Raw genomic sequence first — 56,959 nt, forward strand, 5'->3', positions numbered from 1 at the left:
TGGGCGGCTCTGGATCCCTGCGCGGCAACCGAATCCGGCATCACCGGCCATGACGACCAGATCACCGACTACTCCCCCGACGGGTGCGCGGCCCGGGCCGACGCCGCGCGGGCGGCGCTGCGCGAGCTCGACGCGACCGAGCCCGTCGACGACGTCGATGGGGTCACCGTCGCCGCGATGCGGGAGCGCCTTTCGGTGCTGCTCGATCTGCACGACGCGCACCTCGACACCGGTGAACTCAACGTCATCGCCTCCCCGCTGCAGACGATGCGCGACGTGTTCGACCTGATGCCGACCGACACCGAGGACGACTGGACGACCATCGGACGCCGGCTGGAGAAGATCCCGGACCGGGTCGCCGGATACGCCGACGGGTTACGCGCCGCGGCTGCCGCCGGACGCGCCCCCGCCGCCCGCCAGGTACGCCGCGGTGTCGCGCAGGCCGGCCAGATCCAGCGTCTGTTCCTGGAGATGGTCGCCACCGCCGTCCCCGACAACCTCACGCTGCACGCAGAACTGCGCCGGCGCGCCGAGGACGCCGCCAACGCCTACGCGCGCCTGGTCGGGGTGTTCCGCGACGAGATCGGACCGCAGGCCCGGGAGACCGATGCGTGCGGCCGCGACACCTATGCGGTGCTGTCGCGGTCGTTCCTCGGCGCGGCGGTGGACGTCGACGAAGCCTACGCGTGGGGCCTCGATCAGCTCAATCAGATTGTCGCCGAACAGGATGCGATCGCCAACCGGCTCTACCCCGGGGCCACCGCATCCGAGGCGCTGCGCCGGCTCGACGGCGAGGAACGCTACCTCGTGCACGGCACCGACGCGCTGGCCCACTGGATGCAGGATCTGTCCGACCGCGCCGTCGACGCGCTCGCCGACACGCACTTCGACATCGCGCCGCCCCTGCGCCGGCTGGAGTGCCGGATCGCCCCGACCAACACCGGCGGCATCTACTACACCGGCCCGTCGGAGGACCTGTCCCGGCCGGGCCGCATGTGGTGGTCGGTGCCCGCCGGGGTGCACACCTTCCACACCTGGCAGGAGATGACCACGGTGTTCCACGAGGGGGTGCCCGGGCACCACCTGCAGATCGGCCGGGCCGTGGTGCTCGCCGACCGGCTCAACCGCTGGCGCCGCCTCGGTTGCTGGGTGTCGGGGCACGGCGAGGGCTGGGCGCTCTACGCCGAACGGCTGATGGCCGAACTGGGCTGGCTCGACGACGCCGGCAACCGGATGGGCATGCTCGACGCGCAGCGGTTCCGCGCCGCCCGGGTGGTGATCGACATGGGTGTGCACTGCGGTCTGACCGCCCCCGACGGCGGAGTATGGGACGCCTCCAAGGCGTGGACCTTCCTGCAGTCCCACAGCGCAATGGCCGAGGAGAACCTGCGCTTCGAGCTGGACCGCTACCTCGGCTGGCCCGGGCAGGCGCCGTCGTACGCGATCGGTCAGCGGATCTGGCAGCAACTGCGCGACGCGGTGACCGGAACCGGTGTGCCCCTCAAGGAGTTCCACAGCCGCGCATTGGATCTCGGCGGACTCCCCCTCGACGTGCTGCGGTCGGCGCTGCTGCCCTAGAGGCGGGACTGCTCCCTGATCGACGTGTCCGTGGTGCGCAACGGCCGGATCAGGCCGTCCTGGGTGAACGACGCGAGCAGGGCCCCCTCCTCGGTGTGCACCGTCCCGCGCACATACGACATCCCGGCACCGACCTGCGTGCTCTCGTGGGTGTAGAGCAGCCAGCCGTCCCACCGCACCGGTTCGTGGAAACTCACCGAGACCGTCATGGGCGCCGTCGAGACCGTCAGGTGCGCCTGGCTGGTGCCGATGCCCTCGTGGGCGCGCATGGTCGTCGAAATACCCAGGTGGCCGGTGAAATACGCGATCAGCGCCTTGGCGAGGTCATCGCGCGTCGGGATCGGGTCGTAGTGCAGCCACGCGTACAGCTCCGGCGGCCCCACCTCGTCGGGGCTGTTGACGTCGGCGACGTCGACCAGCCGCAGCTCCCGGCCGGCCATCGGCATGGGTGAAGAGTGCGCCTGCGCCGGCGCCGCGACGTCGGGCCGCGGCAGCTCGTGGCGGATCACGTCGGCGGTCGGGACGTCGGCGAGCACCGTCATGGTGATGCAGCGCTTGCCGTTCTGCGTCGCGGTGATCACCGCGCACGCCGTCGAGCGGCCCTCGCTGATCACGTCGACCTCGAGCTGGACGGGTCCCGCACCCACCATCACCGCGCGGGCGAACACCGCGTACACCGACCGGATCGACTTACCCGAAAAACGATGCGCGGCAGCGACAATCGATTGCGCCAGCACCTGGGTTCCCTCGACCACCTGCCGATCGTCCTCGCCCGCGGGCCCCGTCTGCGCGGTGAACAGATCGTCTCCGGCGGGCTCGACCTCGAACAGGTCCAGCAGAGACTGCACGGTCCACGGTGTCGGTGCCGACTGCGTCGTCATGGAGGGAACAGTAACCGAGGTTCGCAGAAAGCGGTAACGTCATTACCATGGCCGCGAAGTCCTCCGCGAACGCTGCGACACCGCCGTCGGGTGACGAGACCGACTCGCGGGCGGGCCGTTTCATGCGCTCGGCGCTGGCCATCCTCGGCGAGACCGGTCGGACGGACTTCACCGTGCTCGAGGTGGTGGAGCGGTCCAAGACGTCGCTGCGCGCCTTCTACCAACACTTCGCCACCAAGGACGAGCTCCTGCTGGCGCTCGTCGACCGGATCATGGCCGACGCCACCGAGCGGTGGCGCGCCGAGGTCGAACCGATGCCCGCCGACGAGGCGCTGCGCCGGCTCATCGAGCGGATCAGCGCACCGGCGGAGTCCCACACCCAGGACAGCATCAACCGGGGCCTCACCTACTACAACGATCACCTGCTGGAAACCCGGCCCCGGGAGTTCGCGACGGTGCTGGCTCCTCTGCACACGCTGCTGGTCGACATCCTGCGCCGGGGCGTCACCGAGGGCGTCTTTCGCGCAGACCTCGACGTCGAGACCGACGCCGCCATCCTGATGCAGACCGTGCTCGGGGCGCTGCGACTGCGCGAACTCGGCGCCGAACTCAACGGGGTGCCGATCGAGAGCAGCCACCTGTACGCGTTCTGCATCCGCAGCCTGCTGCGCTCTGACCAGCATTGATGCCAGTGTCGCGGCCCTAGCGCCGTTACACTGAACAGTGGTAATGTCATTACCACTTCGCGCAAACGCGCCCTGCCAGGAGGCCGCCGCCATGCCGTCCCGCATCCTCGACTATCCGGTGTTCGACGCCGACAATCACTTCTACGAACCCCCGGAAGCGCTGACGCAGTTCCTTCCGGACCACCGCCGGGGCGTCATCGATTACATCGACGTCCGCGGCCGCACCAAGATCGTCGTGCGCAACCACATCAGCGACTACATCCCGAATCCGACGTTCGAGGTGGTGGCCCGCCCGGGTGCCCAGGAGGACTACTTCAGGCACGGCAGCGGCGGCAAGAGTTTCCGCGACGTGATGGGCAAACCCATGAAGGCCATCCCCGCGTTCCGCAACCCGCAGGCCCGCCTCGAGGTGCTCGACGGGCTGGGCCTGGACTACACGATCATGTTCCCGACGCTGGCCAGCCTCGTCGAAGAGCGCATGAAGGACGACCCCGACCTGATCCTCGACATCATCCACGCGCTGAACCAATGGATGTACGAGACATGGCAATTCGACTACGAGGGCCGCATCCTGTCCACGCCGGTCATCAGCCTCTCCGTCGTCGACCGTGCGCTCGAGGAACTGCAGTGGTGCCTGGAACGCGGCGCCAGGACGGTGCTGGTGCGGCCGGCGCCGGTGCCCGGGTACCGCGGGTCGCGCTCGCTCGGGTTGCCGGAGTTCGATCCCTTCTGGGATGCGTGCGTCACCGCGGGCATCCCGGTCTGCATGCACGCCTCCGACAGCGGCTACGCCCGGTACCTGAACGACTGGGAACCCGCCGACGAGTTCCTTCCGTTCCGCCCCACCGCTTTCCGCATGGTGGCGATGGGCAAGCGACCGATCGAGGACACCATGGCGGCGATGGTCTGCCACGGCGCCCTCTCGCGCAACCCCGATCTGCGCATTCTGTCGATCGAGAACGGCGCCTCCTGGGTGCCCTACCTGTTCTACCAATTCGCCGACGTGTTCAAGAAGATGCCGCAGGAGTTCCCGGAGGACCCCATCGCGGCGTTCCGGCGCGGCGTGTACGTGGCGCCGTTCTGGGAGGACGACTTCGCGAAGATGGCCGAGCTGCTCGGCATCGACCGGGTCATCTTCGGTTCGGACTGGCCGCATCCGGAAGGTCTCGCCGATCCGATCAGCCTCGTCGACCAGTTGGAAGACAACGGTCTGGACTCCGACGGCATCGGCAAGGTCATGGGCGGCAATCTCGTCGACCTGTTCAAGGTGCCCAACACCAAGGTCCACAAGCCGGATGTGCCGGCACTGGTGATCGCCTGACCCCGAGAGGCTGACCTGATTTCATGACCGATGTGGCCAACCCGGAACGAATGCTCTTCGCGTCCACCACGCAGACATTCCTGGAGAAACAGGCGTCGCTGACCCACGTGCGAGGCCTGCACGCCTCCGACACGTCTTTCCAGCCCGAATGGTGGCAGCGCGCAGCCGAACTGGGCTGGGCCAGCCTGCTGGTGCCCGAGCATCTCGGCGGCGGCAGCGTCTCCGGCAACGGCGTCGCCGACGTGGCGCTGGTCGCGGAGAAGATCGGACACACCGTCGCGCCCGGCCCGCTGCACCCCGTGAGCATCGTGCTGGCCGGCCTCGTCGAAGCCCCCGACGGCCACGAGACACTCATCGAGGCGATGGTGTCCGGCCAGACGGTGGCCGGCTGGGCGGTGTACGAACCCGGACAACCGTTCACCGTGCAGCACGCGGCGACCACGGCGACGAGGACCGCAACGGGATTCCGGCTCGACGGGATCAAGGACCGCGTGGAGGCCGGCGCGCAGAGCGACGCGCTGCTGGTGACCGCCACGTGCGACGGCGCGCTGCGGCAGTTCGTGGTGCCGGCGGACGCGGCCGGTGTCACCGTCGAGGAGCAGAGCTCCGTCGACATGGTGAAACGCTATGCGCGCGTGCGTTTCGACGGTGTCGAGGTGGACGCCGCCGCCGTCGTCGGCGAGGCCGGGCAGACTGCCGCGATCGTCGAACGGCAGCGCCAGGTGGCGCTCGTCCTGCAGTGCGCGGAACTGGTCGGCGTCCTCGACGCAGTCCTCACCATGACCTATCAGTGGATGTTCGACCGGCACAGCTTCGGCCGTCCGCTGGCGTCATACCAGGCGCTCAAACATCGCGCGGCGGACATGAAGATGTGGTTCGAGGCCGCGCGTGCCACCACCGCGGGCGCCGTCGCCGCCGTGGCGGACCGCGCACCCGATGCGCCGCTGCTGGTCAGCATCGCGAAAGCGTATGTCGCCGAACGCGCCCCGATCATCATCCAGGACTGCGTCCAGCTGCACGGAGGCATCGGGGTGACCTGGGAACACGACCTCCACCTGTATCTGCGCCGCGCCGCGCTCTACCGCGCCCTGTTCGGCTCTCCCGAGGATCACCATCCGGTCCGAGATCGGAAGAGCGTCGTGTAGGGNGTCCACCGCGACCACCGAATCGGTCGCCGACTTCGCCGCCCGCGCCCGCAGATGGCTGGCCGAGAACATGCCCCCCATCGCCCCCGAGCGCCCGCCGTTCTCGGTGCGGGCCGAACAGGCCTCCTGGGACCGGGCCAAAGAACTCCAGAAGCGGCTCTACGAGGGCGGTTTCGCCGGTATCTGCTTCCCCCGCGAGTACGGCGGGCTGGGCTTGGACCACGCCTACCAGCGCGCGTTCAACGTCGAATGCCGCAGCTATGAGATGCCGTTGATCCTCAACGTGCCGACGTTCACGATCTGCGCCGCCACGATCCTCGACATGGGCAGCGAACAGCAGAAGCGGGACCGGATCTCGGCGGCGATCCGCGGTGACGAGATCCTGGTGCAGCTGCTCAGCGAACCCAACGGCGGATCGGACCTCGCCGGTGTCATCACCCGCGCCGACCGGCAGGGTGATCGGTGGATCGTCAACGGCGCCAAGACCTGGAGCACCAGCGCTTTCGCGGGCGACTACGGGCTGCTGCTGGCCCGCACCAACTGGACCGTGCCCAAGCACGAAGGCCTCACGATGTTCCTGGTGCCGCTGAAGTCCCCCGGCATCACCATGCGCCGCATCAAGGAGGTCAACGGCAACGAGGAGTTCTGCGAGGAGTTCTTCGACGGTCTGGAACTCGGCGACGACGCGGTGGTGGGTGAGGTCGACAAGGGCTGGGAGGTCGCGACGCGTCAGCTCCACCACGAGCGTCGCGCTGTCGGCGGCGGGTCCGAGTTCGCCAGCGGGACCGCTGCCGAGAACGCCAGCGAGATGCCGCCCGACCACATCGGGCTGGCCGAGGCCGTCGGGCGCGGTGGCGATCCCGTCGCGCAAGAACTCGCCGGACGCGCGCTGGTGCGCCGCCGGGTCCGCGAGCAACTCATCGACCACGTGGCCCGGTCGATCGGCGACGGTTCACTGCCATCGAATGCCGGCACGCTGATCCGGCTCTTCCACGCCGAGACCACCGAACTGGAAGTGGACACCGCGCTCGCCCTCGCCGGCACCGCCGGTGTGGTCGACGACGGCTCGGGTCTGCTCGAGGTCGGGATCCGCTACCTGTCGCGGCAGACCGGATCCCTGGGTGGCGGCACCTCGGAGATGGCGCGCAACGTGATCGGCGAGCGGATCCTGGGCTTCCCGCGGGAGTTCGCCGCCGACCGAGGCGTCCCGTTCAATCAGGTGAAGCGCACGAAGAGCTGACGCGGGATCAGAAGAGGGCGGCCTGCACCGGCGCGGGAGCCGGAAGCGGCCGCGGGGTGGAGCTCTCCCGGAAGGACCGGCCCGGCGTCAGACCGTGCCTGGCCACCAGCGGCGCCGCCCGTCGCGCCAGCATCGCCCGGTAGTCGGCGGGCAGGTACGCGCCGCGCCGGTACAGATGCCGGTACTCGGCGACCAGTTCCGGATGCGCCCGGGCCAGCCAGTCCATGAACCAGCCGCGGGTGGAGCCGCGCAGGTGCAGACCGAACACGGTCACGCTCGTCGCTCCGGCGGCGGCGATGCGGCCCAACAGGTCGTCGAGGTGGGCCTCGGAGTCGGTCAGCCGGGGCAGCACGGGCGCCACCATCACATGGCAGCTCAGGCCCGCCTCGCGGATGGCGGCGATCAGACCGAGCCGCGCCTGCGGTGTCGGCGTCCCGGGTTCGATGCTGTTGTGCAGCAACGGATCCCCCACAGCCAGCGACACCGCGACGCTCACCTCGACGCTGCGCGCCGCATCGGTCAGCAGCGGCAGATCGCGCCGCAGCAGCGTGCCCTTGGTCAGGATCGAGAACGGCGTGCCCGACTCGGTGAGCGCACCGATGATCCCCGGCATCAGGGCGTAGCGGCCTTCGGCCCGCTGGTAGGGATCCGTGTTCGTGCCCAGCGCAACGGTTTCGCGCGTCCACGACCGGCGGCGCAACTCGCGCCTCAGCACCTCGGCCACATTGGTCTTCACCACGACCTGGGTGTCGAAATCGTGCCCGACGTCGAAGTCCAGGTACTCGTGCGTGGGCCGGGCGAAGCAGTAGCGGCAGGCATGCGAACAGCCGCGGTAGCCGTTGACCGTGTACTGGAACGGCAGCATCGATGCGGCCGGGATCTTGTTCAGGGCCGACTTGCACAACACCTCGTGGAACGTCATGCCCTGGAACTCCGGTGTGCGCGCTGCGGACCAGACCGATGCGTTGCAGACCCGGCAGCGCCCCGTCCTCGACGTCCACCCCTTGATTCGACCACCGCATACTCCATGCGAACATGTGTTCGATCGACTGTCAAGCACTACCGTGGGTTCTGGCATGTCAACTCATGGATACGAAGAGGAACTGCAGTCGGAGCGGCGGTACGTCGGCCGGCTGTACGAGTGGCTCGACGCGGAACGCATGCGGGTCAAGGACCGGTACGCCGGGGCGCTGCGCGGCACGGGCGGCACGCTCGTGGAACGCGACGCCGAGGTGCGGGCGCTGGCCCGCCAGATGGCACGGCTGAACGTGGCCGACAGCGGCCTGTGCTTCGGCCGGCTCGACAGCGTCGACGGGGAGACGATCTACGTCGGCCGCATCGGCATCCTCGACGAGACCGACGAATTCGCGTCGCTGCTAGTGGACTGGCGCGCACCCGCGGCCCGGGCGTTCTACGTCGCGACCGGCGCGACGCCGGAGAACATGCGCAGGCGGCGGCAGTTCCACACGCTGGGCCGGCGTGTCCTCGACTTCACCGACGAGATCCTCGGCCGGCCCGGCGACGCCGAGCGCGGCGGCCGCGGCGATGCGGCGCTGCTCGCGGCGGTCAACGCACCCCGCGGCGACGGGATGCGCGACATCGTCGCCACCATCCAGGCCGAGCAGGACGAGATCATCCGCTCCGACCACCCCGGCGTGCTGGTGATCGAGGGCGGACCCGGCACCGGCAAGACCGTGGTGGCCCTGCACCGCGTGGCCTATCTGCTCTACACCCAGCGCAAGCGGATGGAGAGTCACGGCGTGCTGGTGGTCGGCCCGAACGCGGCCTTCCTCGACCACGTGGGGCGAGTGCTGCCGTCGCTCGGGGAGACCAACGTGGTGTTCCTCACCCCCGGCGACCTGGTGCCGGGACTGCGGGTCGCGACCCGGGACACCCCGGAGGTGACGCGGCTCAAGGGGTCACTCGCGATGCTGGACGTGCTCGCCGCCGCCGTCGCCGACCGGCAGCGCGTCCCGGACGAACCGGTGCCGATCGACCTGGCCGACGTGTCGGTGCGCATCGACGCCGAGACCGCGCAGTGGGCCATCGAGGAGGCGCGGGCCACCGGCAAGCCGCACAACGACGCCCGCGCGGTGTTCGTCGACGTGGTGACCTGGGTGCTGACCGAGCGGGCGATCGCCAAGATCGGCCGCGGCTGGCTGAGCCGGGAGGACCGCGCCGCGTGGGAGCATCTGCGTTCCGAACTGGTCGACGAACTCGACGACCACCGGGGATTCGCGGCAGCGCTGGACCGGTTGTGGCCGACGCTGACACCGGAAACGCTTCTGGCCGAGCTGTATTCGTCACCGGAACGGTTGCGTGCCGCCGGGGCCGACGCGGCGCTGCTGCGCACCGAGGGCGACGCCTGGACGGTCGCCGACGTACCGCTGCTCGACGAGCTCGTCGACCTGCTGGGCCGCGACAGGGCGGCCGAGGCGGCCGCCGAACAGGAACGGCGCGAGGAAGCCGCCTACGCCGCCGGCGTGCTGGACCTGATGATCGGGCGCGAAGACCTGATGGACGACGAGGACCAGCTGCTGGCCTCGGACGTGATCGCCGCCGAGGACCTGGCCGAGCGCTTCGAGGAGCGCGACACCCGCGAGCTCGCCGAACGTGCTGCGACGGACCGGGATTGGACATACGGGCACGTCGTGGTCGACGAGGCCCAGGAACTGTCGGCGATGGAATGGCGGGTGCTGATGCGGAGGTGTCCGCGGCGCTCGTTCACCGTCGTCGGGGATCTCGCGCAGCGCCGGTCGGCCGCAGGTGCGACGTCGTGGGGGGCGATGCTCGACACCTATGTGCCCGGCCGGTGGCTCTACCGTCCGCTCGCGACGAACTACCGCACCCCCAGCGAGATCATGGCCGTCGCCGCCGCGGTACTCGCCGAGTTCGCGCCGGACGTCGCTCCACCGGAGTCGGTGCGGTCCTGCGGGGTGCCACCGTGGTCACGCAGGGTGGACGAGGACGACATGGCTTCGGCGATCGAGGATTTCGTGCGCGCCGAGGCCGCGTCCGAGGGTACCAGCGTGGTGATCGGACCGCCGGGCACACCCGGCGCCGTCGCCCCGTCGGACACCAAGGGGCTGGAGTACGACGCGGTGCTCGTGGTCTCTCCCGAGCGGATTCTCGCCGACGACCCGCGCGGGGCGGCCGACCTCTACGTGGCGCTCACCCGCGCCACCCAGCGGCTGGGTGTGCTGCACACCGGGCCGCTGCCGGCGGCACTGCAGGGACTGACCGTGCAGCGGTCGGGCTAGCCGATCACCACTGGGTGCCCTGGCACAGCGGGCTGTAGGGATGATCGCCCTGGATGACGATCTGCCCGTCGACCGCGACCTCGCAGTGCCCGTTCGGTGCCGCCTGACCGCCCTTGGTGGTGCTGCTCGCCCACACGTAGGCCCACTGGGGGTCGGTCAGCGTGGTCTCGAAGGTCCAGGGCTGGCCGGGAGCGATGGTGACGGTCTCGCGCTTGAGGTACGCGTAGGCGTCGGCGTTGTAGGCCGCCTTGTCCGCCGGCTGGTTGACCAGATACGTCACGTCGAACTGATACGGCCCTGCGGTGCTCACCGTATAGCGGACCTGATGGCCGGCCGGCTGGGCGCTCGCCGCGCCCGGGCTGAGCGCAAACGCTGCGGCCGCGACCATCAGAGACGCCCCTACCTTGGCTGTAGCTTTTCGCATGTCGGTCACATCGTCCGACGGTACCCAACCGTTACGCACGCGCGCAGGGCTCGCGGACCGAAGAGGTTAACGGCAAACCCACGCCCGCGCGCGGCAACAGGTTAACCACGTTGTCACACACAGACATTTGACAGAAACACAGGCGCTCTAACGTCCCGATGCGACACCGGTGAGTGTCGACAATCTCGCCCTTCCCACTTTCGTTTCGCACTTCGACACGACGTTCGCCGCAGGTGAACGCTGTCGACACGCAGAAAGGCCGTACATGGAGCACCCTCGGCGTCACCCGTCCCGACGCACCGCCCTCGCCGCGGGAAGCATCGTCGCGGCGGTCAGCCTGCTGTTGGCAGGCTGTGGGAGCAAGGCAACCGAGACAGATTCAGCAAACGCCGAGTCGTGCGTGGACACCTCGGGGTCGACCATCAAGGTCGGATCGCTGAACTCCCTGTCGGGCACCATGGCGATCTCCGAGGTCACCGTCCGCGACTCGATCAAGCTCGCGGTCGACGAGATCAACGCCGCCGGCGGGGTGATGGGCAAGCAGCTGCAGCTGATCGGTGAAGACGGCGCCTCCGAGCCCACCGTGTTCGCCGAGAAGGCCGAGAAGCTGATCAGCAGCGACTGCGTCGCCGCCGTGTTCGGCGGCTGGACCTCGTCGAGCCGCAAGGCCATGCTGCCGGTGTTCGAGAGCAACAACTCGCTGCTGTACTACCCGGTGCAGTACGAGGGTCTGGAGTCCTCGCCCAACATCTTCTACACCGGCGCGACCACCAACCAGCAGATCGTGCCCGCGCTGGACTATCTGAAGGAGAAGGGCGTCAAGTCGCTGTACCTGGTGGGCAGCGACTACGTGTTCCCGCAGACGGCCAACCGCATCATCAAGGCCTACGCCGGCGCCAACGGCATCGAGATCAAGGGCGAGGACTACACGCCGCTCGGTTCCACCGACTTCTCCACGATCGTCAACAAGGTGCGAACCGCCAACGCCGACGCCGTGTTCAACACCCTCAACGGCGACTCGAACGTCGCGTTCTTCCGCGAGTACAAGAACGTGGGCCTGACGCCGCAGGACATGCCCGTGGTGTCGGTGTCGATCGCCGAGGAGGAGGTCGGCGGCATCGGCGTGCAGAACATCACCGGGCAGTTGACCGCGTGGAACTACTACCAGACCATCGACACCCCGGTGAACCAGAAGTTCGTCGCCGCCTACAAGAAGGCCTACGGCGCCAACAAGCCGACCTCGGACCCGATGGAGGCCGCCTACGTGTCGGTGTACCTGTGGAAGAACACCGTCGAGAAGGCGAAGTCGTTCGACGTCAAGGCCATTCAGGACAACGCCGGCGGTGTCACGTTCGACGCCCCCGAAGGGTTGGTGACCATCGACGGCGAGAACCATCACATCACCAAGACCGCCCGCATCGGCGAGATCCGGCCCGACGGCCTGATCTACACGATCTGGGAGTCCCCCGGCCCCATCGAGCCGGATCCGTTCCTGAAGTCCTACCCGTGGGCCGCCGGACTGTCCGGCTGAGTCGCGCATGGATGTCCTGATCGGGCAGCTGGCAACAGGATTGAGCCTCGGCTCGATCCTGTTGCTCGCCGCGCTGGGCCTGTCGCTGACATTCGGCCAGATGGGCGTCATCAACATGGCGCACGGCGAGTTCATCATGGCCGGGTGCTACACCGCCTATGTGGTGCAGCAGGTCGTCTCCAGTGCCGGTGTCTCGCTCATCATCTCGCTGGCCGTCGGATTCCTCATCGGCGGGGCGATGGGCGCCCTGCTCGAGGTCGGCTTGATCCAGCGGATGTACGACCGGCCGCTGGACACGCTGCTGGTGACCTTCGGCGTCGGCCTGATCCTGCAGCAGGTGGCGCGCGACGTCTTCGGCGCCCCGGCGGTCAACGTGGTGGCGCCGGCGTGGTTGTCCGGCGGCATGGAGATCTTCGGCGCCGTGGTGCCCAAGACCCGCATCTTCATCCTGGTGCTGGCCGTGGTCTGCGTCGCGGTGCTGGCCACCGTGTTGAAGGTCAGCCCGATGGGCCGTCGCATCCGCGCGGTCGTGCAGAACCGCGACCTGGCCGAGACCAGCGGCATCTCGTCGCGCAGGACCGACATCACCACGTTCTTCATCGGGTCCGGGCTCGCGGCGGTGGCCGGCGTGGCGCTGACGCTGATCGGCTCCACCAGCCCGACCATCGGCCAGAGCTATCTGATCGATGCGTTCCTGGTGGTCGTGGTCGGCGGCCTGGGCCAGATCAAGGGGACTGTGATCGCGGCGTTCGCGCTCGGGTTCCTCAACTCGTTCATCGAGTACAACACCACGGCGTCCCTGGCCAAGGTGATCGTCTTCGTGATCATCGTGATCTTCCTGCAGGTACGCCCGCAGGGTCTGTTCACCGTGCGGACAAGGAGTCTCGTGTGAGATCGCTTCTCGGCCGCTGGCAGACCTGGGCCGGGTTCGGCGTCGCGGCAGTGGTGCTGTTCGTGGTCGCCCCCGCGGTGCTGTCGGACTTCCGGCTCAGCCTGCTGGGCAAGTTCCTGTGTTTCGCCATCGTCGCGGTCGGCATCGGCCTGGCGTGGGGCCGCGGCGGCATGCTGGTGCTCGGCCAGGGCGTGTTCTTCGGCCTGGGTGGCTACATGATGGCGATGCACCTCAAGATCGCCGACGCGCAGCTGCGCGGCGACGAGGTACCCGATTTCATGCAGATCCAGGGCATCCGCGAATTGCCCTCGTACTGGCAACCGTTCGCGTCCCCCGCGGTGACCCTCGCGGCCATCGTGGTGATCCCGACCGGCATCGCCGCGGCGCTCGGCTTCGGCGTGTTCAAACGCAGGGTCAAGGGCGCCTACTTCGCGATCCTGTCGCAGGCGCTGGCCGCCGCGCTGGCGATCCTGCTGGTCGGGCAGACCGGACTCGGAGGGTCCAACGGGCTCAACAGGTTCCGCACGTTCTTCGGGTTCACCCTCAACGATCCGGTGAACCGCCGGATGCTGTACTTCATCGCCGCGGCGGTGCTGCTGATCGTCGTCGCCGTGGTGCGCCAACTGATGCAGAGCCGCTACGGCGAACTGCTGGTCGCGGTCCGCGACGGCGAGGAGCGGGTGCGCTTCCTGGGGTACGACCCGGCCAACATCAAGGTGGTGGCCTACACCGTCGCGGCCCTGTTCGCCAGCATCGCCGGGGCGTTGTTCGCGCCCATCGTGGGGTTCATCGCGCCGTCGCAGGTCGGCATCCTGCCGTCGATCGCGTTCCTCATCGGCGTCGCGATCGGCGGGCGCACCACTCTCCTGGGCCCGGTCCTGGGCGCCATCGGGGTGGCCTGGGCGCAAACCCTGTTCTCCGAACGCTTCCCGTCTGAGTGGACGTACGCCCAGGGCCTGCTGTTCATCGTCGTCGTCGGCTTCTTCCCCGCCGGGCTCGCGGGGCTGGGCGCGGTGCTGCGGCGCCGACGCAGAAAGCCCCCGCCGCCGGCCGAGCAGGAGGCGCCGGACGCGGAGACGGTAGGGGTGAACTCGTGACCGAGGTCGACGCCGGCACGGCAGGCAAGGAACCCGTCGAGGGCGGCAACGCCGGAATGGGTACGCAGTACCTCGAAGTACGCGGCCTGACCGTCGATTTCGACGGTTTCAAGGCGGTCAGCGATGTCGACCTGACCTTGTTCCAGGGCGACCTGCGGTTCCTGATCGGGCCCAACGGCGCCGGCAAGACCACGGTGATCGACGCGATCACCGGCCTGGTGCCCGCCACCGGGTCGGTCAACAAATCCGGCGTGGAATTGCTCGGCAGAAAGGTGCACCAGATCGCCCGCCGCGGAGTGGGACGCACGTTCCAGACCGCGAGTGTGTTCGAGCAGCTGACGGTGCTGCAGAACCTCGACATCGCCGCCGGTGCCGGACGATCGGTGTGGACGCTGCTGCGCCGGCGCCGCGGCATGCTGCCGGCCATCGAGCAGGCACTGCACACGATCGGTCTGACCCACCTCGCCGACCGCCCCGCGGGCGTGCTGGCACACGGACAGAAGCAGTGGTTGGAGATCGGCATGCTGCTGGTGCAGAACGCCGACGTGCTGCTGCTCGACGAACCGGTCGCAGGGATGAGCACCGAGGAGCGCGAGGAGACCGGTAATCTGTTGCGGCGCATCGGAGCTGAGCGCACCGTGGTGGTCGTCGAACATGACATGGACTTCATGCGGGCGTTCGCGACGTCGGTGACGGTGCTCGCGCGCGGCCAGGTGATCGCCGAGGGGTCGGTGGCCGAGGTGCAGGCCAACCCCAAGGTGCAGGAGGTCTACCTCGGGACCGCGGCCGCAGGCGCGGAAGGGATCGCATGACACTGCAACTCGTCGACGTCCATACCGGCTACGGCCGCAGCGAGGTCATCCACGGCGTCAGCCTCGAGGTCCCGGCCGACGGCGTCGCCGCGGTGATGGGCCACAACGGGGCCGGCAAGACCACGCTGCTGCGCGCCGCGGTCGGGCTGCTCAAATGCGCCAGTGGTCGAGTGCTTTTCGACGGTGAGGACATCACCAAGCTGCGACCCAGCGCCCGGGTGGCCCGCGGCCTGGCCTACGTACCGCAAGGCCAGCAGTCGTTCGGCCAGTTGACCACCGCGGAGAATCTTCAGGTGGTCGCCGACGGTCGCAAGAACGGCAAGGCACTGATCGACGAACAGCTCGACCTGTTCCCCGCGCTCAAGGAACTGCTCACCCGCCGCGCTGGTCTGCTCTCCGGCGGCCAGCGCCAGCAGCTGGCGATCGCCCGCGCGCTGATCACCTCGCCGACATGTCTGATCCTGGACGAGCCGACCGAGGGCATCCAGCCATCGGTGGTCGCCGAGATCGAGGCGGCCATCACCGCGCTGACCGATCGCGGTGACCTCGGCGTGCTGCTCGTCGAGCAGCACATCGGTTTCGCGCTGGAGTCCTCGCAGCGCTACTACATCCTCGAGGCCGGCCGGGTCACCTCCAGCGGCACCGGCGGTTCGGCGTCGGAAGCCGACGTCCGCGCCGCGATGGCCATCTGATCCGGCTTTTTGGGCGACAACACGCACACTCGCGGCGACACATCGGCACCCTGAGACCATGGCCGCACCCGTCGAACCCGTCGTCATCGCCGAACACGGCGGCCTGGTGGTCGCCGAGCGGGGGTCCGAGATCCTCGTGATCGACCGCGGCAACGGCCCGGCCGAGATCACGGCGTTCGTGCTGGGCGTCCTCACGCTGGTCTTCGTCGGCTTCGGCGTCGTGGCCGTGGCGTCCGCGTTGCTGGGCGCGGACACGCCGCCCGTGGGAATCATCGGCGGGGCCGTTCTGGTCGCCGGCGTCGGATTCGCGACCGCGATGCTGTTCACTGTCGCAGCGATACGCCGCAGGCGCCGGCGTCCGTTGCAGACGTTCCCGCCGGTCGCGGTGTTCGATCGCGCCCACGGCGTCTACCGGGATGCGACCGGCTCGGTCGTCGCCCCGCTGCACCAGGTGCGGTTCGAGCGGCGGATGCAGGTGGCGTCCAGTTCGCCGAAGCTGGTGGCGGTGACACCCCACGGCGTCCAGGTGTTGAAGCGGGGCAACCCGTTCGGCGGTGGCGTCGGCACGCTCGACGCGGCGCTGACCGACGCGGTGTTCGGTCGCTAGGCGACGCTCGCTCAGGCGAGCCGGGCGAGGACGTGGGCGACCACATCGTCGACCGCGACGTCGACCTGCTCCCCGCTGCCCAACGACTTCACCCCGACGGTGCCGGCCTCCAGGTCGCGGTCCCCCGCTACCAGCGCGATCGCGGCACCCGAGCGGTCGGCGCCCTTCATCGCGCCCTTGAGGCTGCGGTCGCCGTAAGCCATGTCCACCCGCACGCCCGCCGCGCGCAGTTGCGCGGCCAGCACCGCCAGCCGGATCTTGGCGTCCGCGCCCAGCGGCACCGCGTACACGTCGACGCGGGCCGTCTCACCCGCGGTCTTGCCCTCGGCCCGCAACGCCAGCAGCGTGCGGTCGACACCGAGCCCGAACCCGATGCCCGACAGGTCGCGCCCGCCGAGCTGACTCATCAGCCCGTCGTAGCGGCCACCGCCACCGATGCCGGACTGCGCGCCGAGCCCGTCGTGCACGAACTCGAACGTCGTCTTCGTGTAGTAGTCCAGCCCGCGCACCATCCGCGGATTGATCACGTACGGCACCGCCAGGGCATCGAGGTGCGCGAGCACCGTCTCGAAGTGTTCCTTGGCGACGTCGGATAGATGGTCGAGCATCAACGGCGCCTCGGCCGTCATCTCCTTGATGTGCGGGCGCTTGTCATCGAGCACCCGCAGCGGGTTCAACTCGGCCCGCCGCCGCGTTTCTTCGTCGAGATCGAGACGAAACAGGAACTCCTGCAACAGCTCCCGGTACTGAGGTCGGCAGGTGTCGTCGCCCAGCGAGGTGATCTCCAGCCGGAAGCCGTCGAGGCCGAGCGCACGGAAGCCGGCGTCGGCCACCGCGATCACCTCGGCGTCGAGCGCCGGGTCGTCGACACCGATCGCCTCGACCCCGACCTGCTGCAGCTGCCGGTAGCGGCCCGCCTGCGGCCGCTCGTACCGGAAAAACGGTCCCGAGTAGCACAGCTTGACCGGCAGCTGCCCGCGGTCGAGGCCGTGCTCGATGACCGCACGCATGACGCCGGCAGTGCCCTCGGGGCGCAACGTCACCGACCGGTCGCCGCGGTCGGCGAACGTGTACATCTCCTTGGAGACGACGTCGGTGGACTCCCCCACCCCGCGCGCGAACAGCGCGGTGTCCTCGAAGATCGGCAGCTCGATGTCGCCGTATCCGGCGCGGCGCGCGGCGCCGAGCAGGCCGGCGCGCACAGCGACGAACTCGGCGGAGTCGGGCGGCAGGTAATCGGGGACGCCCTTGGGCGCCTTGAATTCGGTCACAGGGTCAAACCTTCGAGGAACGGGTTGGTGCGGCGTTCGAGGCCGATGGTGGATCGCTCGCCGTGTCCCGGTAATACCAGGGTGTCGTCGTCGAGCACCAACAGTTTTGTCAGGATGGAGGTCAGCAGGTCCCGTCCACTGCCCCCGGGCAGGTCGGTGCGGCCCACCGACTGACGGAACAGGGTGTCGCCGGTGAAGGCCACCTCTTCGTAGGTCTGCTCTTCGCGCAAGCGCTCATCGGCGGGCCCTCCCGCGACACGGAAGACGACCGAGCCCTGCGTGTGCCCGGGCGTGTGGTCCACGGCCACGGTGATGCCGCCCAGGTCGAGCTTGTCGCCGTCGCGGTCGAGTTCGACGACCTGCCTGGGTTCGCGGAACAGCGCCCCGAACGCCTTCTGCGCGACGCGGGGACCGAAACCCTTGATCGGATCGCTGAGCATGTGGCGGTCGGCGGGGTGGATGTAGGTGGGGCAGCCGTAGGTGTCGGCGACCTTCTGCGCGGACCACATGTGGTCGATGTGGCCGTGGGTGAGCAGGACCGCGGCCGGGGTGAGCCGGTTCTCGTCGAGGATCCGGCGCAACGGACCCATCGCGCGTTGGCCGGGGTCGACGACGATGGCGTCGGCGCCCTGCCGGTGCGCGAGCACGTAGCAGTTGCACGCCAGCACGCCGGCCGGAAATCCGGTGATCAACACGCCGTCAAGCTTCCCACGCGCAGGGCTGCACGCTGTTCAGGAGGGTCGCAGCCGCTTTTCTCAGCCCGTGCTGGCACACTCGGTGCCGACCTGATCGACTGCGAGGAGGACCCGGCCCGTGCCGACGAACGAACAACGGCGAGCCACCGCCAAGCGCAAGCTCGAACGGCAGCTCGAGCGACGTGCCGAGAAGGACCGCAAGCGCCGCCTGTACACGATCATCGGATCGGTGGCTGCGGCGGTCGTCGTGATCGCCGCGGTGGTGGCGACCGTCGTCCTCACCAACCGCGGCTCCAGCACGCCGAGCGCGTCGTCGTCGACAGCCACCCCCACCTCGGCGGCGAACTCGCCGCTCGACGCCCCCGAACCCGGGAAGCCGCCCGCCCTGCCGGCGTTCGCCGCGCCCGAGGGTCTGGGCAGCAACTGCGAGTACCCGAAGTCGACCGAGGCGGCCAGCAAGCCCGTCGAGCCGCCCCGGGCGGGCAAGGTGCCGACGGAACCGGCCAAGGTCAGCGCGAGCATGGAGACCAACCAGGGCAACCTGGGTCTGGAGCTCGACAACGCCAAGTCGCCGTGCACGGTGAACAGCTTCGCCAGCCTGGCCAACAAGGGCTTCTTCAACAACACCCCCTGCCACCGGCTGACCACCAGCGAGGGGCTGGCCGTCCTGCAGTGCGGTGACCCCACCGGGCAGGGCACCGGCGGGCCGGGCTATCAGTTCGCCAACGAATACCCGACCGACCAGTACCAGCCCGACGACCCCAAGCTGCAGCAGCCGGTCATCTACCCGCGCGGCACCCTGGCCATGGCCAATGCCGGCCCCGGCACCAACGGCAGCCAGTTCTTCCTCGTCTACAAGGATTCGCAGCTGCCGCCGAACTACACGGTGTTCGGCACCATCGACGAGACCGGCCTGGCCACGTTGGACAAGATCGCCGCGGCGGGCACCAAGGAGGGTGGCGACGACGGCGCGCCGAAGCTCGACGTCACCATCAAGTCGCTGCAGCTGGACTGACGCGCCGGGCTCAGCCCAGCGCCTCGGCGACAGTCGCGGCGTCGGGCTGACTGATGACGAGGCGGTCATACCGCTGGCCGACCAGGTCGACCCTGATCGCGGGCACGCCTCGCCGGGCGACCGCGAAGGTCTTCCGACCCGCGTGTCGCCACGTGCCGATCTTCGTCCGCCCGGGCAGATGCAGTCCCGGAGCGCGCACCCCGGCCACGGCGGAAAGCGGTTGGTCGGACACCGCAACCGCGGCGACTGCCGACGCCGGCACCCTGATGTTGCCGCGCAGCCCCGCGATCTTCTCGGTCACCGTCAGTCGCACCTCGAGCTGGTCGCCATCGCGACGTAGTTCAGCCATCTCGTCTCCTTTCTCAATATTGAGAATGGTATCAGGGTTGATAATGGCGGGTATGCGGACCGTCGACGTTCTCCTGCACCCCGTGCGCATGCGTATCGTCCAGGCACTGCTCGACGGCGCCACGATGACCGCGGGCCAACTGCGCGACGAACTTCCCGAGGTACCGTCCGCGTCGCTGTATCGCCACATCGCCACCCTGACCGACGCCGGCGTGCTCGAGGTGGCGCAGGAAAAGCGGGTCCGGGGCGCCGTGGAACGGGGCTTCCGCCTGCATCTGCCCAACGCCGGCGTGACAGCCGAGGATGCCCGCCGACTCAGCCAGGACGACCACCGCCGCGCCTTCACGGCGTTCTGCACCATGCTCATGGCCGACTTCGACCGCTACCTCGCCACGCCCGGGGCCGACGTCGTCGATGACGGCGTGGGGTTCACCCAAGCCGCCCTGTGGCTCACCGACGACGAACTCGCCGACCTGCGCAGCGAGCTCGCGGCCGCGGTCGCATCCCGAATAGCCAACGCCCGCAAGGGAACCCGCAAGAAGTATCTGATCGACACGATCCTGATGCCGGCGCGATGACGACGCCGTCGACACGGGGCGCCGTTCGGTGCCCCGTCACGCGTGGCAGGTGCCGCCTCCGACCTTGGGGGTCGGCGGCGCGTCGATCGACGGGTTCTGATCGAAGAAGCCGGACGGCTTGAGCCAGAACGACACCGTGTCGACGGCCATGATCGGCCACTCCTCCATCCTGGTGATGTGATGGATGCCGAAGACGTACCAGAGCACTACGTCGGTGTTCTCCAGCGGCGCATCGTCTTTGATCCATTCACTCATCCCGGCGTCGACATCGGACTGGGTCGGGTAATCCCCCGCAGGCCACCGCTCCTCGGCGCTGTTCTTGGTGACCCACAGGGTGTGCCCGATGACGGGGGCGCGCAGATACTGCGGGGTCGACGGGTCCATCATCGCCGGAAAACACGCCCCGGGAACCAGCTTGTAGGACACCGGGGTTCCGTGCTTGTTGGTCTTGTTGGGGTTGACCACCTTCCACGACCGCTGCGTGGACCAGTCGAAGTCACGCGCGGACTCCGACTCCGACCTGATCGGCGTCGACCGGGTCACCAGCGCCAACCCGTACGGGTTCTGCTCGGACACCGGTGGCGCCACCGAGTCGACTTCCATCACGGTGTTCTGGTCGCCGTCGACGTCGAGATCCAGCCGCGCGATCAGGAAGTGCTGATGGAACGGGGCGTAGGTGTTCTTGTCGACGACGGTGCCGTACGGAGGCGGCTCCTCCCCCTCCGGGAACGGCGTGGTGACCATGATGCCGGTGGCACGAATCTCGCACTCGATGTTGCCGTCCTGGTAGAAGCGCCAGTAGACGAGATACTCGTAATTGGCCACGGTCGCATGGCATGAGATCACCATGCGGCGCTGCCGGCGCACCTCGGCGCCGGTCTTCGGGTCGACGTGCTTCCAGAGCACCGCGTTGTCCTCCTCGTGCAAGCAGAGGGCGTTCTTGACGGTGTAGGGCTCCCCCTTGGTGTCGGACAACGTCGCGTCGACGTAGACGATCTCGCCCAGACAGTCGCAACCCAGCTCCAGTGACGTGGTCATGTAGCCCAGGCCCCACTCACCGATGTCATAGGCGGTGCGCCGGTAATGGTCGAACGTCGGGTCACGGTAGGGAACGACCATCTCGGCCAACGACATTCGATACGCGACATCCCGTTGCTCGCCCCGGTCGTCGAACGTCACCTGGTACAGGACAGGGCCCTCGCGATAGTTGAAGCCCAGCCGCATGGTCCAGTTCTGCCACTTGAGTTCGGTGCCCTCGACCGTGAAGGACGTGCCCTCCGGCTGGGTGATGTGCAGCGGCTTCAGGTCGGTGCGCACCTGGGTGCCCCGCACCGAGGGGATGTACTCGGAGTCCACCTCAGGATGGCCGTAGTCGTGGTGCCGCTCGATCTCGAGCAACTCGAGCGTGTTGACGTCCACCAACAGTTTCAGGCCCGAAACGGGATGACCGAAGGGGTTGCCCTCGGGGGTCTCGCGGGCCCACAGATCGCACCAGCCGAGGCGACGATGCCTGTGTTCCTCGGGCATGAGCGCTTTCCCGTAGGTCCACACGTCGATGAGGATCAGGCTCATGTCGGTGAATCCGCGCTCTGCGAGAGCGGCGATGACCTCGGGGTGCCGGCGCATCGCGCCGTCGATGTCGTGGAACTCGTCCATCGTGAAATTCGGTGTGACACCGGGAATGTTCTCGAACGAAAGGACCGTGTCGCCGGTCAGGTCGACCGTTGCCTCGTAGGTCTCGTTCTCGGTGCGGTCCAAGACCACCGCGAACGACGTCCGCTGGACCGGATTCCCGGGCCGCCAGGCCTTCACGTCGGCTTTGGGCGGCTCCTTCAACTCGATCGAGGTGAAGCGGAAACCGTCGTCGACGTGCCCTGCGCGTCGCAGCAGGGCGGCCGTCCGCCTGAATTCCTCCGCGGTCAATGGTTCCAGGGGATGCTGAGCCATTGCTACCTCCTCGCTTGTTGTCCCAGTCTTTCGTTTTCCGGCCGGTTTGTATTCGTCATGCGACAATTCGTAGGAGGCGATATGAACGAGCGAACCAGCTTGATATCGAAAGTCTTCGGATCCCGCCGACTGAAGGGGATCTCCGAGATCCGCACGTTCTTCCGAACCAACGAACAGCCGATCTTCTTCATCGGCCCGACGGCCTTCAACCTGCTGGGGATCGACCGCTGGGTCCGCGGCGTGGAATACATCGTCTATTACGACTCGTGGGACTCCGCCCATCCGCGGGTGTTCACTCCGTCCAGCAAGCCGTATGTGGAGTTCGAGAGCAGTGAGGAGATCAACAACTACCTGCTCCGTGACGCCGAGGTGCAGAGGTTCATGCAGGCACGGTGCGTTGTGCGTGGCCTGCGACCGATGGTCGCCATGGTGTTCTTCGACGAGGAGACCGAGGACATCTGTCGAGAACTCGACTACACGTTGATCCTGCCGCCGGATTCGCTGCGCCGGCATCTCGACTCCAAGATCGTCACCACACAGCTGGGCGAGGAAGCCGGCGCCCCGTCGGTGCCCAACGTGCTGGGTCGCGCGGACAGCTACGAGGAACTCTGCGCGTTGGCCACGAACGCCGGCCTGGGCTCCGACCTGGTGGTGCAGACTCCGTACGGCGACTCCGGCAAGACGACGTTCTTCATCACCTCCCTGCGGGAGTGGGACCGCGACTGCGAGCACATCGTCGGCCAGGACCTGAAGATCATGAAGCGGATCAACAACCACGCCGTCGCCGTCGAAGCGGTCAACACCAAGCACGGTACGGTCGTCGGCCCGTTCATGACCGATCTCACGGGCTATCCCGAACTCACGCCCTACCGCGGCGGCTGGTGCGGCAACGACCTGTTCCCCGAAGCGCTTTCGGAGATCCACCGCGCGATCGCCATCCGGCATGTCCAGCGACTCGGTGACCGGCTGCGTAAAGAAGGCTACAAGGGCTTCTTCGAGGTCGATGTGCTGGTCGACCTCGACTCCGACGAGGTGTACCTCGGCGAACTGAACCCACGCATCTCCGGAGCCTCGTCGATCACCAATGTGACCGCCGGTGCGTATTCCGACATCCCGCTGTTCCTGTTCCACCTGCTGGAGTTCATGAACGTCGACTACGTCGTCGACGTCGAGGAGATCAACGAGCGGTGGCGCGAACTCGCCGCGGTCGACGTCTGGGCCCAGCTCATCATGAAGGAGCCGAACGACGCCGTGGAACGCCTCCTCGCCGCTCCGGCGACGGGTCGCTACCGGTTGGCGGAGGACGGCAGCCTGAACTTCGTCGGCGTCACCAACGACTGGCACGACGTCACCCACGAGGACGAGTGCTTCTTCCTTCGCGTGTACGGACCCGGGGACTACCGGTTCAAGGGCGCCGACCTGGGAATCCTGGTCACCAAGGGCCGGATGCAGACCGAAGATGGGCTGACCCAGCGCTGCCGGAGCTACATCGACGGGATCCGTTCGATGTACGTCAGCGAGCCACTTCCCGAGCCCCCGAGTGTGACACCCATCAGCTACGTCAAGTAGCCGCGGCCCTCAGCTGTGGCCGCGCTCGCGGCCCTCGACGACGCCGATCGGTCCGGTGCCCTTCCGGTGCTTGGGGGTGCGCTCGGCCAGGCCGGCAGCGTGTTGTCCGGCGGCCACGAACGCCCGGATGGTGTCGAGCAGGAAGACGGGGTGCTGGGCCACCGGCCACGTCGAGAACTTCACCGACACGGTGCGGGTCGCCCGGTCGACCAGAATCATCTGGCCGTGAATTCCCAGGCACAGCTGCAGGTCCCCCAGCACCCCGGGGATGAACCAGAACTGGTTGCGGTACCAGCCGCCCGTGAGGAACGGCTCGGAGTCCGAGGACACGAACGCCGCTCTGACGTCGGGGTCGATGGTCCGGGCCTGCGTCAGCCACTGCTTGGGCACCACGGCGTCCTCGCCCACGAAGCCGTCGTCGAGGAGCAGCTGCCCGAACCGCGCGAGGTCGCGGGCGTGCGCCGACATGCCGCCGTCGTGAATGGCGGAACCGACACCGTCGCACGTGATGTCGGCGTCGAACTCGGCCCCCATCGGCTGCCAGATCAGCGTCGAGATCAGCTCGGCCATCCGCGTCCCCGAGGCTCGTTCGCACACCCAGCCCAGCATGTCGGTGTCCGCCGAGCGGTACACGAACGGCCCGCCGTGTGCGCCACCGAGAGCCAGGGTCGCCAGATAGCTGTACATCCCGCCGAGTTCGTCGCCGTCGACTCCGGGCCGCCAGCCCATGTACCGCTCCATCACACGGACCTCGGCCTCGGGATTGGTGTACTCCTCGCTGAACGCCACCCCGCTGCGCATGTCGAGCAGATTGCGCACGGTCGCGCCGCAGTACCCGGAGGCGGCGACCTCGGGCACGTAGGTGCTCACCAGCGCGTCGGGATCGAGCCGCCCCTGCTCGGCCAGAATCCCGGTGACGCATCCGACCAACGACTTCGTCACCGACATCAGCAGGTGCGGGGTCTGTGCCGTCATCCCGTTGTGGTAGCTCTCGAGCACGATGCGGCCGTCGTGCACGATCACCACCGCGTCGGTCCAGGTCTGGGCCATTACCTCGGCCAGCGTCGACGTGCGGCCCTCCAGGCAGTGCACGGTGACGGCCTCGGGAGACAGCGGATTCTCCTGGACTGCCAGCGGTGCCACCGGACCCGATCCGCGGGCGATGCGGTGGGTGGGAATCACCTCACGCAGGTGCTGAAAGGACCACCTGTTGAACGGCGAATCCTGCCAGTTCGCCAGTGTCACCAGCTCCGCCTGATTCGGCGGGAACCCCGACATCAGCGGCGCATCCGACATGGCGACGACCCTACAGGTCACCAATCTCCGGACGCGGGCCGCTGCTGGTCAGGCCGCGGACGTGACGCGGTAGACGTCGTACACGCCCTCCACGTTGCGGACCACGTTGAGCACGTGGCCGAGATGCTTGGGGTCACCCATCTCGAAGGTGAACCTGCTGATCGCGACGCGGTCGTTGGACGTCGTCACCGACGCCGACAGGATGTTCACCTTCTCGTCGGCCAGCACCCGGGTGACGTCGGAGAGCAGCCGGTGCCGGTCGAGGGCTTCGACCTGGATCGCGACCAGGAACACCGACGACGGCGACGGCGCCCACTGCACGTCGATGATGCGCTCGGACTGCTGCTCCAGGGAGGCGGCGTTGGTGCAGTCGGTGCGGTGCACGCTCACCCCACCGCCGCGGGTGACGAAGCCCATGATGTTGTCGCCGGGCACCGGCGTGCAGCACTTGGCGAGCTTGGTCAGCACGCCCGGCGCCCCCGGCACCGCGACCCCGACGTCGTCGCTGGTGCGCTGCCGCACCGGCATCGTCGCCGGCGTCGACCGCTCCGCCAGCTCGTCGGCCGCCTCGTCGTCGCCGCCGATCTGGGCGACCAGCCGCTGCACCACGTGCCGGGCCGAGACGTGCCCCTCGCCGACCGCGGTGTAGAGCGCCGACACGTCGAGGTAGCGCAACTCCCGCGCGAGCGCGGCCATGGTCTCGGCATTCATCAAGCGCTGCAACGGAAGTCCGCCGCGGCGCACCTCGCGCGCGATCGCGTCCTTGCCGGACTCGAGCGCCTCCTCGCGGCGCTCCTTGGCGAACCACTGCCGGATCTTGGCCTTCGCCCGCGGCGACACCACGAACGTCTGCCAGTCCCGCGACGGGCCGGCGTTCTGGGCCTTCGACGTGAAGACCTCGACCACTTCGCCGTTCTCGAGCTTGCGTTCCAGCGCGACCAGCCGGCCGTTGACCCGGGCGCCGATGCAGCGGTGCCCCACCTCGGTGTGCACCGCGTACGCGAAGTCCACTGGCGTCGACCCCGTCGGCAACGTGATCACGTCGCCCTTGGGGGTGAACACGAAGATCTCCTGCACCGCCAGGTCGTAGCGCAGCGACTCCAGGAACTCCCCCGGGTCGGCCGCCTCCCGCTGCCAGTCGAGAAGCTGACGCATCCAGGCCATGTCGTCGATCTCGGTGGCCGCGTGGCCGCCGGGCTGCGCGTTGCGGCCCTTGGCCTCCTTGTAGCGCCAGTGCGCAGCGATGCCGTACTCGGCGGTCTTGTGCATGTCGGTGGTGCGGATCTGCACCTCCAGCGGCTTGCCCTCCGGGCCGACGACCGTGGTGTGCAGCGACTGGTACACCCCGAACCGCGGCTGGGCGATGTAGTCCTTGAACCGGCCGGCGATCGGCTGCCAGAGCGAGTGCACCACGCCGACCGCGGCGTAGCAGTCACGCAGCTCGTCGCACAGGATCCGCACACCCACCAGGTCGTGGATGTCGTCGAAGTCGCGGCCCTTGACGATCATCTTCTGGTAGATCGACCAGTAGTGCTTCGGCCTGCCCTCGACGACCGCGTTGATCTTCGAGGCGGCCAGCGTCGCGTTGATCTCGGCGCGCACCTTGGCCAGATACGTGTCGCGCGACGGGGCCCGGTCGGCGACCAGCCGCACGATCTCCTCGTACTTCTTCGGATGCAGGATCGCGAACGACAGGTCCTCGAGCTCCCACTTGACGGTCGCCATGCCGAGCCGATGGGCAAGCGGTGCAATGACTTCCAGCGTCTCGCGGGCTTTGCGCGCCTGCTTCTCCGGCGGCAGGAAGCGCATCGTGCGCATGTTGTGCAACCGGTCGGCGACCTTGATCACCAGCACCCGCGGGTCGCGTGCCATCGCGATGATCATCTTGCGGATCGTCTCGCCCTCGGCGGCGGTGCCCAGCGCGACCTTGTCCAGTTTGGTCACGCCGTCGACGAGGTGGCCGACCTCGGTGCCGAACTCCTGGGTCAGCGCCTCCAGCGTGTAGCCGGTGTCCTCGACGGTGTCGTGCAGCAGCGCGGCGATCAGCGTGGTGGTGTCCATGCCGAGCTCGGCCAGGATGTTCGCCACGGCCAGCGGGTGGGTGATGTAGGGGTCGCCGGACTTGCGCAGCTGGTCGGCGTGGCGCTGCTCGGCGACCTCGTAGGCCTTCTGCAGCAGGGTGAGATCGGCTTTCGGGTAGATCTCCCGGTGCACCGCGACCAGCGGTTCGAGCACCGGGTTGACGGTGCTGCGCTGGGAGGTCATCCGGCGGGCCAGCCGGGCGCGGACCCGGCGGGACGCGCTGGTCGCGGCCTTGGAGGCGTCTGGGCGGGGCAGCTCCATCGGCTGGGTCTCCGGGCCCGCCGTGACGGCGGGGGCAGCCTGGCCCGCACGGGGATCTGCCTGGATCTCGCCGGCCATGCTCACCTCCGCTGACTGCTCGCTGTTGGCAGGATATCCGCTCACACGGTGTACAAGGCGGTGACGGGCAACGGATCCAGAACCGCCCGTCCGCCCAGAGCTGCGAGCTCCAGCATCACCACCGCACCGGTCACCGTCGCGCCCGCCGCCTTGAGCAACTGATGGGTGGCCGCCAGTGTTCCCCCGGTGGCCAGCACGTCGTCGATCACCACGATCGAGCGACCGGCCAGGTCCACGCCGTCGGCGGGAACCTCCAGCGTCGCGCTGCCGTATTCGAGCGTGTAGGTCTCGCTGAGCACCGGCGGCGGCAGCTTGCCGCCCTTGCGGACCGCGAGTACCCCGATGCCGAGCGAGACCGCGACCGCGCCGCCGAGCAGGAATCCGCGGGCGTCCACCCCGGCCACGAGGTCGGCGCCGCGGGCGACGTCGGCGATCGCGTCGCTGACCGCGGCCAGCCCGGTCGCGTCGGCCAGCACCGGCGTCAGATCCTTGAACAGGACGCCGGGTTCGGGGAAGTCGGGCACCTCGCGCAGCAGTGACGCGATCACCTCGCCGACCTCACGCGTGCCGCTCACTGGCTCAACTTCCATCGGTCCATGTTCCACCCCGCGCCCCAGCGCGTCGGATTGCCGCTCACCGCATACATCTTCGTCGACGCCAGCAGCGTGCGCTGCTGACGGTACAGCGGCAGCGTGGGCATGTCGCCCCACAGGATGGGGCCCGCCTCGGCGAGCAGCCGGGCCAGCTCCTTGGGGTCGGAGGTCACCGCCAGCGTCGAGATGATGCCGTCGATGCGCTCGTTGGCGTAGCGGGGCAGGTTGTTGCCGTTGCCGCTGTGCAGGGTGTAGGCGTCCATCGCCGAGGACCCGGTGGACCCGCTGCCCGCCGCACCGCCGGTGCTCGCGATCAGCACGTCGATCTCGTTGTTGCGCAACGACAGTGGGCCGGTGTTCTCCCCCGCTACGTCCTGCACGGTGATCCCGGCGGGTGCGCAGGACTTCGCGATCGCGCCCACCGTGGCGGCCAACCGCGCATTGGGCGTCTGGTAACCGATGCGCACCGTCAGCGGCTGATTGCCCAGCGCGGCCCGGGACGCATCGGGATTCGCGACGGCGAACTCGTTGATCTGCGGGGTGGCCTCCGCCCCGGAGTAGGCGTCCTCGGCCGCGGAGTTCAACCGCGAATTGGCCGGCGGCACCGAGGCATTGCGGGCGATGACGTCACGCGGGGTGCACAGCGCGAGCGCCCGGCGCGCGGGCACCGCGGCCAGCGGACCCTGCGGGGCGAAGATGAGTTGTTCCACGCCGGCCGACGGCGAGTCGGTCCGGGTGTAGTCGTCGGGCAGATTCAACGTGCCCGACGACCCGGCAGCGATGTCGACGACGTCGAAGGCGCCCTCGTTGACCCGGTCCTGCAGGTCGGCGCTGCGCGGCCACACGGTCACCTTCGCGGTGACCGGCTTGGTGCCCCACCACTTGTCGTTGGCCACCAGCACCACCGCGCCGTCGCCGGTGACGCTGTCGATGCGGTACGGGCCCGAGGACGGGAACCGCTTGAGGTCCAGGTCCGGGGTCAGGTTCCAGGTGTTGTTCCACACCTGCGCGATCCGCTCGACCGCGGGGCCGTCGTTGTTCAGCAGCGCGGTCGTGACGCCGCCGTCGCCCAGTCCGAGCTCGTCGGCGATGACGTGCGACGGCATCATCGACGTCGCGGCGAACAGCTGCCCGTAGTCGGTGAACCCGCGGTCCTGGGCGAACGAGACCCGGGCCTTCTTCTGCCCCGGCGTGCAGTCGACGGTCGCGATGTCGGTGTAGCCGGCCCGGCTGGCCGCATCGAACGACGGGAACCGGCCGGACTGCGACGCCCACGCGAGCACCATGTCGTCACACGTGATGGGCTTGCCGTCGGAGTAGACGGCCTCGGGCTTGATCTCGTAGTCGAGCACCAGCGGGCTGCGCCCCACCACCGAGATCNAAGCCGCTGGGAGCCGAGGCCCACCGGTACTACGACGGGCTGGTCGCCGACGATCTGGCCGTCCGGGCCGTGATAGTTGAACCCGGTCAGGACCCGCGCGAACGCCTGCGGTCCCCCCGACGCCGCGCCGGCGACGGTGTTGGTGTTGTACGTGATCAGCGTGCCGTCCACGGCGTAGTCGACCGACTCGGCCGCGCCCTGCGAGCACGAGGTCAGGCCGAGGGCGCCGACCACGGCGAGCACGGCCGCGAGGACAGAGACGTGCCGCGCACGGGTGCGGTGGGCCATCGGACCTACCGCTCCCTAACGCTTTCCGGTGCTTCGCTTACCCGACGGGCGTCCCGTCCGGCTCGAGGTCGGCCGCACCGGCCGGGCACCCGGGGCGGGCTTGGCCGCCGGCGGACCGGCGGGCGCGGTGACCGCAGCCGGCTCGACATCGCGCGGCTGCTCGGCCTCGTCGGTGTACGTCGCCTCCGTGCCGGCCGCCTTGGCCGCCGTGGTCTTGCGCCGGTTGAGCACCCGCCGGGTGTGCTTGCTCACCAGGTCGGTGCGCTCCCGGAGGCTGACCAGCAGCGGGGTCGCGAAGAAGATCGACGAGTAGGTGCCGACGATGACGCCGACGAGCTGGACGAGCGCCAGGTCCATCAGCGTGCCCACCCCGAGCAGCCAGACCGCGATCACCATCAGCGCGATGATCGGCAGCACCGAGATCAAGCTGGTGTTGATCGACCGCATGAACGTCTGGTTCACCGCGAGGTTGGCCTGTTCGGCGAAGGTCCGCCGGGTGGTGTGCTCGAAGCCCTCGGTGTTCTCCTCCACCTTGTCGAACACGATGACCGTGTCGTAGAGGGAGAAGCCGAGGATGGTCAGCAGGCCGATCACCGTCGCGGGGGTCACCTCGAACCCGACCAGGGCGTAGACGCCCGCGGTCACCACAAGATCGAAAACCAGGGTCAACAGTGCGGCGATCGCCATGTACCGCTCGTAGCGCACCGTGATGTAGATGGCGGCCAGCACGAGGAACACCACCAGCGCGATCAGCGCCTTCTGGGTGATCTGGCCACCCCAGGTCTCCGACACCGCGGAGTCGCTGATCACCTGCTTGCTCGGCTGCCCGTCGGCGCCCTTCGGCTGGAATTTGTCGAACAGCGCGGTCCGCAGCGCCTCGGTCTCGTCGTTGCTCAACGTCTCCGAGCGGATCTGGAAGGTCGCGGAGCCGCCGCTGCCGACGACGACCACGGACTCCGGCGGCTTGCCGATGGTGTCGTTGAACACCGTCTCGACCTGCGAGGTGGTGGCCCCACCGTCACCGCGCGGGAACGACACCTTGGTGCCGCCCTCGAAATCGATGCCGAAGGTGAAGCCGCGCAACACGATCGCGCCGAGGGCGATCGCGACGATGAGCGCGCTGACGCCGTACCACAGCTTGCGGCGACCGATCACCTCGAAGGCGCCGGTGCCGGTGTAGAGGCGGACGAAGAAGCCGTGCTTGGGCGCGTCGGCCGCGCCGGCCTCCAGGTCGGGCGCCTCCAGCGCCGTCGACTCGTCGGTGTCGTTGCGTGAACTGCTGCGTGCCATGAGCTATCCCCGTCCCGCCGCGTGCGCGGCCGCTCGGCGTTCGCGTGCGATCTGCTGGACGGCGCCGAGACCGTTGAGCGACGGCTTGGCCATGGTCGGCGACTTCGAGGCGAAGTACAGCAGCGGCCAGGTCACCAGGAACACCACCACCACATCGAGGATCGTGGTCAGCCCCAAGGTGAACGCGAAGCCCTTCACCTGGCCGACGGCAAGGAAGTACAGCACCGCCGCGGCCAGGAACGTCACCGCGTTGCCCGACATGATCGTCTTGCGGGCACGCGCCCAGCCTCGCGGTACCGCGGACCGGAACGAACGACCCTCGCGGATCTCGTCCTTGATGCGTTCGAAGAACACCACGAACGAGTCCGCCGTCGTGCCGATACCGATGATCAGACCCGCGATACCCGCCAAGTCCAGCGTGTAGTTGATGTACCGCCCCAGCAGCACCAGGATCGCGAACACCATCGCGCCGGACGCCACCAGCGACAGCGCGACCAGCAGGCCGAGCACGCGGTAGTACAGCAGCGAGTAGATCAGTACCGCGACCAGACCGACCGCGCCGGCGATCAGGCCCGCCCGCAGCGACGACAGGCCCAGCGTCGCCGAGACGGTCTCGGCTTCGGAGGACTCGAACGACAGCGGCAGCGAGCCGTACTTGAGCACGTTGGCGAGTTCACGCGCGGTGTCGGCGGTGAACTGGCCGGTGATCTGGGTGCGGCCGCCCGGGATCGCCTCCTGGATCTGCGGCGCGCTGACCACCTTCGAGTCGAGCACGAACGCGGTCTGGGTGCCGACGTTGGCCGCGGTGAAGTCCGCCCACGTCTTGGAGGCGTCGCTCTTGAACTCCACGTCGACGACGTACTCGCCGCGCTGCTGGTCCAGCCCGGAGGTGGCGTTGGCGATGCCCTCACCGCTGATGATCGACTTGTCCAGCAGGTACACCTCTTTGCCGTCCTGCGAACACGTCACCAGCGGCAGGTTCGGGTCGTCGTTGCCGGCCAGCACGTCGTCCTCGCCGCAGCGGGTCGCCTGGAACTGCAGCGCGAGGATCTGGATCGCCTGCTCCGAACTCTGTCGCAGCCGCTTCTCGTCCTGGATCCGCTGGGCCAGCGGGACGTTCTTGTCCCCCGGCGCAGGAGGCGGCGACGTGCCCGGCGCGGGTGCCGGTGCGGGGCTCGGGCTGGGAGCAGGCTGCTGCGGGAAGGGGCGCGGCTGGGGCGCGGGGGCCCCGCCGGCCGGTGCACCCGGCGCCGGTGCGTCGACGGGCGGCAGGCCGGGGATGTCCGCGTCCGGCGCGCCACCGGGAGCACCGACGCCCGGTGGCAGACCGGGAATCGCCGCGCCCGGCGGGAGCCCGGGTGCGCCGCCCGGCGGCACCCCGGGTGCACCCGGCGCGCCGGCCGGTCCGGCCTGTTCGGCCGGTCCTGCGCCCGCGGCCGGGATCGCGTGGATGACGGGCCGGATGTAGAGGCGCGCGGTCTGACCCAGGTTGCGGGCCTCGCTGCTGTCGTTGCCCGGAACGGTGATCACCAGGTTCTGCCCGTCGATGATCACCTCGGACCCGGACACGCCCAGGCCGTCCACCCGGGCACTGATGATCTGCTGCGCCTGGTTGAGCGCGTCGCGCGACGGGGGCGACCCGTCGGGGGTGCGCGCGGTCAGCGTCACGCGGGTGCCGCCCTGCAGATCGATGCCCAGTTTGGGATCGGCCTTCTTGTCCCCGGTCAGGAACACGAGCAGGTACGCACCGATCAGCAATGCCAGGAACAGGGCCAGGTAGCGGCCAGCATGCACCGGCGTCGAAGACGAAGCCACGTCTTTACAGTCTCCTCGAGGTCAGTTCGTCACGTACCGCGACGGTGCGCAGTGACCCGCAAAGGGTACGTGCTGGGGCTGAGGCCTCAGCTGTCAGTCTTGGTGTTGGGCCGATCGGTCAGCTCGGTGGCCCCCGACGGCGCCTCGAGGTCGTCGATGTCGTCCTCGTCGTCGGTCTCGTCGACGTCATCGACGATGCGGTCGCGCACGGCGAGCTTCATCCAGGTCGTCACGACGCCCGGGGCGATCTCGAGGTCGACCTCGTCGTCGGTGATGCCGGTGATGGTGCCGCGCAGGCCCGAGGTGGTGTGCACCTCGTCGCCCACGGTCAGCGAGTTGTGCAGGTCGATGGTCGCCTGCATCGCTTTCTTCTGGCGGCGGGAGGCGAAGTACATGAACGCGCCCATGATGATGAGCAGGGGCAGGAAGACGACCAGATCCATGGCAGCAGTGTCTTTTCTTTTTCGTATCGGTCTGTGTGCGGACGGCCCCTCCGAACGCGGTCGGAGGGCACCCGGCATGAAGGAATTCGTTGACCAGTGTGCCATTGCGGCCGTTCAGGACCACCTCCCCCGTCGCAGCGCGGCCGTCAGCCCACGGATTTCGTCGCGACACACCGGTGCGGCCACCGATCCCGGCGAGAACACCCCTGCTTCTCGACGGATCACTGGTGCGACCGACTAGGCTCGGACCGTATCGCGGCAATCGTCAAGGAGGTCCCCCGTGAGCGCTCTCGAACAGAGCCGCCACCTCGCCACCGCCATCCCCGGCCCCCGGTCGCAGGATCTGATCACGCGCAAGAAGGCCGCGGTGGCGAGCGGCGTCGGCAACACCATGCCCGTCTACGCCGCCCGCGCCTTCGGCGGCATCGTCGAGGACGTCGACGGCAACCGGCTGATCGATCTGGGCTCCGGGATCGCGGTGACCACGGTCGGCAACGCATCGCCCCGGGTCGTCGATGCGGTCCGCGAGCAGGTCGCCAACTTCACCCACACCTGCTTCATGGTGACGCCCTACGAGGGATACGTCGCCGTCGCCGAGGCTCTCAACCGGCTCACCCCCGGGGACGGCGACAAGCGCTCCGCACTGTTCAACTCGGGATCAGAGGCCGTCGAGAACGCGATCAAGATCGCCCGCGTCTACACCGGGAAGCAGGCCGTGGTGTCGTTCGACCACGCCTACCACGGGCGGACCAACCTGACGATGGCGCTGACGGCCAAGTCGATGCCCTACAAGCACGGGTTCGGACCGTTCGCCCCGGAGATCTACCGCGCACCGCTGTCCTACCCGTTCCGCGACGCGGAGTTCGGCGGCAAGGAGCTGGCCACCGACGGTGAGCTGGCCGCCCGGCGGGCCATCACGATGATGGACAAGCAGGTGGGCGCCGAGAACCTGGCGGCGGTCATCATCGAGCCCATCCAGGGCGAGGGCGGGTTCATCGTGCCCGCCGAGGGCTTCCTGCCGACGCTGCTGCAGTGGTGCCGCGACAACGACGTGGTGTTCATCGCCGACGAGGTGCAGACCGGGTTCGCCCGCACCGGCAGGATGTTCGCCTGCGAGCACGAGGGCATCGTCCCGGACCTGATCGTCACGGCCAAGGGCATCGCCGACGGGATGCCCCTGTCCGCCGTGACAGGGCCGGCGTCGATCATGGACGCGCCGCACGTCGGCGGGCTCGGCGGCACCTACGGCGGCAATCCGGTGGCGTGTGCGGCCGCGCTGGCCACGATCGCCACGATCGAGGACGGCGGGTTGGTCGACCGCGCCGCACACATCGAATCGCTGATGAAGGACAAGCTCGGCCGGATGCAGGCCGAGGACGACCGGATCGGCGACGTGCGGGGCCGCGGCGCGATGATCGCCGTCGAACTGGTCAAGCCCGGCACCCTCGAGCCCGACGCGGAGCTGACCAAGAAGCTCAGCACGGCCGCCCACCAGGCCGGGGTGATCGTGCTGACCTGCGGCACCTTCGGCAATGTGTTGCGGTTCCTGCCGCCGCTGACCATCAGCGACGAGCTCCTGCTCGAAGCTCTCGACGTGCTCGAGTTGATCCTGCGCGATCTGTGACGACCGTCAGGAACTTCATCGGCGGGGAGCTCGTCGACTCCGAGAGCGGCGCGACCATGCCGCTGGTCGATCCCAGCACCGGTGAGCGGTACGGCACCGCGCCGATCTCCAACGGAGCCGACATCGACAAGGCCTACGCCGCCGCGGCGGCGGCGTTCGCCGAGTGGAAGAGGACCACCCCGTCGCACCGGCAGAAGGCGCTGCTGGACTTCGCCGACGAGGTGGAGAAGGCGGCCGGCGATCTCGTGGAGGCCGAGGGCCGCAACACGGGTAAGCCCCACCACGTCACCGCGGCCGAGGAGATCCCTCCGATGGTCGACCAGATCCGGTTCTTCGCGGGGGCGGCGCGGGTGCTGGAGGGCAAGTCGGCCGGCGAGTACCTGGCCGATCACACCTCGTGGATCCGCCGTGAGCCGGTCGGGGTGATCGGTCAGGTCGCGCCGTGGAACTACCCGATGATGATGGCGATCTGGAAGATCTGCCCCGCCATCGCCGCGGGCAACACCGTGGTGATCAAACCCAGCGACACCACCCCGGTGACGACGGTGATGCTCGCCGAACTGGCGGCCAGGCACCTGCCGGCCGGGGTGCTCAACGTGGTCACCGGCGACCGGGTCACCGGCGCCAACCTCGTCGCTCATCCGACGCCACAGATGGTCTCGATCACCGGGTCGGTGGCGGCGGGCAAGGCGGTCGCGGTCAGCGCGGGCGGCCACCTCAAACGCACGCACCTCGAACTGGGCGGCAAGGCGCCGGTGATCGTGTTCGACGACGCCGATCTCGGCGCAGCGGCCGAGGGCATCGCCACGGCGGCCTACTTCAACGCCGGGCAGGACTGCACCGCGGCCACCCGCGTCCTGGCCTCGGCGTCGATCGCCGCGGACCTGACCGCAGCGCTCACCGAGCAGGCCACGGGCGCGACGACGACGTTCGGCCGCCCCGCCGGCGACGAGGACGCCTGGGTGCCGCCGGTGAACAACGAGCAGCAGATGCAGCGGGTGCTGTCCTTCTTCGCCGACGTGCCCTCGCACGCCACGGTCACTGTGGGCGGAAACCGCCAGGGCGACAAGGGTTTCTACGTGGAGCCGACGGTCATCGGCGGGCTGCGTCAGGACGACCGGCTGATCCAGCAGGAGATCTTCGGCCCCGTGATCACCGTGCAGTCGTTCTCCGACGAGGAGCAGGCGATCGGGTGGGCCAACGGCGTCGAGTACGGATTGGCGTCATCGGTGTGGACCCGGGACATCTCGCGGGCGCTGCGGGTCTCCAATGCGCTGGACTTCGGCTGCGTCTGGATCAACACCCACATCCCGCTGGTCGCCGAGATGCCGCACGGCGGCTTCAAGTCCTCGGGCCACGGCAAGGACCTGTCGATGTACGGACTCGAGGACTACACGCGCATCAAGCACGTGATGGCCTACACCGGCTGAGCCGCGTCAGGCGGTCTGTGCCGCCGCCGCGAGGCAGTCGGCCACGATCGCGTGGATCTCCTCGGCGGTGAGCCCTCGACCGTCACAGTCGTGCGCGACGAGATCGGAGACGAGGTCGTCGCCCGGCAGCCGGCAGCGGTCGGCGACGAGCACGTCGACGTAGCCGCCGAGTGCCTCACGGTCGCCGTCGTCGATCCATCGCGACACGGCCAGCCAGTCGCGGACCGGGACCCCGAGGGCGCCCAGCACGTCGCACAGGCGCCGTCCGAGCACCACGGTGGCCGCACCGTCCTCGGCGCCGCCGCCGATGCGCGCGGACAGCATCGCGGGCAGTCGTAGCGACTGCACTACGGCATCGGTCACCCTGTGACGGTAGCCGGTCCGGGCACGTCTCAACCGGCGGCCAGGTGTGACCTGAGCCACGAAAATTGCTGCGGTGGAGCAGTTTTCCCCATAAGTGCGAGCGATTCACAGCAGATTGACAGCGCCGAGAGGCCTCTCACCGGAATAAGCTTAGTTTTACTAACGTAGTTTTCTCCGTGGGCGCAACGAAGCGCCCCGTAACCAACGATTTCATTCTTGCGAGGACTTCTGATGCCGACTGAAACCCGCGACGAGCGGCTCGCCCGCCGCATCGCCGACTTGCACGCGACCGATCCCGAGTTCGCCGCCGCCACGCCCGACGACGCGATCTCCGAGACCATCGACCAGCCCGGGGTGCGCCTCCCCCAGATCATGGCGACCGTGCTCGACGGCTACGCCGATCGGCCCGCGCTCGGACAGCGTGCCGTGCGCTTCGTCATCGATCCGCAGACCGGACGCACCTCCGCCGACCTTCTCCCCCGGTTCGAGACCATCACCTACGCCGAACTGTCCGCCCGGGTGCACGCGGTGATGAACACCCTGACCGACGTCGCGCCCGGTGACCGCGTCGCCCTGCTGGGCTTCACCAGCGTGGACTACACGGTCATCGACATGGCCCTGGCGCTGTCCGGTGCGGTGTCCGTCCCGCTGCAGACCAGCGCGCCGGCCGCGACGCTGCGGCCCATCATCGCCGAGACCGAGCCCGTGATCATCGCCTCTGCGGTCGACCACCTCGCCGACGCCGTGGAGCTGGCGCGCGAGGCCGACACCGTGCGCCGCGTCATCGTCTTCGACCACCGGGCCGAGGTCGACGACCACCGCGACGCCGTCGCCGACGCCCGCACCCGCCTCACCGAAGGCGGCCGCGCGATCGAGGTGCTCACCCTGGCCGAGGTGCTCGAGCACGGCGCGACTCTGCCTGCAGCACAGCCGTTCTCCTCACCCGAGCAGGATCCGCTGACCCTGCTGATCTACACGTCCGGCAGCACCGGCGCCCCCAAGGGCGCGATGTACCCGGAGCGGCTCGTCGCCGGTGCGTGGCTGCGGTCCGGGCGGTCGACGTGGTACGGCGAGCACGCCACGCCGTCGATCACGCTGAACTTCCTGCCGATGAGCCACATGATGGGCCGCGGCCTGCTCTACGGCACCCTGGGAGCGGGCGGGACAGCGTATTTCGCTGCGCGCAGCGACCTTTCGACGTTCCTCGAGGACCTCGCGCTGGTCCGACCCACACAGCTGACCTTCGTGCCGCGCATCTGGGACACCATCTTCGCCGAGGTCGCCAAGGAACTCGAGCGCCGACCGGACGGCGAAGCCGAGGTCTACGCCGACCTCCGCCAGAGCATGCTCGGCGGCCGCTACGTGATGTCGATGACGGGATCGGCGCCGCTGTCGCCGGAGATGCGCACGTTCGTCGAAGCATTCCTCGACCTGCACCTGATCGACGGCTACGGCTCGACCGAGGCCGGCGCGGTGTTCGTCGACGGCGAGGTGCAGCGCCCGCCGGTCATCGACTACAAGCTCGTCGACGTCCCCGACCTCGGCTACTTCACCACCGACCGCCCGCATCCGCGCGGCGAGCTGCTGGTCAAGAGCGAGACCCTGTTCCCCGGCTACTACCGGCGGCCCGAGATCACGGCCGAGATGTTCGACGAGGACGGCTTCTACCGCACCGGCGACGTCGTCGCCGAGACCGGACCCGATCGGCTCGTGTACCTCGATCGCCGCAACAACGTCCTGAAGCTCTCGCAGGGCGAGTTCGTCACCGTCTCCAAGCTCGAGGCGGTGTTCGGCGACAGCCCGCTGATCCGGCAGATCTACATCTACGGCAACAGCTCACGGTCCTACCTGCTGGCCGTCGTCGTACCGACCGAGGACGTCCTGGGCCGCGACGACGCCAAATCCCTGATCGGCGAGTCCCTTCAGGACGTCGCCAAGGCGGCGGGCCTGCAGTCCTACGAGATCCCCCGCGACTTCCTGATCGAGACCACGCCGTTCACGTTGGAGAACGGCATGCTCACCGGCATCCGAAAGCTGGCCCGACCGAAGCTGAAGGAACGCTACGGCGATCAGCTCGAGGCGCTCTACACCCAGCTGGCCGAGGGCCAGGCCGACGAGTTGCGCGCACTGCGTCGGGACGGCGCGACCCGGCCGGTCGTGGAGACCGTCGGCCGCGCGGCCGGCGCCCTGCTGGGCACGGCGGCCACCGACGTGCAGCCCGACGCGCACTTCACCGATCTCGGCGGAGACTCGTTGTCGGCGTTGACCTTCGGCAACCTGCTGCGCGACATCTTCGACGTCGAGGTCCCGGTCGGCGTGATCGTCAGCCCCGCCAACGATCTGGCGGCACTGGCGGCCTACATCGAGACCCAGCGCCAACCCGGCACGAAGCGGCCCACGTTCGCCTCGGTGCACGGCGCGGACGCCACCGAAGCGCACGCCCGCGATCTCACGCTGGACAAGTTCATCGATGCCGAAACCCTCGCTGCCGCACCGTCACTGCCGGGCCCCAGCTCGGAGGTCCGGACCGTCCTGCTGACCGGCGCCACCGGCTTCCTCGGCCGGTACCTCGCGCTGGAGTGGCTGGAACGGATGGATCTGGTCGACGGCACCGTGATCTGCCTGGTCCGCGCCAAGGACGACGACGCCGCACGGGCCCGGCTGGACGCCACCTTCGACACCGGCGACGAGAAGCTGCTCGCGCACTACCGGGCGCTCGCCGCCGATCACCTCGAGGTGATCGCCGGGGACAAGGGCGAGGTCGACCTCGGGCTCGATCCCGCGGTGTGGCAGCGGCTGGCCGACACGGTCGACCTGATCGTGGACCCGGCGGCCCTGGTCAACCACGTGCTGCCCTACAGCCAGCTGTTCGGACCCAACGCCGTCGGCACCGCGGAGCTGATCCGCATGGCGTTGACCACCCGGCAGAAGCCGTTCGCGTACGTCTCCACCATCGGCGTCGGCGCGGGCATCGAGCCCGGCCGTTTCGTCGAGGACGGCGACATCCGGCAGATCAGCGCGACCCGTCGCGTCGACGACAGTTACGCCAACGGCTACGGCAACAGCAAGTGGGCCGGTGAGGTGCTGCTGCGCGAGGCCCACGACCTGTGCGGCCTGCCGGTGTCGGTGTTCCGCTGCGACATGATCCTGGCCGACACCACCTACGCCGGCCAGCTCAACCTGCCGGACATGTTCACCCGGCTGGTGTTCAGCCTGGTCGCGACCGGCGTCGCCCCCGAGTCGTTCTACCAACTCGGCGACGACGGCAAGCGGCCGCGGGCGCACTACGACGGGCTGCCGGTGGAGTTCATCGCCGAGGCGATCTCCACGCTCGGTGCCGCCGTCGCGACGGATTCGGAAACCGGATTCGAGACCTACCACGTGATGAACCCGTACGACGACGGGATCGGCCTCGACGAGTTCGTCGACTGGCTGATCGAGGCCGGGTACCCGGTGCAGCGCATCGGCGACTACGCCACCTGGTTGCAGCGGTTCACCGCGGCGATCAACGCGCTGCCCGAACGCAAGCGGCAGGCGTCGCTGCTACCGCTCCTGCACAACTACCAGCACCCGGAGTTCCCGGTCCGGGGCTCCATCGCGCCGACGGATCGCTTCCGAACAGCGGTGCAGGAGGCCAAGATCGGGCCGGACAAGGACATCCCGCACGTGACGCGGGAGGTCATCGTCAAGTACGTCACCGACCTCGAACTGCTTGGCTTGCTCTGACGGTCAGCGGTGCACCAGGGTGCGGTCCCCGCGGCCACGGAAGAGGTTGCGCAGACCGCGCCGACGGGGCGGCTGCTGCTGCGGATCGATCACCTCGGTGGGCGTATCGCCCACCGGGGTGCCCGCGGCGACGGGCCCGGTGTGGGTGACGGGCAGCGGGCCGGTGTGCGCCGGGGTGTCGACGACCGCGGCGCGGTTGACGTATTCGACGTCGCGGACACTGCGGACCGACACCCGACCCAGCGCGAGTGCGCCCAGGAAGATGATCAGCGCGCCCAGGCCGTAGAAGTAGGTCAGGTCGAGCCAGACCCGCTTGGTCTCGTCCGCCGCCACCGGGGCTCCGGCGTCGCCGAGCCCGAGCGGCCCGGCCAGCGCGCGGCCGATCACGAACCATGCGCCGGCGGCCACGGTCAGCCAGCCGCCCAGCATCGCGGTCGCGCGGTTGCGGGAGGTCAGCAGCAACAGGCCGCCGATCACGGTGACGACGCCGGGCAGCACCTCGAGCCATCCTCGGCCGGTCGTCCAGATCCACGGCTGATCCGGAGTGAATGCGAAGTCGAAGTTCGGCCCGATGAACGGGATGAGCGCACCCCAGATCCCGAGCAGAACGAGCAGGAGCCCGCTCGCCGCGCCGCGGCTGCGGGCGATGGTCATGCGGCCGCCCCGGGGGCGGTCCGCACGTTGAGATCCGATCATGATGCCTCCTTGTGACGTGCGCAGAGGAGTACCCCCGCGCTGTCGGGCGTAATCGACGGGCGCGGTCAACCGCCCGCGCGGACCGCGTCCACCACCCGCAGAACGGCGTCGGCCACCGCCGCGGGCTGATACAGCATCACGTTGTGACCGCTGCCGGGCACGACCTGCGCCGCTGTGCCCAGCGCAGCGGCCAGCATCTCGTTGGCCGAGCGGATCTGGTCCTGTGTGTAGTTGTCCGGGGTGAGCTGCTCCGGCGGCGGGAACCGGTCGGCGCTGAGCACCGCGACGGGGACCCGCGGCAGCGGCGGCGCGGAGGCGACCTGTGCGAACGACTGCTCCGCCAGGACGCCTTCACCGTCCGGGCCCCTGTCACGGACGTCGGCGAAGAACGCGGCGTTCTGTGCCGGGGTTCCGACGCCGGGGAGGAACTCCGACGTCGGGTCGACGAACACCAGTCCGGCGACGAGCTGCGGATGCTCGCGGGCCAGCAGGTCCAGCACGAGCCCGCCGTAGGAGTGGGCCACGAACACCAGCGGGACGGGCAGCGCGGCGGCCGCGACGAGGGCGACGATGTCGTCCACATCCTGCTGCGCGGTGTGCGGCTGCGGCACCGTGGTGGAGCGGTCCGCACCGTCCGGGCGGGTGCCGGGCCGGTCGTAGGCGCACACCGTGGTCGCGCGGGCCACCGTCGGTTGCGTGGCCGCCGCGCTGGGCACCAGCTGCGCCCGGTCGATGACGTCGAAGGGTGACGCGCGGACCGGGTCGTCGGCGGGGACCACGTAGTTCCACACCTCGGCGTAACTGCCCAGTCCGGGAATGATGAACACGGTCGGGGCACCGTCACCTTGGCAGTCGAGGAACAGTGAGCGTCCGCCGCCGATGTCGACCAAACCGGGCCGGGCGTCGCCCGGATCGCCCGCGGCCCGGGCACCTCCGGGCATCGAGAGCAGCAGCGCCACCAGCGCGGCGATCCGACGCCACGTCACCCGCGCGACGCTACAGCGCCCCGTTCACCACCAGCAGCACTATCGCGATCAGGGGCAGGGTGCCCTGGATGACGGCCGCGCGGGCCTTGTCCCGGGCGGCGGCGAGCAGCACGACGGCCGCGGCCAGCATCGACCCCAGCCCGGCGTAGAGCAGCGCCGCGCCGACGGCGTGGGCTCCGAGCGCGGTCGCGACGATGCCCGCGCCCGTCACGATCGCCAGGAACAGGTTGTAGAAGCCCTGGTTGAAGGCGAGGAGACGGGTGGTCTGCGCCTCCTCCTCGGTGGTGCCGAACACCGCGCGGGTGCGCGGCGCGGTCCACGTGAAGGACTCCATCACGAAGATGTAGACGTGCAGCAGCGCCGCCAGCGCCGCCACGATCAGGCTCACGGTCGTCATCACCCGAACAATCCTTGCTGACCCAGTCCGATGACGCCGCTGGGAGGGGTCATGCCCAGATGCGTCCAGGCCAGGGCCGTGGCGACCCGGCCCCGCGGCGTGCGCGCGATCATGCCGGCGCGCACCAGGAACGGCTCGCACACCTCCTCGACGGTGGTGGCCTCTTCCCCCACCGCGACCGCGAGCGTCGACACCCCCACCGGCCCGCCGCCGAAGCTGCGGGTCAGCGCCGAGAGCACGGCGCGGTCCAGCCGGTCCAGCCCGAGCTCGTCGACGTCGTAGACCTCCAGCGCGTACTTGGCGATGTCGCGGGTGATGACCCCGTCGGCGCGGACCTCGGCGTAGTCCCGGACCCGGCGCAGCAGCCGGTTGGCGATACGCGGCGTGCCGCGGGAGCGACGGGCGATCTCGGCGCCGGCGTCGGCCCCCAACTCGATGCCGAGGATGCCCGCCGAGCGGGTCAGCACGCGCTCCAGCTCCGACGGTTCGTAGAAGTCCATGTGCGCGGTGAAGCCGAACCGGTCGCGCAGCGGTCCGGTCAGCGCGCCCGACCGGGTGGTGGCACCGACGAGCGTGAACGGCGCGACCTCCAGCGGAATCGACGTCGCGCCGGGACCTTTGCCCACGACGACGTCGACGCGGAAGTCCTCCATCGCGAGGTAGAGCATTTCCTCGGCCGGGCGCGCGATGCGGTGGATCTCGTCGATGAACAGCACGTCGTGCTCGACGAGATTGGACAGCATCGCGGCCAGATCACCAGCCCGCTCCAGCGCGGGGCCGGACGTCACGCGCAGCGACGAGCCCAATTCGGCGGCGATGATCATCGCCAGCGACGTCTTGCCCAGCCCCGGCGGCCCGGACAGCAGGATGTGGTCGGGCGTGCCTCCGCGGTTCTTGGCGCCCTCGATGACCAGCTGCAGCTGTTCGCGCACCCGAGGCTGGCCGATGAACTCCCCCAGCGACCGCGGCCGCAGGCTGGCGTCGATGTCGCCCTCGCCGACGGTCAGCGCCGCCGAGACCTCGCGCTCGTCGGCCACCTCCGGCGGTTCGTCGTTCTCGAAGCGGCCCATCACTTCTTCCCCAGCATCGACAGCGCCGACCGCAGCGCGCCGGACGTCGTCGCCTCCGGATCGTTGGCGAGCACCTTGTCGGTGGCCTCTTCGGCCTGCTTGAGCGCGAAGCCGAGGCCGACGAGCGCCTCCACCACCGGTCCGCGGATCCCGAACCCGCCGATCGCCGTCGTGCCCGCCGACGTGGACGTGCCGACCTTGTCGCGCAGCGTCAGCACCAGGAGTTCGGCAGTCTTCTTGCCCACCTTCGGGATTCGCGTCAACGCGGTGACGTCGCCGTCACCGATCGCCGCTCGCAGAGTGGGCCCGTCGTACATGGCCAGCGCCCCCAGCGCGATGCTCGGGCCGATCCCGGACACACCGAGCAGGGTCAGGAACAGGTCACGGGCGTCGGAGTCGGCGAACCCGTAGAGCGTCTGGGAGTCCTCCCGCACGATCATCGCGGTGATCAGCCGCGCCTCGGCGCCGCGCCGCAGCGTGGCCAGTGTGGCCGGGGTGGCCATCACCTTGTAGCCGACACCGGCAGCCTCGATGACGACGTGGTCGAGGGCGATGTCGAGCACCTCCCCGCGCACCGACGCGATCACCGGGCGCTCCGCGACATCTTGGCGGCCTTGAGCGTGGCCTGGTATTTGCGCCGCTGTTCGGCCGCCATCTCCTCGGCGGCGGCCATCCGGGCGATCATCGGCGCGCGCCAGCAGTGGCAGATCGCCAGGGCCAGCGCGTCGGCGGCGTCGGCGGGTGTCGGCTTCTGTTGCAGGGCAAGGATTCTCGTGACCATCTCGGTGACCTGCGCTTTGTCGGCGCGGCCGTTACCGGTGACGGCCGCCTTGACCTCGCTGGGGGTGTGGAAGTGCACGTCGATATCGCGGCGCGCGGCGGCCAGGGCGATCACCCCGCCGGCCTGCGCGGTGCCCATCGCGGTGTTGGCGTTCTGATTGGAGAACACCCGCTCGATCGCGAGGACGTCGGGCTCGTGGGTGTCCAGCCAGTGTTCGACGGCATCGCTGATCGCGAGCAACCGGTGCGCCAGCGGGTGCTCGGCCGGGGTGCGCACCACGTCGACGTCGAGGGCGATGACCTGGCGGCCCCGGCCACTCTGGATGACCGACAGCCCGCACCGGGTCAGCCCGGGGTCGACTCCCATCACCCGCACGCCAGCCTCCTACAGAACATTTGTTCGAGAGCTTAGCGGCGGGATCCGACCTTCGGCGGCAGGGACACGCCTCAGAGCGCGTAGTTCCCCGAGCGCCAGCCCTGCGCGATCTGCGTGGCCAACTCCCCACTGCGTGCACCGGATCGGCGCCATCCGCGCACCAGCTCGCGCTGCACCTCGACGTGGTCGCGTTCGACGACGAGCACCCATCGCACGCCGAGGAACTTCGCCACGAACCAGAAGGGCCACAGCAGCAGAACCGGCAGGATCAGCACGAGGCCGACCACCCAGCCGAAGAAGTCGAAATTGTCCAGCAGGTCCTCCACGCCGGGGAACGGCCACAGCCTGCGGTGCACCGACCACTGCGAACCGTTCGGGTCCGTGACGACGGGCATGGGCAGAGCATAGAGCGCGCAGGTCAGGACGGCGCCGCGGCGGGTTCCGGCACTGGGGCCGCGAGGGCCATCCCGCGGTACTGCGGCGCGAGCACCCGTCCCGCGGCCCGCAGCGGTTCGACCGAGCGCAGCGTTCTGGCCAACAGGAAAGCTCCTTCCAGACCGCCGATCACCGCCGTGGTGAGGTCACGGGCCCGCCGTTCGTCCACGCCGCGCGCGACGAAGTAGGCGGTGCCGCCGGCGATCCAGCCCTCGAAGACCGCGCCGGCGGTCTGGCGGAGTTCCTCGACGGTGTCGGCGACCTCCGCCGCCACGCTGCCCACTGGGCACATGTTGGCGAAGGCGGTGCCCTCCATGTCGTCCGCGGCCTGGTCGAAGATCGCCTGAACCGCCTCACCCAGGTCGGTGTACGCGTCGACGACGGCCGGAATCAGCAGGCCGTAGGCGGCGCCGGCGTTGGCGAGAGCCTCCCGGGCGATCTGCGCCTTGCCGCCGCGGAAGTGGTGGTAGAGCGAGCCGATCGGCGCCCCCGACGCGTCGGCGATGTCCTTCATGGCCACCCCGGCGTAACCGCGCCGGCGCATCAGCTCCGCGGCCGCGGTGAGGATCGATTCTCGGGTGGACCTTGCCATGGGCACCTCCTGGTGTCAGGCTAGAGCATACGTTCTAGAACGATCATTCTAGTGGAGGACACATGAAGTCAGTCGAGGTCGCCGCCGGCACGGTGCAGTACCGAGAGGAGGGCGATCCGAACGGGCCGCCGGTGGTGCTGCTGCACGGCCTGCTGATGAACGACGCGCAGTGGGATCCGGCGCTGCGGCACCTTCCATCGGGGTTCCGTTACCTGCTGCCGGTGCTGCCGATGGGCGGGCACCGCGTGCCGATGCGCGCGGACGCGGACCTGACGCTGCCGGGAATGGTCGGCATCGTCGCCGATGTCCTCGACGCGCTGGACCTGACCGACGTCACCCTGGTCGTCACGGACTGGGGCGGCCCGCTGTTCCTCACCGATCTTGGCCGCGACAAGCGGGTGTCACGTCTGGTGATCTGTCCGTCGGAGGCCTTCGACAACTTCCCGCCCGGCTTGCCCGGCAAGGTCGCGTGGCTGGCCAGCCGCAGCACCGCCACGGTGTGGCTGGCGATGCGCCAACTGCTGGTCGCCCGGCTGCGCCGGCAGCGGCTGATGTTCGGGATGATGGCGAAACACCCTGTGCCCCAAGCGGTGGTCGAACAGTGGGTGGCGGCCGGCCTGGCCGACCGGGCGATCCGACGGGACCTGGTGAAGTACTGCCGGACCCGATTCGACAAGGCCGATCTGATCCGCGCGACGCAGCGGCTCGCGGAGTTCGACGGGCCGGCGCTGGTGCTGTGGTCGGAGAACCCTGTGATGCCGGTCGACCACGGCCGACGCCTCGCCGACCTGCTGCCGCACGGCCGGCTCGCGATGATCGAGGACGCCTACGTGCTGGTGATGCTCGACCAACCGGAGCGCACCGCCGCGGCGATCGGCGAGTTCCTGGGCGTCACCGCGGCCCGGTGACCGCGGGCGTCGCCCCCGATGCGCGATACTGAACGTCGCGTTCAGGTCACGACCAGCGGAGGCACGCCGATGACGAAGACCGTGGACCCGGATCCGCCGGCCGCCCGGGTGGGCCGGCCCCGCAGCGAGCGGTCACGGTCGGAGGTGCTGCGTGCAGCATCGGACCTGATGCGGGAGGTCGGCCTGCGCGCGATGACGACCGATGAGATCGCCGCCCGCAGCGGCGTGGGCAAAGCCACCATCTACAAGTGGTGGCCGAACAAGTACGCCGTCGCCGTCGAGGCGTTTCTCGCGGCGATGGACACGGCCGCCGCAGACCCCGACACCGGATCGGCGGAGCGGGATTTCCGCCTCGCCCTACGCGGCATCATGCAGTTCTATCGCGGCCCGAACGGGCGGGTCTTCGCGCAACTGATCGGTGAGGCGCAGAGCCACCCCGACATTGCCGCCGAGTTGCGCCACCATCTGATGCAACCGCGGCGCGAGGTGGGACGCGCGATCTGGGACCGCGGCGTCGCCCGCGGCGAGCTTCGCACCGATATCGACCGCGAGATCGCCGTCGACCTGGTCTTCGGCCCGGCGATGTATCGGTTGCTGGCGACCGATGCGCCGCTGGATGCGGAGACAGCCGACGCGATCGTGGCTGCGGCGATGCGGGGGCTCGCGGCGGTGTGATCGACTTCATTCCCCGGCGGGGATGACGCCGGGCGCGGTAAGCGCTCTAACTTACGAAACTGAACGTTCAGTTTCGAAAGGAGAAACTGACAATGCGTCATCCCCTCATCGCATCATTGGTCGCGGCCGGAGTCGCCGCAGCGATCTCGTCGGCCCCGATCGCTCTCGCCGCGGACAACAGCGCCGACTGCACGTACTCCGGCGACGGCACCAGCCTGTGTCAGTCACCCGGCAACGCGCAGCTGGTGACAGCTCCGCCCGACGTGCCCTACCAGCCCTGGAGCTACTACCCCTACGGCGGCAACCTCATTGTGTTGGGCGGTCACCCGCACCACCAGCGGTAGTCACCGCCGGGGTCAGTCCTCGTCGAGGGCGGCGGCGACGTCGTCGGGGATGTCGATATTGGTGTAGACGTCCTGCACGTCGTCGCTGTCTTCGAGGGCGTCGACCAGCTTGAGCACCTTGCGGGCGGCCTCGAGGTCGACGGGCACGGTGACCGAGGGCTGGAAGCTCGCCTCGGCCGAGTCGTAGTCGATGCCGGCCTCCTGCAGCGCGGTGCGCACGGCGACCAGATCGGTGGGCTCCGAGATGACCTCGAAGGTGTCGCCCAGGTCGTTGACGTCCTCCGCACCGGCATCGAGAACCGCGGCCAGCACGTCGTCCTCGGTGAGCCCGTTCTTGTCCAGCGTCACGACACCCTTGCGGGAGAACAGGTAGGACACCGACCCGGGGTCGGCCATGTTGCCGCCGTTGCGCGTCATCGCCACCCGGACCTCGCCGGCGGCGCGGTTGCGGTTGTCGGTCAGGCACTCGACCAGGACGGCGACGCCGTTGGGGCCGTATCCCTCGTAGGTGATGGTCTGCCAGTCGGCGCCGCCGGCCTCCTCGCCCGCGCCGCGCTTGCGGGCGCGCTCGATGTTGTCGTTGGGCACCGAGTTCTTCTTGGCCTTCTGGATGGCGTCGTACAGCGTCGGGTTGCCGGCGGGGTCACCGCCACCGGTGCGGGCCGCCACCTCGATGTTCTTGATCAGCTTGGCGAAATTCTTGCCGCGACGTGCATCGATCACGGCCTTCTTGTGCTTGGTGGTGGCCCACTTGGAATGGCCGCTCATCTACTCGCTACCTCTTTCACCCGACTCATTCACGACGACGTCGAAGTCCGATCGACCAGTCTACGTGCCCGTCATCCCAGGTCGTCAGAGATGTAGCGCTGCAGGTTCGGCGCCACCGCGGCGACGAGCGCGTCCTCGCTCATCGAGGCGATCGGCTCGATGCGCCAGACGTAACGCATCATCGCCAGCCCCATGATCTGCGACGAGATCAGGCCGCTGCGCGTCTGCCGACCGGCCTCGTCCACGCCGAGCTGCGAGACGCCGATGAGGCTGCGCTCGACGATCAGACGCAGCTTTTCGCGCGTCGCCGACTCATGGGCGGCGGTCTGCAGGATCGCGCGCAGGACGGGACCGATCTCGTCGTCGGCCCAGGCATCGAGCATCAGCCGAATCAACGCCTCTCCGAGGTGCGGCGCAGGGGTGTTCCACGTGGCCGCCACGCTCTCCAGCCACCGCTGAGGCGGCGCCGTCGCCGCGTCGAGCAGCGCTTCTTTGGACCCGAAGTAGTGGTAGACCAGCGCGGGATCGACGTCGGCCGCCCGGGCCACCGCCCGCATCGTGGTGCCGGCATATCCGGTGTCGGCGAACGCCTGTCGCGCCGCAACGAGGATTCTGTTCGACAACACCCCGCGTTCGTCGCGAGGCCCTGGGGGGACTTTCGGCACGGGTCTCATCGTAGCGGGAATTTCACGTTGCGATGAGACTAGTTTCAACGTAGCGTGAGATTATGCCCATCAGTGCACGCTCGTTGAACGGTCCGCAGGACACCGGCCGCGAGTACCGCAACCTCAGCGCGCCCCGCTTCGGCATCACCCACCTCGTCAACCAGCGCGTCCCGATGCGCGACGGCGTCAACCTGATGGCCGATGTGCACCGCCCCGACGCTCCGGCGAGGTTCCCGGCGCTCATCGCCGCATCGCCGTATCCCCGGCAGATGCAGGATCTGGGCGCGCCCGCCGGCTTCATCGAGGCGGGAGCGACCGATTTCTGGGTGCCCCGCGGTTACGTCCACGTGATCGCCAACGTCCGCGGCACCGGCGGGTCCGGGGGCACGTTCGGCTTCTTCGACGCCCAGGAACGTCGCGACATGTACGACCTGGTCGAATGGGCGGCCGCGCAGCCGTGGTGCGACGGCAACGTCGGCATGATCGGCATCAGCTACTTCGCCATGACCCAACTCGAGGCCGCGGTCGAGCGACCGCCACACCTGCGGGCGATCTTCCCGATCGCCGCCACCGCCGATCTCTACGACGCGGCGTCACACCATGGGCTCACGAGTTCGGCGTTCATCACACCGTTCCTGTCGATGATGGGCCTGACGTCGGACCGCAGTGACGTGTTCTGGCGGCGCAACCCGGTCATCGCGGCGGCCCGCCGCATCCTCAACACACCGCGCGTGCACCGGAAGTTCGCCACGATGAACGGCGAAGCCGCAGTCACGATGATGCGCCAGTTGCTCAAACTCCCCCACGACCCGCACCCGTGGGATGACCTGTGGCTCGACACGATGGTCAAGCATCCGCTGCGCGACGCCTGGTGGGAGGAACGCAACCTGCTGCCGCTGCTGTCCGAGGTCGACATCCCCGTCTACCTCGGCTGCGACTGGGAGAATGTGCCGTTGCACCTGCCGTCCACGTTCACCGCATGGAAAGCGTTGGCGCACAACCCGAATGTCCGGATGGCGCTGCTCGGCCGATTCGGCCTGACCTGGCCCTGGGAGAGTCTGCACCACGAGGCGCTCGCGTGGTACGACCACTGGCTCAAAGGCGCCGACACCGGGATCATGGCCGGGCCGCCCGTCCGTTACGTCCTCCCCGGAGCCGACGGCTGGCACGCCGACGACACGTGGCCGCCGCCCGCGACGTACCGGCGGTGGGCGCTGCGCGCCGACGGCGCGCTGTCCGACGACGAAGGCGTGCCCGGCACGCGCGAGTTCCTGACACTCGGCGCGGGCCTCAACCGCGCCAAGGCCAGCGCGGTCGACCCGCCGCCGATGCTGACGTGGACGTCGGCCCCTCTGCCGGGCGCGCTCGACGTCGTCGGCGAGATCGAGCTGCAGCTGCAGGCGTCGGCCACCGCGGCCGACACCGCGTGGATCGTCACGCTGCGCGACGTCGACCCCGACGGCGCGGTCACCGATGTGACCGCCGGCTGGCTGCGTGCGGGGCTGCGCACCGTCGACGACGCGGCCAGCCACGAGGGCGCTCCTGTGCTGAGGTGCGAGGTCGCCGTGGCCGTACCGGCAGGCCAGCCGGTGACCTATCGGATCCCGCTGGTGCCCAATGCCCGCCGCTTCGCCGCAGGACACCGGCTGCAGTTGGTGCTGACCAGCGACGACCAGGACCCGGCCAGTCCGGCGATCATGGACTTCCGCCATGCCAGCGTCGGCACCAGCAGCGTGAACAGCGTGTCCTCCGGCTCGCGGTTGCTGCTGCCCGTGCTCGCTTCGAGTGTTAGCTGAGCCACACAGTCTGGTCCCCCTATCTTACTGCGGAGTAAGGTGTCTCCCATGACGTTCTCGCTGGAGTTGTCGTCCGATCTCGTCGACGTTCAGAAGTGGGTCCACGAGTTCGCTGCGGACGTGATCCGCCCGGCCGCCGCGGAATGGGACGAGCGCGAGGAAACCCCGTGGCCGATCATCCAGGAGGCCGCCAAGGTCGGGCTCTACTCGATGGAGTTCTTCGCCGAGCAGGCCACCGAACCCAGCGGGCTGGGCATGATCGTCGCCTTCGAGGAGATGTTCTGGGGTGACGCCGGGATCGCGCTGTCGATCCTGGGCACCGGGCTGGCCGCGGCGTCGCTGGCCGCCAACGGCACCCCCGAGCAGGTCGGCGAGTGGGTGCCGCAGATGTTCGGCACCGTCGACGATCCGAAGGTCGCCGCGTTCTGCTCGTCGGAGCCGGGCGCCGGTTCCGACGTCGGCGCGATCCTCACCCGGGCGCGCTACGACGAGGCCACCGACGAATGGGTGCTCAACGGCACCAAGACGTGGGCCACCAACGGCGGTATCGCGAACGTCCACGTCGTCGTCGCCTCCGTACACCCGGAATTGGGCACCCGCGGCCAGGCGTCGTTCGTCATCCCGCCCGGCACCAAGGGACTCAGCCAGGGTCAGAAGTTCCTCAAGCACGGCATCCGCGCCTCGCACACCGCCGAGGTGGTACTGGACGACGTGCGCCTCCCGGGCCGCATGATCGTCGGCGGCAAGGAGAAGTTCGACGCCCGCATCGCCAAGGTCCGCGAGGGTAAGAAGGCCGCCGGGCAGGCGGCGATGGCGACGTTCGAGCGGACCCGCCCGACCGTCGGCGCGATGGCGGTGGGCGTCGCCCGGGCCGCGTTCGAGTACGCGCGCGACTATGCCTGCGAGCGTGAGCAATTCGGCCGCAAGATCGGCGAGTTCCAGGCGGTGGCGTTCAAGCTCGCCGACATGAAGGCCCGCATCGACGCCGCCCGCCTGCTCGTCTACCGCGCCGGCTGGATGGCCCGCAACGGCAAGAGCTTCGATTCCGCCGAGGGGTCGATGGCCAAGCTGGTGGCCAGCGAGGCCGCGGTGTACGTCACCGACGAGGCGATCCAGATCCTCGGCGGCAACGGCTACACCCGCGAGTACCCCGTCGAGCGGATGCACCGCGATGCCAAGATCTTCACGATCTTCGAGGGCACCAGCGAGATCCAGCGACTGGTGATGGCGCGCGCGATCACCGGGCTGCCGATCCGCTGAAAGCCGTTGACTCTGTAGTCAATTCGATCGCGTTCCCGTTCCGGCGACGGAACACAGGCGTCACGAGCACGAAACACAGGCGGCCTACCGTCGGCGAATGACGTCTGAACTCGGCGACGAGGTGCGCACCACCGACCTCGACAGACTGACCGCCACCAAGGAGACACTCGAGGACTACACGCTGCGCTTCGCGCCGCGCAGCTACCGGAAGTGGTCGACCGGCGTCGTCGGCATCTCGGCGCTCGGCGGCATCGCGTACCTCGCCGACTTCGCGATCGGCGCCAACATCGGGATCTCCTACGGCACCACGAACGCCCTGTGGGGCATCCTGATCTTCGCCGTGGTCATCTTCCTGACCGGCTTCCCGCTGGCCTACTACGCGGCGCGCTACAACATGGACCTCGACTTGATCACGCGCGGCAGCGGATTCGGGTACTACGGCTCGGTGGTCACCAACGTGATCATGGCGACGTTCACGTTCATCTTCTTCGCCCTCGAGGGGTCGATCATGGCCCAGGGCCTCCAACTCGGCCTGGGGGTGCCGCTGTGGCTGGGCTACGCCGCCTCCACGCTGATCATCTTCCCGCTGGTGATCTACGGCATGAAAGTCCTGTCCACACTGCAGGTCTGGACGACGCCGCTGTGGCTGATCCTGATGGTCGCGCCGTTCGTGTACCTGGTGGTCAGCCATCCGGAGTCGGTGGGCCAGTTCTTCGCCTATCAGGGCGAGGCGGGTAACGGCGGCTTCGATCTGGGCCACACGCTGCTGGCAGCAGGCGTGTGCCTGTCCCTGATCGCCCAGATCGCCGAGCAGATCGACTACCTGCGCTTCATGCCGCCGAAAACACCCGAGAACTCCCGTAGTTGGTGGACGTGGATGATCCTGGCCGGACCGGGCTGGGTGTTCTTCGGCGCCATCAAACAGGTCGTCGGGCTGTTCCTGGCCGTCTACCTGATCGCGAACGTCGCCGACAGCGCCGGCATCGCCAACCAACCGGTACACCAGTTCCTGGAGATCTACGAGAACTTCCTGCCCGGCTGGCTCGCCATGACGCTGGCCGTGGTGCTCGTGGTGATCAGCCAGATCAAGATCAACGTGACGAACGCCTACTCGGGGTCGCTGGCCTGGACGAACTCGTTCACGCGGGTGACCAAGCGCTATCCCGGCCGGCTGGTCTTCCTCGGCTTCAACCTGCTGATCGCACTGATCCTGATGGAAGCCAACATGTTCGACTTCCTGAACACCATCCTCGGCTTCTACGCTAACTGCGGCATGGCCTGGGTCGTGGTGGTGGCGTCGGACATCGTGTTCAACAAGTACCTGCTGGGCCTGTCCCCCAAGGCGCCCGAATTCCGGCGCGGCATGCTGTACGCGATCAACCCGGTCGGATTCGGCTCCATGCTGATCGCGGCGGGTGTGTCGATCCTGGCGTTCTTCGGCGGCCTGGGCGAGGGCATCCGGCCCTACTCACCGCTGGTCGCCATCGGTCTGGGCCTGGTGCTGCCGCCGATCATCGCGATCGCCACCAAGGGCAAGTACTACCTGCGCCGCACCGATGACGGCATCGACCTGCCGATGTACGACGAGCTGGGCAACCCGTCCGGTGCCCACCTCACCTGCCACGTGTGCCATCACGACTACGAGCGGCCGGACATGCTCAAGTGCCAGACCCACGACGCGTTCGTCTGCTCGCTGTGCCTGTCCACCGACAAAGTGGCCGACCACGTGCTGCCGGCCCAGTCCTGAGCGATTTCGGCGTGCGCAGTCGCGGTGAGCGCAACCAACCACGCCGAAATCACGACAGGGAGTCGACGAACAGCCTGTGCACCCGGCGGTCGCCGGTCACCTCGGGATGAAACGCGGTGGCCAGCGTGCGGCCCTGGCGCACCGCGACCGGATGGCCCGCGGCCGAGGCGAGCACCTCGACGCCCGGCCCGACGCGCTCCACCCAGGGCGCCCGGATGAACACGGCATGCACCGAACCCTCCAGCCCGTCGAAAAGGATGTCCTCCTCGAACGAATCCACCTGGCGCCCGAAAGCATTGCGCCGCACCGTCATGTCGATGCCGCGCAGCGGCAGGGCCTCTCGGCCGGGCACTCCGGCGTCGGCGATCTCGGTGGCGAGCAGGATCATGCCCGCGCACGAACCGTAGGCCGGCATGCCCTCGGCGAGGCGCGTACGCAGCGGCTCGAGCAGGTCGAACTCGCGCAGCAGGTGACTCATCGCCGTCGACTCGCCGCCCGGGATCACCAGCCCGTCGACGCGCGCGAGTTCCTCCGGACGGCGCACGGTCGACGCCTCGGCGCCGGCCTCCCGCAGCGCGGCGAGGTGCTCGCGGGTGTCGCCCTGCAGAGCCAGCACCCCGACGCGCCGCGCGCTCACGGACGTCCGGGCGTGAAGTCGCGCGGGAAGCGCGTCAGGCCTTCCTGCATCACCGCAGCGACCATCTCCCCGTACTGGTTGAAGATCTTGCCCTGGGTCAGCGAGCGGCCGCCGCACGCCGACGGCGAGGACTGGTCGTAGAGCAGCCACTCGTCGGCGCGGAACGCCCGCATGAACCACATCGCGTGGTCCAGGGACGCCACCTGCAGGTGCTTTCGCACCTCGGGGTAGTTCACCTGCGCCGAGCCGAGCAGAGTCAGGTCGCTCATGTAGGCCAGCGCGCAGATGTGCAGCACCGGGTCATCCGGCAGCGGGTCACGGTGCCGGAACCACACCTGCTGCTGAGAAGCCTTGTTGGGCAACAGATGCAGATCTTTGCGCGGCACGATGCGCACGTCCCACTCGTCGAACTGCCGGAAGCTCGCGTCGTCGAACACCTTGCTGACGGACTCGAAGTCGGGGATGTCGTCGGGTGGCGGTGCGACCGGCATGGCGTCCTGATGCTCGATACCGCTCTGGTCGGACTGGAACGACGCCGACATCGAGAAGATGGTCTCGCCGTGCTGGATCGCGGTCACCCGCCGGGTGCAGAAGGACCCGCCGTCGCGGATGCGCTCCACGGTGTACACCGACGGTGACCGGGCGTCGCCGGCGCGCAGGAAGTATCCGTGCAGCGAATGCACCTGGAACTTCGGGTCGACGGTGCGGACCGCCGACACCAGCGACTGACCGGCCACGTGACCGCCGAAGGTGCGCTGCAGGAATCCCGATTCCGGACTGAACACCCCACCGCGATAGATGTTGACCTCGATCTGCTCCAGGTCGAGGATTTCTTCGATCGCCACAGTGTGGTTCTTACCAGCCTCGCTCTGCGAGCCGATGGGGCACCGGGATGTCGTCGACGTTGATGCCGACCATCGCCTCGCCCAGACCGCGGGACACCTTGGCCAGCACGTCGGGATCGTCGTAGAACGTGGTGGCCTTCACGATCGCGGCGGCGCGCTCGGCGGGGTTGCCCGACTTGAAGATGCCCGAACCGACGAACACGCCCTCGGCCCCGAGCTGCATCATCATCGCGGCGTCCGCAGGGGTGGCGATACCGCCGGCGGTGAACAGCGTCACCGGCAGCTTGCCGGCCCGCGCCACCTCGACCACCAGGTCGTACGGAGCCTGCAATTCCTTTGCCGCAACGTACAATTCGTCCTCGGACAGCGACGTCAGGCGACGGATCTCACCGCCGATCTTGCGCATGTGGGTGGTGGCGTTGGACACGTCGCCGGTGCCCGCCTCACCCTTGGAGCGGATCATCGCCGCCCCCTCGGTGATCCGGCGCAGCGCCTCACCGAGGTTGGTGGCGCCGCACACGAACGGCACGGTGAACTTCCACTTGTCGATGTGGTTGGCGTAGTCGGCCGGGGTGAGCACCTCCGACTCGTCGACGTAATCCACGCCGAGGCTCTGCAGGATCTGCGCCTCGACGAAGTGCCCGATGCGGGCCTTGGCCATCACCGGGATGGTGACCGCGTCGATGATGCCCTCGATCATGTCGGGGTCGCTCATCCGCGACACCCCGCCCTGGGCGCGGATGTCGGCCGGGACGCGCTCGAGCGCCATCACCGCCACCGCACCGGCCCCCTCGGCGATCCGAGCCTGCTCAGGCGTGACGACGTCCATGATGACGCCGCCCTTGAGCATCTCCGCCATACCGCGCTTCACCCGCGACGTGCCGCGGGCGGAACTGCCGAGAGCTTCGGTTTCCACTGTCAACTCCTTCGTTCGCTACTGATCCAGTCTAAGGGGGCCCGCAAATCCATTAGATCCGCATCTCAGCGGATGGATTGCAACGGCCGCTGCGCCACCGCTTCGGGTCTGTCGGCCAGGGCGTTCGCCTCGTCGAGAAGCTCGGCCAGCTGACGCGGGTAGACGGCCTCACCACCGGCGACCAGGTTGCGGATCATTGTCGCATCGCACCAGCGGTGACCATGGATGTAGGTCCGCTCCAGCACCGAGCGGCCGGTGTCGGCGGGCTCGAACCGGACGGTGCGGTGCACGAAGTACATCTCTTCGCTGCGGATCACCGCACCGTTGAACTCGATCGTGGCGTCGCGCCGCCACAGCGGACCGACCATGTCCGCGGCGTGCACCGCAAGACCGGTCTCCTCCTCCAGTTCGCGGGCCGCGGTCTGCGCCAGCGACTCGCCCACCTGCGCGGCACCGCCGATGGTGAACCACCACCGGGGGGCGGGCGTGAGCGGGCTCTCCGGATCCGATCCGCACAGCAGCAGTACGGCCCCGCCGTCGTCGAGCAGCACCACCCGCGCCGAGGTGCGCCGCGTCGCCGGCGCGGCTTCGCGCGTCGACACCTCACCGCCCTCGGCGATCTCGAAGTACGTCGGCATCGCCGCCGTACCGCCCAGCCGCAAGGCCCGCACGGCGGGGCGCTCCCGCAGCGCCAGGGTGTCGCGGACCGCGTCGTTGTGGAATCGGCGCGCCAGCAGCACCCGCGCCTCGGCGTCGGCCAGCTCGGCGACCAACGCCCGGGGCAGCGATGCGGGATCGACCCGGGCC

51 protein-coding genes and 3 pseudogenes (2 of these 54 running past the window's edge) are annotated in these 56,959 nt (G+C 68.9%); 24 read left to right on the plus strand and 30 right to left on the minus strand.

Features of this window, described 5'->3' with window-relative positions; all coding sequences use genetic code 11:
• Positions 1-1,578, plus strand: partial view of a DUF885 domain-containing protein gene (locus MCHLDSM_RS09080; RefSeq protein ID WP_048469774.1) — the 3' portion only. Its footprint begins 54 nt before the window's first position; 1,578 of the gene's 1,632 nt are visible here — the last part of the coding sequence; the start codon falls outside the window, past its left edge; its stop codon occupies positions 1,576-1,578.
• Here MCHLDSM_RS09080 and MCHLDSM_RS09085 read toward each other — a convergent pair.
• Entirely contained in the window at positions 1,575-2,459 is an 885-nt protein-coding gene (locus tag MCHLDSM_RS09085) for an acyl-CoA thioesterase (protein ID WP_048469775.1), read from the minus strand. The genes MCHLDSM_RS09080 and MCHLDSM_RS09085 overlap by 4 nt on opposite strands.
• 47 nt (positions 2,460-2,506) lie before the next feature.
• On the opposite strand from MCHLDSM_RS09085, the gene MCHLDSM_RS09090 reads away from it, so the two are divergent.
• The 4 genes and pseudogenes from MCHLDSM_RS09090 to MCHLDSM_RS09105 form a co-directional block, all read left to right on the plus strand.
• Entirely contained in the window at positions 2,507-3,145 is a 639-nt protein-coding gene (locus MCHLDSM_RS09090) for a TetR/AcrR family transcriptional regulator (RefSeq protein ID WP_048469776.1), read from the plus strand.
• A gap of 91 nt (positions 3,146-3,236) precedes the next feature.
• Positions 3,237-4,466 (plus strand): amidohydrolase family protein, encoded by a 1,230-nt coding sequence (locus tag MCHLDSM_RS09095; RefSeq protein ID WP_048469777.1) that lies wholly within the window; start codon positions 3,237-3,239, stop codon positions 4,464-4,466.
• Positions 4,467-4,489: 23 nt separating this feature from the next.
• A complete protein-coding gene (locus MCHLDSM_RS09100) occupies positions 4,490-5,611 on the plus strand; it encodes an acyl-CoA dehydrogenase family protein (RefSeq protein WP_048469778.1) in 1,122 nt (373 codons plus the stop codon).
• A gap of 3 nt (positions 5,612-5,614) precedes the next feature.
• Positions 5,615-6,851: pseudogene (locus tag MCHLDSM_RS09105) on the plus strand (acyl-CoA dehydrogenase family protein); the annotation flags it as partial.
• Positions 6,852-6,858: 7 nt separating this feature from the next.
• On the opposite strand, the pseudogene MCHLDSM_RS09110 reads toward MCHLDSM_RS09105, so the two are convergent.
• Positions 6,859-7,873, minus strand: a pseudogene (locus tag MCHLDSM_RS09110) (Rv2578c family radical SAM protein).
• 54 nt (positions 7,874-7,927) lie between these two features.
• Here MCHLDSM_RS09110 and helR point away from each other — a divergent pair.
• Positions 7,928-10,111 carry an RNA polymerase recycling motor ATPase HelR gene (gene helR, locus MCHLDSM_RS09115; RefSeq protein ID WP_048469780.1) on the plus strand — a complete coding sequence of 728 codons (2,184 nt, stop codon included), beginning with the start codon at positions 7,928-7,930 and terminating at the stop codon, positions 10,109-10,111.
• A 4-nt stretch (positions 10,112-10,115) separates the two neighbouring features.
• Here the strand turns inward: helR and MCHLDSM_RS09120 are convergent, their stop codons facing one another.
• On the minus strand, positions 10,116-10,535 hold the full coding sequence (locus MCHLDSM_RS09120; protein WP_109788792.1) for an Rv2576c family protein: 420 nt from the start codon (positions 10,533-10,535) through the stop codon (positions 10,116-10,118).
• 265 nt (positions 10,536-10,800) lie between these two features.
• Here MCHLDSM_RS09120 and urtA point away from each other — a divergent pair, with 265 nt between their 5' ends.
• From urtA to MCHLDSM_RS38735, 6 genes are read left to right on the plus strand one after another with little or no spacing between them, the layout of a single operon-like run.
• Entirely contained in the window at positions 10,801-12,066 is a 1,266-nt protein-coding gene (gene urtA, locus MCHLDSM_RS09125; RefSeq protein WP_048421313.1) for an urea ABC transporter substrate-binding protein, read from the plus strand.
• 7 nt (positions 12,067-12,073) lie between these two features.
• A complete protein-coding gene (urtB, locus tag MCHLDSM_RS09130; RefSeq protein ID WP_048469782.1) occupies positions 12,074-12,958 on the plus strand; it encodes an urea ABC transporter permease subunit UrtB in 885 nt (294 codons plus the stop codon).
• A complete protein-coding gene (urtC, locus tag MCHLDSM_RS09135) occupies positions 12,955-14,055 on the plus strand; it encodes an urea ABC transporter permease subunit UrtC (protein WP_048469783.1) in 1,101 nt (366 codons plus the stop codon). Before urtB ends, urtC begins: the two co-directional genes overlap by 4 nt.
• Before the next feature lie 56 nt (positions 14,056-14,111).
• Positions 14,112-14,867: an urea ABC transporter ATP-binding protein UrtD gene (gene urtD / locus MCHLDSM_RS09140; protein WP_407661855.1), complete on the plus strand. Its 756-nt coding sequence runs from the start codon at positions 14,112-14,114 to the stop codon at positions 14,865-14,867.
• Positions 14,864-15,559 (plus strand): urea ABC transporter ATP-binding subunit UrtE, encoded by a 696-nt coding sequence (gene urtE / locus MCHLDSM_RS09145; protein WP_048469785.1) that lies wholly within the window; start codon positions 14,864-14,866, stop codon positions 15,557-15,559. Before urtD ends, urtE begins: the two co-directional genes overlap by 4 nt.
• Before the next feature lie 58 nt (positions 15,560-15,617).
• Positions 15,618-16,166, plus strand: coding sequence for a hypothetical protein (locus MCHLDSM_RS38735; RefSeq protein ID WP_174545656.1), 549 nt, complete (start codon positions 15,618-15,620; stop codon positions 16,164-16,166).
• An 11-nt stretch (positions 16,167-16,177) separates the two neighbouring features.
• Here MCHLDSM_RS38735 and hisS read toward each other — a convergent pair whose 3' ends face one another.
• Both hisS and MCHLDSM_RS09160 read right to left on the minus strand, forming a co-directional pair.
• Positions 16,178-17,437 (minus strand): histidine--tRNA ligase, encoded by a 1,260-nt coding sequence (gene hisS, locus MCHLDSM_RS09155; RefSeq protein ID WP_048469786.1) that lies wholly within the window; start codon positions 17,435-17,437, stop codon positions 16,178-16,180.
• On the minus strand, positions 17,434-18,132 hold the full coding sequence (locus tag MCHLDSM_RS09160) for an MBL fold metallo-hydrolase (RefSeq protein ID WP_048469787.1): 699 nt from the start codon (positions 18,130-18,132) through the stop codon (positions 17,434-17,436). The genes hisS and MCHLDSM_RS09160 overlap by 4 nt, the downstream gene beginning before the upstream one ends.
• Positions 18,133-18,250: 118 nt before the next feature.
• On the opposite strand from MCHLDSM_RS09160, the gene MCHLDSM_RS09165 reads away from it, so the two are divergent.
• On the plus strand, positions 18,251-19,147 hold the full coding sequence (locus MCHLDSM_RS09165; RefSeq protein ID WP_048469788.1) for a peptidylprolyl isomerase: 897 nt from the start codon (positions 18,251-18,253) through the stop codon (positions 19,145-19,147).
• A 10-nt stretch (positions 19,148-19,157) separates the two neighbouring features.
• Here MCHLDSM_RS09165 and MCHLDSM_RS09170 read toward each other — a convergent pair whose 3' ends face one another.
• Complete coding sequence (locus tag MCHLDSM_RS09170) at positions 19,158-19,496, minus strand: hypothetical protein (RefSeq protein WP_048469789.1); 339 nt, start codon at positions 19,494-19,496, stop codon at positions 19,158-19,160.
• Between the two features lie 52 nt (positions 19,497-19,548).
• On the opposite strand from MCHLDSM_RS09170, the gene MCHLDSM_RS09175 reads away from it, so the two are divergent.
• Entirely contained in the window at positions 19,549-20,073 is a 525-nt protein-coding gene (locus tag MCHLDSM_RS09175) for a helix-turn-helix domain-containing protein (protein ID WP_048469790.1), read from the plus strand.
• Positions 20,074-20,109: 36 nt separating this feature from the next.
• On the opposite strand, the gene MCHLDSM_RS09180 is transcribed toward MCHLDSM_RS09175, so the two are convergent.
• Complete coding sequence (locus MCHLDSM_RS09180; protein ID WP_268781454.1) at positions 20,110-22,086, minus strand: primary-amine oxidase; 1,977 nt, start codon at positions 22,084-22,086, stop codon at positions 20,110-20,112.
• Between the two features lie 15 nt (positions 22,087-22,101).
• On the opposite strand from MCHLDSM_RS09180, the gene MCHLDSM_RS09185 reads away from it, so the two are divergent.
• Complete coding sequence (locus MCHLDSM_RS09185; RefSeq protein WP_048469792.1) at positions 22,102-23,589, plus strand: biotin carboxylase; 1,488 nt, start codon at positions 22,102-22,104, stop codon at positions 23,587-23,589.
• 9 nt (positions 23,590-23,598) lie between these two features.
• Here the strand turns inward: MCHLDSM_RS09185 and MCHLDSM_RS09190 are convergent, their stop codons facing one another.
• From MCHLDSM_RS09190 to yajC, 8 genes and pseudogenes are all read right to left on the minus strand, one after another.
• Entirely contained in the window at positions 23,599-24,885 is a 1,287-nt protein-coding gene (locus MCHLDSM_RS09190; protein WP_063840626.1) for a serine hydrolase domain-containing protein, read from the minus strand.
• Between the two features lie 48 nt (positions 24,886-24,933).
• On the minus strand, positions 24,934-27,306 hold the full coding sequence (locus MCHLDSM_RS09195) for a RelA/SpoT family protein (RefSeq protein WP_048470254.1): 2,373 nt from the start codon (positions 27,304-27,306) through the stop codon (positions 24,934-24,936).
• Positions 27,307-27,347: 41 nt separating this feature from the next.
• Positions 27,348-27,896, minus strand: coding sequence for an adenine phosphoribosyltransferase (locus MCHLDSM_RS09200; RefSeq protein WP_048469793.1), 549 nt, complete (start codon positions 27,894-27,896; stop codon positions 27,348-27,350).
• A partial coding sequence (locus MCHLDSM_RS09205) for an ABC transporter substrate-binding protein (RefSeq protein ID WP_234713938.1) occupies positions 27,878-29,279 on the minus strand: 1,402 nt, incomplete at its 5' end. The genes MCHLDSM_RS09200 and MCHLDSM_RS09205, both read right to left, overlap by 19 nt.
• A 1-nt stretch (position 29,280) precedes the next feature.
• Positions 29,281-29,568 (minus strand): annotated as a pseudogene (locus MCHLDSM_RS39190) (ABC transporter substrate-binding protein); the annotation flags it as partial.
• A 15-nt stretch (positions 29,569-29,583) separates the two neighbouring features.
• The gene (gene secF / locus MCHLDSM_RS09210) at positions 29,584-30,858 is read right to left on the minus strand and encodes a protein translocase subunit SecF (protein WP_048469794.1); all 1,275 of its coding nucleotides are present in this window, start codon (positions 30,856-30,858) and stop codon (positions 29,584-29,586) included.
• A 3-nt stretch (positions 30,859-30,861) separates the two neighbouring features.
• The gene (secD, locus tag MCHLDSM_RS09215; RefSeq protein ID WP_048469795.1) at positions 30,862-32,673 is read right to left on the minus strand and encodes a protein translocase subunit SecD; all 1,812 of its coding nucleotides are present in this window, start codon (positions 32,671-32,673) and stop codon (positions 30,862-30,864) included.
• A gap of 86 nt (positions 32,674-32,759) precedes the next feature.
• On the minus strand, positions 32,760-33,116 hold the full coding sequence (yajC, locus tag MCHLDSM_RS09220; protein ID WP_048416240.1) for a preprotein translocase subunit YajC: 357 nt from the start codon (positions 33,114-33,116) through the stop codon (positions 32,760-32,762).
• Positions 33,117-33,396: 280 nt separating this feature from the next.
• Between yajC and gabT the strand changes: the two genes are divergently transcribed.
• Together gabT and MCHLDSM_RS09230 are read left to right on the plus strand one after the other, a co-directional pair.
• Complete coding sequence (gene gabT, locus MCHLDSM_RS09225) at positions 33,397-34,740, plus strand: 4-aminobutyrate--2-oxoglutarate transaminase (RefSeq protein WP_048469796.1); 1,344 nt, start codon at positions 33,397-33,399, stop codon at positions 34,738-34,740.
• The gene (locus MCHLDSM_RS09230) at positions 34,737-36,170 is read left to right on the plus strand and encodes a gamma-aminobutyraldehyde dehydrogenase (RefSeq protein ID WP_048469797.1); all 1,434 of its coding nucleotides are present in this window, start codon (positions 34,737-34,739) and stop codon (positions 36,168-36,170) included. The genes gabT and MCHLDSM_RS09230 overlap by 4 nt, the downstream gene beginning before the upstream one ends.
• A gap of 6 nt (positions 36,171-36,176) precedes the next feature.
• Here the strand turns inward: MCHLDSM_RS09230 and MCHLDSM_RS09235 are convergent, their stop codons facing one another.
• Entirely contained in the window at positions 36,177-36,533 is a 357-nt protein-coding gene (locus tag MCHLDSM_RS09235) for a hypothetical protein (protein ID WP_234713939.1), read from the minus strand.
• Between the two features lie 231 nt (positions 36,534-36,764).
• Between MCHLDSM_RS09235 and car the strand changes: the two genes are divergently transcribed.
• Positions 36,765-40,259 (plus strand): carboxylic acid reductase, encoded by a 3,495-nt coding sequence (gene car / locus MCHLDSM_RS09240; protein ID WP_048469799.1) that lies wholly within the window; start codon positions 36,765-36,767, stop codon positions 40,257-40,259.
• 3 nt (positions 40,260-40,262) lie between these two features.
• On the opposite strand, the gene MCHLDSM_RS09245 is transcribed toward car, so the two are convergent.
• From MCHLDSM_RS09245 to MCHLDSM_RS09280, 8 genes are all read right to left on the minus strand, one after another.
• Positions 40,263-40,955 carry a hypothetical protein gene (locus MCHLDSM_RS09245; protein WP_048469800.1) on the minus strand — a complete coding sequence of 231 codons (693 nt, stop codon included), beginning with the start codon at positions 40,953-40,955 and terminating at the stop codon, positions 40,263-40,265.
• 65 nt (positions 40,956-41,020) lie between these two features.
• Positions 41,021-41,941 carry an alpha/beta fold hydrolase gene (locus tag MCHLDSM_RS09250; RefSeq protein WP_048469801.1) on the minus strand — a complete coding sequence of 307 codons (921 nt, stop codon included), beginning with the start codon at positions 41,939-41,941 and terminating at the stop codon, positions 41,021-41,023.
• Between the two features lie 10 nt (positions 41,942-41,951).
• Positions 41,952-42,338: a DUF1304 domain-containing protein gene (locus MCHLDSM_RS09255; protein ID WP_048469802.1), complete on the minus strand. Its 387-nt coding sequence runs from the start codon at positions 42,336-42,338 to the stop codon at positions 41,952-41,954.
• Entirely contained in the window at positions 42,338-43,408 is a 1,071-nt protein-coding gene (ruvB, locus tag MCHLDSM_RS09260; protein ID WP_048469803.1) for a Holliday junction branch migration DNA helicase RuvB, read from the minus strand. The genes MCHLDSM_RS09255 and ruvB overlap by 1 nt, the downstream gene beginning before the upstream one ends.
• Positions 43,408-43,995 (minus strand): Holliday junction branch migration protein RuvA, encoded by a 588-nt coding sequence (gene ruvA, locus MCHLDSM_RS09265; RefSeq protein ID WP_048469804.1) that lies wholly within the window; start codon positions 43,993-43,995, stop codon positions 43,408-43,410. The genes ruvB and ruvA overlap by 1 nt, the downstream gene beginning before the upstream one ends.
• Positions 43,992-44,564, minus strand: a complete 573-nt coding sequence (gene ruvC / locus MCHLDSM_RS09270; RefSeq protein WP_082168802.1) for a crossover junction endodeoxyribonuclease RuvC — start codon at positions 44,562-44,564, stop codon at positions 43,992-43,994. Before ruvC ends, ruvA begins: the two co-directional genes overlap by 4 nt.
• Positions 44,565-44,635: 71 nt before the next feature.
• Positions 44,636-44,959, minus strand: coding sequence for a hypothetical protein (locus tag MCHLDSM_RS09275; protein ID WP_048469806.1), 324 nt, complete (start codon positions 44,957-44,959; stop codon positions 44,636-44,638).
• A 23-nt stretch (positions 44,960-44,982) separates the two neighbouring features.
• The gene (locus MCHLDSM_RS09280) at positions 44,983-45,591 is read right to left on the minus strand and encodes a TetR/AcrR family transcriptional regulator (protein WP_082168803.1); all 609 of its coding nucleotides are present in this window, start codon (positions 45,589-45,591) and stop codon (positions 44,983-44,985) included.
• A 62-nt stretch (positions 45,592-45,653) separates the two neighbouring features.
• Between MCHLDSM_RS09280 and MCHLDSM_RS09285 the strand changes: the two genes are divergently transcribed.
• The 3 genes from MCHLDSM_RS09285 to MCHLDSM_RS09295 all read left to right on the plus strand — a co-directional run bounded on the left by MCHLDSM_RS09285 (position 45,654) and on the right by MCHLDSM_RS09295 (position 47,518).
• Positions 45,654-46,499 (plus strand): alpha/beta fold hydrolase, encoded by an 846-nt coding sequence (locus tag MCHLDSM_RS09285; protein WP_048469807.1) that lies wholly within the window; start codon positions 45,654-45,656, stop codon positions 46,497-46,499.
• Positions 46,500-46,568: 69 nt separating this feature from the next.
• Positions 46,569-47,174: a TetR/AcrR family transcriptional regulator gene (locus tag MCHLDSM_RS09290; RefSeq protein WP_048469808.1), complete on the plus strand. Its 606-nt coding sequence runs from the start codon at positions 46,569-46,571 to the stop codon at positions 47,172-47,174.
• A gap of 92 nt (positions 47,175-47,266) precedes the next feature.
• Positions 47,267-47,518, plus strand: a complete 252-nt coding sequence (locus MCHLDSM_RS09295) for a hypothetical protein (RefSeq protein WP_048469809.1) — start codon at positions 47,267-47,269, stop codon at positions 47,516-47,518.
• 12 nt (positions 47,519-47,530) lie between these two features.
• Here the strand turns inward: MCHLDSM_RS09295 and MCHLDSM_RS09300 are convergent, their stop codons facing one another.
• Complete coding sequence (locus MCHLDSM_RS09300; protein ID WP_048416250.1) at positions 47,531-48,286, minus strand: YebC/PmpR family DNA-binding transcriptional regulator; 756 nt, start codon at positions 48,284-48,286, stop codon at positions 47,531-47,533.
• Between the two features lie 71 nt (positions 48,287-48,357).
• Positions 48,358-48,951 carry a TetR/AcrR family transcriptional regulator gene (locus tag MCHLDSM_RS09305; RefSeq protein WP_109788794.1) on the minus strand — a complete coding sequence of 198 codons (594 nt, stop codon included), beginning with the start codon at positions 48,949-48,951 and terminating at the stop codon, positions 48,358-48,360.
• A 62-nt stretch (positions 48,952-49,013) separates the two neighbouring features.
• On the opposite strand from MCHLDSM_RS09305, the gene MCHLDSM_RS09310 reads away from it, so the two are divergent.
• The 3 genes from MCHLDSM_RS09310 (at position 49,014) to MCHLDSM_RS09320 (ending at position 53,754) form a co-directional block, all read left to right on the plus strand.
• On the plus strand, positions 49,014-50,747 hold the full coding sequence (locus MCHLDSM_RS09310; protein ID WP_048469811.1) for a CocE/NonD family hydrolase: 1,734 nt from the start codon (positions 49,014-49,016) through the stop codon (positions 50,745-50,747).
• A 48-nt stretch (positions 50,748-50,795) separates the two neighbouring features.
• Positions 50,796-52,007, plus strand: a complete 1,212-nt coding sequence (locus tag MCHLDSM_RS09315) for an acyl-CoA dehydrogenase family protein (protein WP_048469812.1) — start codon at positions 50,796-50,798, stop codon at positions 52,005-52,007.
• Positions 52,008-52,104: 97 nt separating this feature from the next.
• A complete protein-coding gene (locus tag MCHLDSM_RS09320; protein ID WP_048469813.1) occupies positions 52,105-53,754 on the plus strand; it encodes a purine-cytosine permease family protein in 1,650 nt (549 codons plus the stop codon).
• Between the two features lie 49 nt (positions 53,755-53,803).
• On the opposite strand, the gene pdxT is transcribed toward MCHLDSM_RS09320, so the two are convergent.
• The 4 genes from pdxT to MCHLDSM_RS09340 form a co-directional block, all read right to left on the minus strand.
• Entirely contained in the window at positions 53,804-54,391 is a 588-nt protein-coding gene (pdxT, locus tag MCHLDSM_RS09325; RefSeq protein ID WP_048469814.1) for a pyridoxal 5'-phosphate synthase glutaminase subunit PdxT, read from the minus strand.
• Entirely contained in the window at positions 54,388-55,236 is an 849-nt protein-coding gene (gene tesB / locus MCHLDSM_RS09330) for an acyl-CoA thioesterase II (protein WP_048469815.1), read from the minus strand. The genes pdxT and tesB overlap by 4 nt, the downstream gene beginning before the upstream one ends.
• Before the next feature lie 10 nt (positions 55,237-55,246).
• Positions 55,247-56,152 carry a pyridoxal 5'-phosphate synthase lyase subunit PdxS gene (gene pdxS / locus MCHLDSM_RS09335; RefSeq protein WP_048469816.1) on the minus strand — a complete coding sequence of 302 codons (906 nt, stop codon included), beginning with the start codon at positions 56,150-56,152 and terminating at the stop codon, positions 55,247-55,249.
• A gap of 65 nt (positions 56,153-56,217) precedes the next feature.
• On the minus strand, positions 56,218-56,959 hold the 3' portion of the coding sequence (locus tag MCHLDSM_RS09340; RefSeq protein WP_048469817.1) for an NUDIX hydrolase. The gene runs 296 nt beyond the window's last position; 742 of the gene's 1,038 nt are visible here — the last part of the coding sequence; its start codon lies beyond the right edge, outside the window; its stop codon occupies positions 56,218-56,220.

The organism is Mycolicibacterium chlorophenolicum, from assembly GCF_001044235.1.
In the GTDB taxonomy this organism is placed as follows: domain Bacteria; phylum Actinomycetota; class Actinomycetes; order Mycobacteriales; family Mycobacteriaceae; genus Mycobacterium; species Mycobacterium chlorophenolicum.

Bases quoted from the DNA above. Each gene is read 5' to 3' on its own strand.
- MCHLDSM_RS09285 (WP_048469807.1), top strand. From the start codon at position 45,654: ATGAAGTCAGTCGAGGTCGCCGCCGGCACGGTGCAGTACCGAGAGGAG.
- MCHLDSM_RS09200 (WP_048469793.1), bottom strand. From the start codon at position 27,896: ATGGAAGTTGAGCCAGTGAGCGGCACGCGTGAGGTCGGCGAGGTGATC.
- MCHLDSM_RS09175 (WP_048469790.1), top strand. From the start codon at position 19,549: ATGCGGACCGTCGACGTTCTCCTGCACCCCGTGCGCATGCGTATCGTC.
- urtD (WP_407661855.1), top strand. From the start codon at position 14,112: ATGGGTACGCAGTACCTCGAAGTACGCGGCCTGACCGTCGATTTCGAC.
- urtE (WP_048469785.1), top strand. From the start codon at position 14,864: ATGACACTGCAACTCGTCGACGTCCATACCGGCTACGGCCGCAGCGAG.
- MCHLDSM_RS09195 (WP_048470254.1), bottom strand. From the start codon at position 27,306: ATGGCCGGCGAGATCCAGGCAGATCCCCGTGCGGGCCAGGCTGCCCCC.
- MCHLDSM_RS09310 (WP_048469811.1), top strand. From the start codon at position 49,014: ATGCCCATCAGTGCACGCTCGTTGAACGGTCCGCAGGACACCGGCCGC.
- MCHLDSM_RS09170 (WP_048469789.1), bottom strand. From the start codon at position 19,496: ATGGCTGAACTACGTCGCGATGGCGACCAGCTCGAGGTGCGACTGACG.
- helR (WP_048469780.1), top strand. From the start codon at position 7,928: ATGTCAACTCATGGATACGAAGAGGAACTGCAGTCGGAGCGGCGGTAC.
- MCHLDSM_RS09095 (WP_048469777.1), top strand. From the start codon at position 3,237: ATGCCGTCCCGCATCCTCGACTATCCGGTGTTCGACGCCGACAATCAC.
- MCHLDSM_RS09120 (WP_109788792.1), bottom strand. From the start codon at position 10,535: ATGCGAAAAGCTACAGCCAAGGTAGGGGCGTCTCTGATGGTCGCGGCC.
- urtB (WP_048469782.1), top strand. From the start codon at position 12,074: ATGGATGTCCTGATCGGGCAGCTGGCAACAGGATTGAGCCTCGGCTCG.
- car (WP_048469799.1), top strand. From the start codon at position 36,765: ATGCCGACTGAAACCCGCGACGAGCGGCTCGCCCGCCGCATCGCCGAC.
- MCHLDSM_RS09290 (WP_048469808.1), top strand. From the start codon at position 46,569: ATGACGAAGACCGTGGACCCGGATCCGCCGGCCGCCCGGGTGGGCCGG.
- MCHLDSM_RS09295 (WP_048469809.1), top strand. From the start codon at position 47,267: ATGCGTCATCCCCTCATCGCATCATTGGTCGCGGCCGGAGTCGCCGCA.
- MCHLDSM_RS09275 (WP_048469806.1), bottom strand. From the start codon at position 44,959: ATGCCCGTCGTCACGGACCCGAACGGTTCGCAGTGGTCGGTGCACCGC.
- MCHLDSM_RS09320 (WP_048469813.1), top strand. From the start codon at position 52,105: ATGACGTCTGAACTCGGCGACGAGGTGCGCACCACCGACCTCGACAGA.
- MCHLDSM_RS09280 (WP_082168803.1), bottom strand. From the start codon at position 45,591: ATGGCAAGGTCCACCCGAGAATCGATCCTCACCGCGGCCGCGGAGCTG.
- urtA (WP_048421313.1), top strand. From the start codon at position 10,801: ATGGAGCACCCTCGGCGTCACCCGTCCCGACGCACCGCCCTCGCCGCG.
- MCHLDSM_RS09255 (WP_048469802.1), bottom strand. From the start codon at position 42,338: ATGACGACCGTGAGCCTGATCGTGGCGGCGCTGGCGGCGCTGCTGCAC.
- MCHLDSM_RS38735 (WP_174545656.1), top strand. From the start codon at position 15,618: ATGGCCGCACCCGTCGAACCCGTCGTCATCGCCGAACACGGCGGCCTG.
- yajC (WP_048416240.1), bottom strand. From the start codon at position 33,116: ATGGATCTGGTCGTCTTCCTGCCCCTGCTCATCATCATGGGCGCGTTC.
- MCHLDSM_RS09245 (WP_048469800.1), bottom strand. From the start codon at position 40,955: ATGATCGGATCTCAACGTGCGGACCGCCCCCGGGGCGGCCGCATGACC.
- MCHLDSM_RS09300 (WP_048416250.1), bottom strand. From the start codon at position 48,286: ATGAGCGGCCATTCCAAGTGGGCCACCACCAAGCACAAGAAGGCCGTG.
- MCHLDSM_RS09190 (WP_063840626.1), bottom strand. From the start codon at position 24,885: ATGTCGGATGCGCCGCTGATGTCGGGGTTCCCGCCGAATCAGGCGGAG.
- MCHLDSM_RS09090 (WP_048469776.1), top strand. From the start codon at position 2,507: ATGGCCGCGAAGTCCTCCGCGAACGCTGCGACACCGCCGTCGGGTGAC.
- MCHLDSM_RS09085 (WP_048469775.1), bottom strand. From the start codon at position 2,459: ATGACGACGCAGTCGGCACCGACACCGTGGACCGTGCAGTCTCTGCTG.
- MCHLDSM_RS09185 (WP_048469792.1), top strand. From the start codon at position 22,102: ATGAACGAGCGAACCAGCTTGATATCGAAAGTCTTCGGATCCCGCCGA.
- secF (WP_048469794.1), bottom strand. From the start codon at position 30,858: ATGGCACGCAGCAGTTCACGCAACGACACCGACGAGTCGACGGCGCTG.
- ruvB (WP_048469803.1), bottom strand. From the start codon at position 43,408: ATGGGCCGCTTCGAGAACGACGAACCGCCGGAGGTGGCCGACGAGCGC.
- MCHLDSM_RS09315 (WP_048469812.1), top strand. From the start codon at position 50,796: ATGACGTTCTCGCTGGAGTTGTCGTCCGATCTCGTCGACGTTCAGAAG.
- MCHLDSM_RS09100 (WP_048469778.1), top strand. From the start codon at position 4,490: ATGACCGATGTGGCCAACCCGGAACGAATGCTCTTCGCGTCCACCACG.